The sequence below is a fragment of the Clostridium sardiniense genome (genome assembly GCF_019753795.1).
In the GTDB taxonomy this organism is placed as follows: Bacteria; Bacillota; Clostridia; order Clostridiales; family Clostridiaceae; genus Clostridium; species Clostridium sardiniense.
Genome location: NZ_JAIKTU010000018.1, coordinates 1 through 57,671, shown reverse-complemented (window position 1 = coordinate 57,671; position 57,671 = coordinate 1). Strand labels below are relative to the sequence as shown.

The window sequence follows — 57,671 nt, the reverse complement described above, 5'->3', positions numbered from 1 at the left end:
CTAATAATAAAAAAGTTGAGTATATAGATATAAAAGATAGAAATTTAAAAGATGAATTAGAAAAAGCAATACAAAAGGTTAAAGGGAATAAGGTAGATAATAATAATTCTAATAAAATATCTAAAAATGATATGAGTTTAATAACTAATTTGGATATTAAAAATAAAGGGATTAAGAATATACAAGGTTTAGAGTTTGCGACTAATTTAGAAAGTATAAACTTAGAGGGTAATGAAGTAAGGGATATTAGTTCTCTTAGAGATATCAAAGGTTTAAAAAATATAAATGCAAAAAACCAAAAAATTAAATTAGAAGATTTTAATGTATCATCAGAGAGTTTAACGATATCTAATCCTATTATTGGATTAGATAAGAACACTAATATTAATATTTTGGGGAAAAATATTAGTGTTAAAGATAATAAAATAACTATCAATAAAATAAATTCAAATAAAGAGATAAAGCTTAATTTTAAAGATAAGAAGTTAAACGAACTTTTTTCAGGTAATATATCATTTAATGTAATTATGAAAAAAAATATTAATTTAAAATCTACAAAAGCTGATGAAGTAAATATACCAGATGAGTATTTAAGAAAAGAACTAAATTTTAGATTAGGACAGTCACCTAATGACCCTATATCAAAAGCGCAAATGGAGACTTTTACTAAGTTAACTATAAATGGAAATAATATTGTGAGACTAAATGGATTAGAAGCTGCTAAAAATCTTACTAAACTAAACTTAAATAATAATAGAATAATAGATATATCAAGTTTAGAAACTTTAAGAAAATTAACAGAGATAGATTTAGGCGGTAATGCTCTAAAAGATATAAGTTCATTAGCAAACTTAACTAGACTAGAAGTATTAAATTTGAGTTTTAATCAAATAAGTGATATAAGTCCATTAAAAAATTTAAGAAAGTTACAGAGTGCAACTATTGAGGATCAATCAATAAGTGGACCAAGGATAGAATCTATAGGATCAAAAGCAACTACAGATAATATTGTAAAAGGGATAAAAGGAGAGTTTGTTAATATATTAAATGGATCAGATTATAAATATAATTCTTCAACACATAAGATTACCTTTAGTAATATAACAAGTTCAACTAATAAATCTTATAATTTTAATATAGGAAGATTTACTCTGCCAAGTAGTATTGTTGGAGGAACCTTTTCAGGTACTGTAAGTCAACAAATCAAATATGTACCTAGAAGACCAGTAGACATACCAGACATTAATTTAAAGGCTGCATTAAATAGTAAATTACACCAAGGTGCAGATGAGAATATATTTAAAGATCAATTAAATGACTTAACTGGTACTCTAGATTTAAATAATAAGCAAATAAAAATTATAGAGGGTCTTCAATATTGTACAAGTATAAGTAATTTATATTTATATTCAAATAATATAGATGACTTGACTCCATTATCAGGATTAATCAATTTAAGATCATTAAACTTAAACAATAATAGAGATTTAAGTGATATAAGTCCATTGTATGGATTAAATTTATTAAGAGATTTAAAAATAGCTGATAACAAAGTAACTGCAAATCAATTATTAAATTTACCTGATCTAGAAGTGCTGGATTATCGAAGAAATAAAGTAAGTGATATAAGTCCGTTATCAGGTTTAACTAAATTAACTAATTTAAATTTACAAGGAAACCAGATAAGTAATATAAGTCCATTATCAGGTCTAACTAAGTTAACTAATTTAGATTTACAAGAAAACCAGATAAATAATATAAATCCATTATTAGGTCTAATTAACTTAACTAATTTAACATTAGATAATCAATATATAAGAAGACCTGAAGTTACTTCAGTTGGTAATATAGCAACTGCGTATAATATAATCTATGGGGTTGATGGAAGTCTTATAGCACCTGCAAAATCAAGTGATTATGATTATGTTGGTGATAAAGTACAATTTAAAAATATAACTAGTGATGGAGATAAAGCTTATACATTTAATAAAAATGTAACTATTGGTTCAGCAACTGGAACAGTTTATAGTGGTAGAGTAACTCAGAAGGTAGTATATGATCAAATAATAGATATACCAGATGTTCAATTTAAAGCAGTATTAAATAGAAACATATATAGTAGTACAGATAGTTCACATGATAGAGATCCTATAACCCTTAGCCAATTAAAAGGATTAACTCATATTGAGAGATATAATGTAAGCGGTATACAAAATTTAGAGGGGATTCAGTATTGTGATAAATTAACTGTACTACGACTTAATGATGAAGAAATAAGTGATTTAAGTCTGTTATCTACTTTAGATGAGCTAAGTACTATTAGTTTAATTAGGAATAAAATAAGTGATGTAAGTCCATTATCTGGGTTAAATAAAGTATCTAAACTACAACTAGATGATCAAAAAATTACTGGTATTGAAGTTACCTCTATAGGACATAAAGCAACAGTTGATAATATTATTAAAGATTTAAATAATCAATTTGTTAATATAGGTAATAATACAAATTATGATTATGATGCAACAAATCATAAAGTACTATTTAAAAATATAAATAGTACTGGAAAGCAAGCCTATGATTTTAACACAAAAGTAATTCTAGGCTCTGCAAAGGCTAATTTCAATGGTACAGTAACTCAAAACGTAATATATGAACCAGGAGTAAATATACCAGATAGTAACTTAAGAGCTGCACTGAATGAAATTTTAGTACAAACACCATCAACATCAGATATTACTCAGTCTCAACTTGAAGGATTAAGAGGTAGGTTAACTTTAAGCAATAAGAATATAAGTAATATTGAAGGACTACAATACTGTATTAATATTGAAGGACTAGATTTAAGAGATAATAATATTAGAGATATAAAAACATTAGCTAAATTAACAACTAATAAGCTAGGCCTTTTAGACATTAGTGAAAATCCAATAAAATATGTGCCTGACTTATCTAATTTAACTATATTAAGAACTTTTAGAGCAGAAGATTGTAATATAGGAGATATAGATTCATTAACAGTATTAAGTGATTTGAGAGAGTTAAACCTTAGTGGTAATAAAATAAGTGAAGTAGGCCAATTAAATAGATTATCTAAATTAAATTATTTAAATTTAAATTCAAATAATATTAAAAATATTACATCTATTAAAAATCTAAATGAATTAACATATTTAAATTTAGGTAATAATCAAGTGGATGATGTAAGCTCATTATCTAGTTTAAACAAGTTAATTACTTTAATTATAAGTGATAATAACATAGGTGATATAAGCCCAATAAAAAATATTATAGATACTATACAAGGTAAAAGTGGAGATTTTGAGGGATTAGGCCAAGTTATAAATATAAATGAAAGTAATCAATACAATATCGGAAGTGAGTATACATTAGAAAATATAGTAATAGGAAAAAATGGTGGAAAAGAACCAGCTATCAGTATTTTGCCAAGAGGAAGTTATAACTCTACTACAGGAGAAATAACTTGGAATGGACTAAATGATTCAATGAATGATTTAAGCTATAGTTGGCAAAATGATGATGATAAATTCTCAGGAACTGTTAATGTGAAAATAAGACAAATAACAGATCCAAGTGTATTGATAGAAATTCCAAGTAAAATAAAGATGGAAGATCTTCAGGATGAAAATGCACCTGATATAGATCCAACCAATAGACCTGGAGTTAAACCAACTGTATATAATATGGTTGGAGCAACAACACCAATAAAATTAATATCAGATCCATCAATACCTTTACAGGGTAATTTTAAAATATATACAGACCCAATATTTAGAATTAGTAGTGTTTCAAATAGTTCAAATTATGTTCCAGTAAGTGTTTATAAAGACTTTAATACTAGATTAACAAATCCAAAAGACCCATTAATGACATTAAATAGTTCAAATAAAGAAAATAATTTTATTATCAAAGCAACTAAATCTGAGTTTAAAGGAAGTTATGATAAATACGCAGGAACAATTAATTTTACAATAGACTATTCTAAGTAGAAAAATCTAATGGTAACTTCTTATTAATTTAGGAAGTACCATTAGATAAATAAAATATTACAAATGGTTAATTAAGGAGGAAACACATTGAAGATTAAAAAAAAATTAGTTTTAATGATATGTTTTCTTATAGTATCAGCAGAACTGACTGCTGTGACATATGCAGCTGAGGGATCAGTTAGCATACCAGTTCAATATAATGTATCGAAAGATAGCAAATATAGAAATTCAGTTGAAGTAATAGGACCTGGAACTGTTTATGATGGAACAGCAAAAATAATTCAAGGAACTGTAGTTTATGAACTGAGTGTAGAACAAGAAAAAATATTTAAATTAGTACCAAATAAGGGTAGTAATTTAAAAAGTGTTACTTGGAATGATGAAGATATAAGAAATAAACTAGTAGAAGTAAATGGCGGATATATGATAGGTATATCTGGTATATCAATTGATAGTAAATTAAGAATAGAATTTACGAGCAATGATCAACCAAACAATCCAGATAATGAAGGAGATATTAATGGTGATGATTTAGATAAATTACCTAATACAGGATATGATGAAAATATAAATTCATTAATTCTATTAAGTATCTTAGGACTTATAGCTATTGTTATAGGAAGTAGAAAAGAATTTAAACAAAAGTAAGGTGGATTTTTAATCCTCCATATGAAACATAATTTACTTAATGTGAATTATGTTTCATGGGGAGTAATTAAAATAATTATTTCTTAAAAAATATTTTCAAATAAAAGGAGAGAACAATTATGAAAAAGAAAATACTTGCACTAGCAATATGTGCAGCATCAACATCAATGTTATCAGGAGTAACAGCATTCGCTGCAACAGGAAGTCAAACTGTACCTGTTACATATGATGCATCAACATCAATTCCAGATCCAGATAATCCAGGAGCACCAACTTATCAAGTTGTAATCCCATCAGCAATATCATTTACAGAAGTAAATAAACCAGTAGATGCATCAGTATCATTAACAGAAGGAGCTGATAAAAATACAGCTTATACAGGAGAGAGTAAAGTAAATGTAACAGTAGCATCTGCAAATGGTTATAAAGTTCAATTAGCTGATGATACAGATAAATTAGACTACACATTAGCATATGGAGCAAATACTAATAATGCTACAGTAGGACAACTTACTAAAACTAATACAACAATAAAAGGACAAGCATTATTAAAACAAGCAGCTACTAAAACAGGAGTTCATACAGATACACTAACTTACACAGTAGAAACAGCAACACCTTAATATAAAAAATATTATAAATTTGGTAAATTCTGATAAGCATAATAAAACTTATTAGTATACACATTGTATTGAGATAGTTGAGAGATAAAGATAAAAAGTACATGATTTTTAATTAAATCATGTACTTTATTTAAATAAACTAATTTTGACTTTTTAAGAATCTTTGATTGGAGGAAATAAATGAAAAAAACATATATACAGGAAATGGATTATGATAAAAGCTTTAGAGATAAAAATGGAAACAGATGGGGATATTATTCTAAAAAGAAAATAAAAAAAATGTATCCAAATGGTGGAGAAAAAGAAATAAAAATTGTTGGGGAAGTTGTTGAGAAAAAACGTAGCAATGATTATATTCTTGAAAGTGATAATAAAGAATTAAAGTTAGGGGTAGTAGGTTATCACAAAAAGGGTGTAAATAAAGTAGCTGGATATATGAAATGTGAAGAAGATGAATATGTCGCTATAATGAAGAAAAATTGGTTAATGTTTTTTATTATGTTAGCTAGTGTTTTAACTATAGCAGTAGGAGCTATCTATTTCACTAAAATAGATAAAGGACCAAGTTTAGATGCAAATGCAAATGATTATGTTTCAAAATTGGAGAAACCAGAAAACTGGGATCCTAATAAAATAGCTATTCCTGGATATCCTGAAATAAAAGCTAAAGAAGGCGATGAATTTGCTTATGTTGCATTATGGAATCCAGATTATAATCCTGTTTACTTTAAATTTGAAATAGTACTAAGCGATACAAATGAAGTTCTATATAAAACAGATTTAATTCCACCAGGAAAAGCAGTAACTAAGATTCCATTAAAAAAGGATATGAAACCTGGAACATATGATATAACAATAAAAATAAGTTCATATTCATTAGAAAATTATAAAACTAGTATGAATGGTGCAAATGTAAAAACAAAATTAGTAATATTGAAAGATTAATTATCTTTCAATATTACTTTAACTATTAAAAACATATTTCAAAGAAGTTTGGATGGGTTGTGTATGATAGGATATATTTTTTTACTTATAGGATTATTTTTTTTAGGGCTAGGAATAGTACTGTTTAAAGGAATTAGTTATTCTAATAAGATTATTTTTATACCATTATGTGGGTTAGGTATATCAATGTTTAAGAAAAAGTTAGTTGATATTATGAGTGGAATTGATGATAAAGAAATTACTAAATATTTAATAGTAAGATGGATTGGAAGTAATATGATTATAATGAGTTTTATAATTATATTTTCAAACATATTTGCAGTAATATTCAAGAGCGAAATTAATGTAATTATATTTTGTATATCACTATGTATAATAATAATATTTTTTTTAAGATGTTTATTTAGTATTATGCAAAGAGCAGTCTACGTAAGGCTTTTGGAAGAATAATTTTAATATGTTTAAAATATAGGAGAGGGTTTAATGGGGAAGGATAGATTATATTCGATAGAGGACTTAGAGAGTATTTTAGATAAATTACCATATGAAATATGGATAAAAGATAAAGATGGGAAACATATTTATATAAATGAATTAGGAGCACAGAAGGCGGGCTTATCAAAGGACGAGATTATAGGTAAGACAGATTTTGAATTTAGAAATAAATATATTGCGGAAAAGTGTCTTCAAACAGATTTAGAAGTATTAAATAAAAATACTGATATATTTCATGAAGAAAAGGCTTTAGAATCTGGAAAGGAAAGAATATATGAAGTTCATAAATTTGTGTTAAAAAGTGGGAATATTTGTGGAAATGCAAAAGAAACAAGTATACAAAGAAATATAAGCTATAAATTAGAGAAGTTATCTAAGGATTTATTGTATGAGTCAGATTATAACTATAAAGATGACATTAAAGATATATTAAATAATCTTAAAGATGTATTTAAGTGTGAAGTCATTAATCTATTTTTATATGATGAAGAACTTAATAAAATGAATTTATATTTGACTACCAATAATATAGAGAAGGTTTTTAATAAGTATATAGAAATAGATATAAATGATGAAATGACTAATGTTTTAGATAATGAAGATTTATTTAATATGAATTTATTACATAAGATTCGTGAGAAAAGTTTAAATAAAAATCTAATAGAAAATTCTAAAGTATATTCTTTAAAGATTGCTGATAAGTTAATAGGTTTATTAAATATTTGCTATGATGATTTATATAAATATAGTTATAATGATGAAATATTCATTAAAGAATTATGTAGTAAATTAAGTAGTTCTATAATGAATTTTAAATACCCAAGTAATTTAAAAAAAGATTACGAAAATATATTAAAAGAAAATAATGAACTGAGAAATAGTATTGGCTTAGAAAATATGAAAATTAATTTTTTATCTAATATATCTCATGAGTTTAGGACACCTATAAATATTATAAATTCAACTATACAGTTATTAATTTTTTATATTGATAAAGGCACTTTAGAAAATAGTGATTTAAAAAAGCATTTAAAATGTATAATTCAAAATTCATATAGATTATTAAGATTAATAAACAATATTATGGATACTACAAAAATAGATAATGGATTTTATAAATTAAATTTTAAAAATAACAATATTATTAGTTTAATTGAAGAAATAGTTTTATCTACTGTTGCGTATATAAAACGTAACAATATAGCGATTATTTTTGATACTAATGAGGAAGAATTAATTTTAGCGTGTGATTTAGATTCTATAGAAAGAATAATGTTAAATTTAATAGCAAATGCACTTAAATTTACTAATAATAATGGAAAAATAGAAGTTAATATAAATGTAGATAGAAAAAAAGAAAAAGTGTTTGTATCTGTACGAAATACTGGAGAAAGTATAAGTGAAGAAAGTGCTAAAGAAATATTCAAAAAATATATGAAAGGTGATAATACTTATACTAGATCCGTAGAAGGTTGTGGAATAGGATTATATTTAACTAAATACTTAGTAGAAAATCATAATGGTGAAATTTGGGTAAATACAAATTATAAAGAAGGAGCTGAGTTTGTATTTTATATACCAATGAGAACAGTAAAAGAAGAAATAAAAGCATTAAAAATTGAAAGTAATTCAAAAATAGAACAATGTAGCATAGAGTTTTCAGATATATATTCATTTAAATTAAATTAAGTTTATTTATAGAAATTAAATAAATTGTTAACTAGCATTGTAATAACACAAACAAATACGTACTGTATAGATTTTGTAGAAAATATTAATATGAGCAAATAATCTGAAGGTGAAAATAAAGTAAAGGTTTATCACCAATAAATGAAATAAATATAAATTTCAATTACTATCGAGATTGTAATTATACATACTAAAGGAGGGATTAAATATTAAAAAAATTACAGTTTTTTTAATATTATTTTTATCATTTCAATGGATTAATGTGTATTCATATGAAGCTAATATGTCTAATAAAAAAAGTAAAAATATTATTACTAAGGGAGAAGAAATAATTAGTAAATTAAAGAAAGGAGGTGAAGCACATCCAAGATTGATGATAAATGCAACTATTATTGAAAATATAAAAGAAAAAATAAAAACAAATGAAAAGTTAAAAATACAATTTAATAGAGTTAAAAGTATAGCAGATTCGTATTTAGATAAAGAACCTGTTGTTTATGAAATATTAGATGGCAAAAGGTTGCTTCCTGTAAGTAGGGAATTAGTTAAAAGAGTACAGTATTTAGGGTTAGCATATCAATTAACTGGCGAAGAAAAATATTCTAATAGATTAATAAAAGAATTAGAAAGAGTTTGTAATTATAAATTCTTCCCTGACTGGAATCCAAGTCATTTTTTAGATACAGCTGAAATGACTTTTGGAGTTGCTTTAGGTTATGACTGGATATATGATAAATTATCACCAGAGCAAAAAACATTGATTGAAAATACAATATTAAATAAAGGATTAAAAGTTGGATTAAATAAAATTGAACAGGGAGCATGGTGGAGTGAAACTGATAATAATTGGAACTCTGTTTGTAATGGTGGATTAGGGATAGGTGCATTAGCAATTGGAGATATAGGTGGAGAAAAAACTGAAACTGCTATTAAAGTATTAAATAATTCAATGGAAAAACTACCTATTCTAATTAATAAATTTGGAAAAGATGGTTCGTGGTTTGAAGGTGTGACATACGCTGAGTATGCTTTAGTATATTTAAGTTATTTTATTTCTTCATTAGATTCTTCTGTAAATACAGACTTTGGGTTATCTAATTATGAATCTCTAAAAAATGCTGGTGATTTTATTATATATATGAATGGAGAGCGTGGAGTATTTAATCATGGAGATACTAATCCAGTCACTGATTTTTATCCAGATATATTACTGTTTTTTGGTAAAAAATTTAATAATGACTTTTATATTAATGTATATAATAAATATAACAAAAGAAGTAATGCTACTTTACAATTAATATGGAATGAAGGTATAAAATCAACAGATTATAAGTATATTAAAGATGAAGTCAAATTATTTAGAGATTCTGGTATAGCGTTGTTTAATAATAAACAAAATGCTATAGATAATAAAAGCAAGTCAGAAATGGCATTTAAAGTTGGACAAAATGGACAAAGTCATGGTGATTTAGATATAGGAAGTTTTATATATGAGAATAATGGAATCAGATGGTTTGAAGATTTAGGACCAGATGATTATAATTTAGAAGGTTATTCAGATAATAAGGCTAATGGAAAAAGATGGAGGTACTTTAAAAAAAGGGCTGAAGGTCATAATACGATTGTAATAAATCCAGATGAAAAGGAAGATCAAATTTATAATGCTAAAGTGACTTTGGGGGATTTTTTTGAAACAAATGAAAAATATTCAATTAAATCTGATTTAACTAATGCTTACAGCAATAATGCTTCACTTGTAAATAGAAATATTTCTTTATATAAAAAAACAGGTATATTAGAGATAAAAGATTTTATTAAAAATAAAAAAGCTTCTGATGTATATTGGTTTGGGCTTACAAAAGCAAAAATACAAATTTCGGAAAATGGTAAGGAAGCGTTATTATCTAAAGATGGGAAAAATTTAAAGGTAGTATTAGAGTCAAATAATAATATTAGGTTCACTTTAACAGAAGCAAAACCTATTTCAAGCAAATTATTAAAATGGAACGTACCATTAAAAGAATATAGTAGATTAACCATAAACATTCCTAATAGCACAGAAGTAAAATATAAAATAAAATTAATTCCTTATTCAATGAATCCAATAATAACAGTTGATGGAGTAGAAGATTTAGCAAATACACCAATAGAAATAAAAACAGGAGAATCATATGATTTCTCAGCAGGAGTAACAGCAACAGATGATGTTGATGGATCAGTAAAGGTTATAGTAGATTCATCAAATGTAAACTTAGATGTACCTGGAAAATATATAGTAACTTATACAGCAACAAATTCAATTGGAAATACAACTTCATTAACAAGAGAAGTTATCGTTAATGGAGTTGTTAATATACCGGATATAAATCTAAAAATAGCATTAAATAAAAATATTGAAATAAATAGAAAACCGACTCAAGATATTACAAATTCTGAATTAAATAGTTTAACTGGGGTATTAAACTTAAATAATAAAAACATATCTGATTTAACAGGACTAGAGTATTGTACCAATGTAACTAATTTAAATTTACAAGACAATAATATTAAAGATATTACTAAATTAAAAGATTTAATTAAGTTGAGAGGAATACGTCTATTTAATAATTCGATAGGTGATATAAGTCCTTTATCTAATTTAGTTAATTTAGATTTTATTAATATAAGTGATTCACAGGTAAATGATATAAATTCTTTAAAGAATTTAAAAAAATTAAGATATTTAGATTTGAGAAATAATCAAATAAGTAATATAAGTTCACTAAGTGGATTAACTACTATTACTACGTTATATTTAGATAACAATAAAATAAGTGATATAAGTCCATTATCAGGATTATTTAATTTAACTTCATTAAGATTAGATAATCAAAATATAAGAGGATCTGAAGTTATTTCATTTGGTAATACAGCAAATGTTGATAATATTATAAAAGATAAAGATGGAAGCCTTATAACTCCATTAGAATCAAGTGATTATGATTATGTTGGTGATAAAGTGCAATTTAAAAATATAACTAGTTATGGAGATAAATCTTATACATTTACTAAAAATGTAACCCTTGGTTCAGCAACTGGAACATATAGTGGTACAGTAACTCAAAATGTTATACCTGAACCAGCAGTAAATATACAAGATGCTAACTTAAAAGCTGCACTTAACAAAATTTTAGGACAAACACAATTAACATCAGATATTACTCAGTCCCAACTTGAAGGATTAACCGGTAGGTTAACTTTAAATAATAAGAATATAAGTAATATTGAAGGATTACAATATTGTATTAATATTGAAGGATTAGATTTAAGAGATAATAATATTAAGGATATAAAAACATTAACTAAATTAGCCACTAATAAGATAGGACTTTTAGATATTAGTGGGAATCCAGTAAATGATATACCAGACTTATCTAATTTAACTATATTGAGAACTTTTAGAGCATCAGGTTGCAGTATAGATGATATAATATATTTAACAGTATTAACTAAGTTAAAAGAATTAAATCTTAGTTACAATCAAATAAGTGATATAAGTTCACTAGCTGCTTTAAACAGGTTAACTTATTTAAGTATAAGCCATAATAATATAGGTGATATAAGCCCAATAAAAAATATTATAGATAGTATACGAAGTAAAAGTGGAAGCTTTAATGGATTAGATCAAGTTATAAATATAAATATAAATGAAAGTAATCAATACAATATTGGAAGTGAATATACATTAGAAAACATCATAATAGGAAAAAATGGCGGAAAAGAAGCAGCTATTAATATTTTACCAAGTGGAACTTATAATTCTACTACAGGAGAAATAACTTGGAATGGATTGAATGATTCAATGAATGATTTAAGCTATAGTTGGCAAAATGATGCTGATAAATTCTCAGGGACTGTTAATGTTAATATAAGGCAAATAACAGATCCAAGTGTATTGATAGAAATTCCAAGTAAAATAAAGATGGAAGATCTTCAGGATGAAAATGCACCTGATATAGATCCAATCAATAGACCTGAAGTTAAACCAACTGTATATAATATGGTTGGAGCAAAAACACCAATAAAGTTAATATCAGATCCATCAATAACCTTAAAAGGTAATTTTAAAATATATACAGATCCAATATTTAGAGTTATTAATTTTTCAAATAGTTCAGATTATGTTCCAGTAAGTGTTTATAAAGACTTTAATAGCAGATTAACAAATCCAAAAGACCCATTAATAACATTAAATAGTTCAAATAAAGAAAAGAATTTTATTATCAAAGCAACTAAATCTGAGTTTAAAGGAAGTTATGGTAAATACGTAGGAACAATTAATTTTTCAATAGATTATTCTAAGTAGATAAATAAAATAAGATAATAATTATAAAAAAGAAAATACTTGCATTATCAATATGTGCAACATAAATATCAATTTCATAAAAATAAGATTGATATGTTTGAAAATAAAAACATTTATGTTTCTTATTGTTATATATTGAATTATGTGGTATAATATTTTTGTACAGTTTTATACTAAAATTTACTAAAGTAAGAGGACTATTTAGTGATTGTACTAAATAGTTCTTAGTTCTGTGTATAAATACTTAATATGCGCTAACTTGTGATTTTCATTAAAAGGATCTTATTTTTATAATAAGATCCTTTTATTTTTATGATAACTAAGGAGGGTAAATAATGAAAATACTAAAACTAAGAAGAGTTATAATATTTATAGGTGTATTACTTTTTGTATTTGGAGTTGGAAAGATTATTTATAAGTTTATAGAAATAGAAATTGACAATAAAAAAATATCGAGAAATATAAAAGAATGGGATAGTAAAAAAATTGAAGTTAATAAGAATGATAAAAATAAAATAAATGTAGATGGAAAAATAATAGTAGGAAAAATAATAGTAAAGAAAACAGGAGAACAGATACCAATTATTAAAGGTGCTACAGAAGAAAATTTAAAAAATGGAGCTACATTATATGAAAATGGAATTTACCCAGGGGATAAAGGAACAGCGATAATATTAGGTCATAGAGAAACAACATTTGGTTTTTTAGAGGATATAAAAGATAATGATGAGATAGAAATTGAAGACTTAAAAAATACATATAAATTTAAAGTAAAAAAAGATTATATTACAAATCCGGAAGATTCCTCAATATTTGAGCAAAAAAATTACCCAAGCCTTACGTTAATAACTTGTTATCCGTTTCATTATCTAGGTAATGCTCCTGATAGATTTATAGTAAATCTTGATTTAATTTAAATAAATTATTATTGAAGGGAGTAGAAAAATATTGGATAAAAAATATAAAAATATAAAAAAAACTATATTTGAATTTGTTGGGGTAATATTAACCGTTATACTAATAAATAAATTTATTATATTTACAGCATATATACCAAGTGAATCTATGGTTCCTACATTAAATGTAGGCGATAGAGTAGCAGTTACTAGAGTATATAATCCGAGTAATTTAAAACGAGGGGATGTAATTATATTTAAGTCTGATGAACTTAATGAGATTCTTGTAAAAAGACTTATAGGGTTACCAGGAGATGAAATTGAATTCAAAGGAACTAATATATATGTTAATGGAAAAAAACTGAATGAGGACTATATAAATAATACTGTAAGTTTTGAAGGCCGATATAAGGTTCCAGATGATAGATATTTTTTCTTAGGAGATAATAGGAGTAATTCATTTGACTCAAGATATTGGAAAGAACCATTTATAAAGGGAAAAGATATAATTGGTAAAGTTCAATTTAGAATTTGGCCTTTAAAGAACATAGGAAGTATAAAAAAATAAGTAGTCTAATTATTATGAATTACATAAAAATACTTACAGTTATTATATTAATAGTAGGTAGTAGAAGTAATCATATATGATGTTTAGATAGATTTTAAATAAATAAATAAGATATAATAAAGATAAAAGGAAAAGGAGTGTTAAGAATGGTAATTAGAACATTGCTAAATCCACAGATAGACTTTGTATTTAAAAAAATATTTGGAACAGAAAAGAATAAGCCAATACTTATAGATTTTTTAAATGCAGTAATAAAACCAATAAATCCAATAAAAGAAGTAGAAGTAAAAAATAATGATATAGATAAAGAATTTATAGAAGATAAATTTAGTAGATTAGATATAAAGGCAATAACAAGTAATAAAGAGCATATAAACATAGAGATACAAGTTAAAAATGAGTATAACATGATACAAAGAACGTTATATTATTGGAGTAAGATGTATTCAGAGCAAATACAAAATAGAGAAAACTATAATAAGTTAGAGAGAACAGTATGTATAAATATATTAAATTTTAAGTATTTAGATAATGAAAAGTATCATAATGTATATAGGTTAAAAGAAATAACAACAAATGAAGAATTAACAGATATAGAAGAAATACATTTTATAGAACTTCCTAAGTTCAATGAGTTAGGAAATAAAGAAGATTTAGAAGATGTAGAAAAGATAGACGCATTAGGACGATGGTTAGAATTTTTAAAAGAACCCGAAAGTAATGTTGTAAGACAGTTGGAGTTAAGCTATGAGGAAATAAGATTAGCAAAAACTGAATTATATAGATTAAGTATGGATAGTAAAGAAAGAGAAAGATATAATATGAGAGAAAAGGCTATATATGATGAAATATCAGCTCTAGAAAATGCAGAGAAAAAAGGATTGGAGAAAGGAGAAAAAAATAAGGGTATAGAAGTAGCAAAAAAAGCACTAAGTAACGGGTTAGATATAAAAACTGTAGCAATAATAACAGGATTAAGTGAAGAAGAAATTAAAAATTTGAAATAAATAAAAAGAAGCCCTAAAGTTTTTCTTTAGGGCTTCTTTTTATTAAGAGTTTTATATAGAAAGCGTTCATTTCTGGAGTTTGATTAAATAGATAAATGATTATTTAAACTCGTATACAATATCCTCGTAAATGATTATTAATCACATAAAAAAACAAGGAGAATTCTAAAGAATTCAAAAAAAATCACCCCAACCCCTCAAGGGGCTAAATTTCTCTCTATTTAACTCCAAATAAAGACTTTTTCTAAATCCAATATAAAGATGGGGGAACTCCATCAAAGCTCTTAAAATAAAATATAGATACCTAATCAACAAACACATATAACAAGTACAACATGTCGTGCAACAAGCCCCCATTATAAAAATTCCTTATTACAATGATCTCCCTTTTTTCATTTAGTCTCATTTACGAGGATATTATTTAAAATATTAATATCCATTTATGATATAACAACAAACGTTAGATTATGAGTTTTTTATTATTTATACATCTTTTTATTTTATACATATTAAAATAAGATTTTATTAAGAAAACATTTAAATATAATCTATATAATTTATCTTTAAAAAGTATAAAATGTATTTGTATAAAGACTATAACTATATAATATTTATTATTTTTAATATACTTAAAGGAGTGACTAAAATGAATATAACATTAAATGGAAAAAAAGTATCAATTATAGGAACCGAAGTAAAAGTTAATCAAAAAGCACCTGATTTTACTTTATTAACTGATGAATTAAAATCAGTATCATTAAAAGATACAAAAGGAAAAAGAGTATTTTTAACAGTTCCTTCATTAGATACACCCGTGTGTGATTTAGAAATTAAAAGATTTAACAAAGAAGCTGTAAAATTTAAAGATACTACTATATATGCAATTTCAGTTGATTTACCATTTGCTCAAACAAGATGGTGTGATTCAGAAGGTATAAAAAATATAATTACACTTTCAGATTATAAGGATAGAATATTTGGAAAAAACTATGGCGTATACATAGATAATATTGGTTTATTAGCTAGAGCTGTATTTGTTATAGATGAAAATAATAAAGTTATATATGTTGAATATTGTAATGATGTAACTGATAATCCAAATTATTATAAAGTATTAGAAGTATTATCAAAATAATATTTCTAATACTTTATTTATTGATAATTTTTATGTAATTGTAAATACTATTTAGTTTATTATTTATAATTACATAAAAATTTTTATTAAATTAATAAAAATATCAACATGATTCACAAATAAAAAACCATCATTCAATAAGGAATGACGGTTTTTTATTTTAATTTTTTATAAAATGATTTGTCTGATTAATATAAATAAAGAAATAAACTTATTATAAAAATTAAAATATTATACTAAAAAAGTTTTTAATTAAATCAATCTTTATGATTTATGCATTTTTATACTCCAAAAATTCAAATAAACATATATAATTAAACCTTATATATTATTGCAAAAAATAAATATCATTATAAAATATTATTCGTAAAATTAATATATTGAGATTACAATATCTTTGTATTTAATTCTCAATATATAAATATCTTAAACATAAATCAACATATACTATTGAAATCACAATGTTAATATATTGTGATTTCAATATCTATTTCTGTATTATAAACCTCATATTTAAATTACAATATTAATACATTGTGATTTCAATATATACTAATATGCTAAATTCTTTATTATTGGTATATCAATATTATATTATTGACAACTCAATAACACCTATTTATAATTAACTTATATATTGAAAAATCAATAGTAAAATTTTGATCTATTAATAATGTTATTGTGGAGGTATAAAAAATGAATAAAACTAGTATAAAAACGCAAATAATAGGATTAGATATAGGTAGGGGGTACGTTAAAGGGTATACAGAAATAAATGGGATAGTTAAAGAATGCTTATTTAAAAGTATCATAGGGGAAGGTAGAGAACTAGATTTTAGTCAACATAATGATCCTATATTGATAGAATATTCTAATGAAGATTGGTTTGTAGGACTCCTAGCAGAAAAAGAAAGCCAAACACCTATTAGAAATAGTAAGGATAGTAAAATTAGCAATACAGTTCAAGTTTTAATGGCAGCAGCATTAAATAAATTAGCAGTTGAAGATAATATAAAAATAATGTTAGGTGTTCCATATAAATCATTTAGAAAGTCTGTTCTAGAAGAAATAATTGAAACATATAAAGGCAAAAACCTAAAAATAAAAGATAAAATTAATGGTGGATATAAAAATATTACTATTGCAGATATTATGATAGGTAGAGAAAGTGACGCTGCTCTTTACTGGCAGGTAAGAAACAATGAAAAAAATATTAAGCCAGTTGGTTTAGTAAGTATAGGTTTTAGAACTACTGAATTATCATATTTTGATAAAGGATTAAAGTTTAATGACAAAAAAAGTGATACTATTGAATTTGGAAATAGAAGTGTAATGTCAAATGTTAAAGATAAACTTATGGAACAAGGAATAATAAAGGATCTAAATGAAATAGATTCTAGTGATGATTACGATAACTTGAAAGAAAAGGCTTATATTATAGCAAGTGAAAATATAGAACAAACAGTAGAAGATAAATGGATTAACTTATCTGAAATGGATATTTTCATCGCTGGAGGAACAGTATTAAATATGAAGTTTGATAAACAATTCAAAATTGTTCAAGAACCTCAAATGGCTACTGCAAAAGGACTATGGTTAATGGGAACAATGAACTTCTAAAGGAGATATTATATGAAAAAAACAAAAGCATATAGTTTAGAGGAAGATGTTATTAGAACTATAGAGGAATATAAAAATAAATATAACCTTTCTAGTGCAAGTTCAGCATTAGAAAGAATTATACTAGTAGAATTACCTAAAAAAACAAATTTTGAGGAAATAAAAGGTATGATTAAAGACTTAAAAAATCATAGTTTTATTAATTATAGTGATGAAATAACAGTTGAAACTGAAAATATTGATGATATAGAAAATATAGAAAAAAAACTTCAAATAAAAAACTCTTCACTTGAAGATAGTTTTAAAAGCTCAATTGCTTCAATGCCTGAGTGATTTACTAATAAAAAAGAGTACTACCTTACTTTATAAAATTAAATATAGGTATTGCTCTTTTTATTTTATACATATTTAGATAAGAATTTATTTATATTTATTTAATATTATATATATAACTATATTTTATAATATTATAAACTTTACTTTTTTACTTTTGTAAAATTTTATAGCAAAAAAAGAGATTACTAGATTAGGAGAAGATAGTAATCTCTTTTTTTATTATACTAGTTTTAATTTTAAATCTATTTTTCTAACTAAATCAAATTATAAACATTTTTAATTTATTTAATAACTGATTTTAATTTTAAATTTGGTTCAATACTATTTATAAGCTCTAATAATATATCTTTATAATCTCTTTCAAACATATTTAGCGCAAAGAGATTTGAAAAATATAGCTGCACTTCATCTTTATTTCCTATATCTAACTTATCAACTCCGTATTTTAACCATGTTTTATATTTTACTTCACCAAAAATTGTTATAAGCTGTTCTTCTAAAAAGCTTTTTATTGTATCTATTTCTAAACTATATATAATTTCTTCTTTTTCCTGATCTATGTCATTTATTTTTAATTCACTATCATTATTTTTAAAGTTATCTTTTATTTGAGTATTTTCATCTTGATTATCCTTATCCCAACCCAATAATTTATTCTCTAAACTATCATAATCATATTCTCTTTGAATAAAGTCATTGAATACTATTTGTTTTTTATCTTCCACTGGTTCTATGAAATTATCACCTTTAACCATTTTAAGCATAAATCCAACTAAATTTTCTATATTTTGTGTTTTAGAATAATTATAAATCCTTTCTACTTTTTCTATATTGTTTTCTGCATTTGCTAATATTTTTTCTATATTTTTTTTACTTATTTTTTTTTCAAATAGATTATATAAATATTTGATATTTTCATCTTCAAATTTATCTAGTTCTATTTTATTTTCTACTTCTATAAAATTATTTTTATTTTTCTTATTTTCCTTTATATAAAATTTAAGAGCTGTTACTTTTCTCCCTGTTTTTATTTCTTCAAACTCAAATTCTATATCTGTTTTTTCTTTCAACTCTTTTTGAGCCTTTAATAAAATTTTCTGTTTAAATACTCCATATGTATTATACGTTTTTGAATCAGCTTCTAAAATAGATTTTAATTCATCAATATTTATTATAAAAGATTTTTTGAATATATTTGATTGAAGATTTTCATACATTCTAAGACTATAACAACTTCTTAATTTTAATGCATATTCTAATTTATAACTTGTATAATTGCTTTTTAATTTTAATAAATATGGTTTAAGTTTTCCACTAAACTCTAATTCAACTGTACCATTTGAGTATTCAGAACTACTTAACCACGATATTCTTATAAATTTATTATAATCTTTTTTTATAATAAATGTTTTTTCCATTAAACTTTTTATTACTTTATCTAAATTTTTATATGTACTTTTATCTTTTATATTTAATAAATCCATAAATTCTTTCACAGAAAAAGAATATGTTTTAAACTCACTATCATCTGGCTGAACTAAACTAGCTAAAGTTAATATAAGTTTTTGTTCTTGCAAATTTAAATTGTATCTTGCTTTTATTAATTCATTACTCTTACTAACTAAATTATTTTTATTCAATTTAAATCCCTCCTAAAACCATTATACCATAAATATACCTTTTATAAAGTTTAGGTATATTTAGGTATGAAAAAGGTATATTTATGGTATGAAAAAGGTATATTTGGGTATGAAAAAGGTATATTTATGGTATGAAAAAGGTATATTTGGGTATGAAAAAGGTATATTAAAAAATGAGAGGCATTGAAAACACTAGGCTAGAATGGTGTCCTAAACATATTAAACAATATAAACATATTAAACAATATATAAACAACAACAATATAGTTATATATAATATTTATATATATAGAGAAAATAATATCGAATATATGGGAGCTAGTTGTTGTTTTATGGAACAATATCTAAATATAGACTTATAAGTTAAATTTATAGCGCCAAAAATCGATTTTAAGGGATTTTTATCTGATAAGGTCTATTTATACCAAAAACTATTTTTAAAGGCAAATAGGGGTGATTTTAAGCGAAATAGATATATTAAAAACAAAAAGGTGGACTAGCAATATAAAATTGAAAAATTTTTCAACTTATTTTTATTTAAATTTATCTGTAAGAATATTACATTTTCTTGTTAAAAAAGAGATTAACAAATACGTTAATCTCTTTCACATAATCTTTTACTTTTCCTATGGATCTACCTCGCACTAATATTTCTTATTCACCTAAATTATATTTTTGAATATGATGTTTTGGGTTAGAACTATTAGGTTTTAATTTTGATTTGTATTTGTTTCTTCTCCATACATTTCTTTCTCGCTTACACCATGCATTTCTTCTCCATTTATATTAATAATCAATCTTCCTTTTTCATAATTTTTGAGTAATATTTTTACATTTTCAGCAGAGCCTTCTGTATATCCTATTATAGTGAAAAGTTCTTTCTGATTTTTTGTATTAATATACTCTAGTTGAATGCTTGCTGCTCCTTCTGTAAATTCTTTTTCTGGATCTATTTTAATTTTATAATTTTCATTTGATTTTATTGTTGGAATATTTATGTCGTTTCTCAACGATTTTGAAGTTATTTTTAAATTATTTATTGTTGAATTTGTATTGTTTTTAATTTCTATATTTATATAATTTTTAGAGAAGATTGTAAAGTATATTAAAACTGAAAATAATATAATTGTTATTAATATTATAAATACTTTTTTATTCATGATATTTACCTTCTTCCACTAGAATCGTAACTGTAAGTTTATTATTTATAATTTTCCATAGTCATCCGTTATTGATGTATTTAACAACAGTTTCTGGATTACTTTTTTCTTTTTCAAGTACTATATTATTTATTTTATCAAAGTCTGTATCTGTTAATATTTTGACTCTATTTTCAATAATGTTTTGATAATATTCTTTATATTGATTATTTTTTCCTATAATAGGAGTAGAATTATTAGCAAGTTCATTAGCTTTTTCTAATACAGGTTGATCTATTATAGACATTGTTAGCACTCCACTTAATATAGGACTAGTTATTTTTTTTATTATTCATAATAAATTCCCCCTTCTATTTTAATATAAGTTTGAGGGAAATAAGGTGTAAATACAAGTCTTATAAAATTATGAATTTTATGGTAATATAATATAGTCGGATAAAATAATTTTAAAAATACAAATAGCTACTTTAACAACTGTATTTAATTTTTAAAATTTAGAAAAATAGTTACTTATACTAAATAAAAAAGGATGATTTTTTTAAAATCATCCTTTTTAAATGGTTTAAAATCATTAAAATATTCAATTTAAGTTAAGCTATTTTATGAAATATTTTTATATAAGGCATAATTAAAGTATCATTGGCCTATATCATCTATTTTCCATTTTCTACTACCATGTTCTTTAATCAAGAAATATTTTTTTATATATTCTCCGCTATCAGTAACTGCTTTATTATCATCTTTATATTTTATATCATATTTAACTTGATATATTTTTATATCATTTATTGATAAATCATGATAAAGTGATCCGTTCCCATTATGCATATATGTGTTATAAATAGATTCATCATTTATAACTTCTATATCAAGCAATTTCATACTTTCTATATTTTTTATAGTTTCTAAACCTTCATTTGATATTCTATAATTATAAGTACGACAACTGTTTAATTTATTGATATTCTGTGTATCCATATATTTTATATAATCTTTTATTACGCTTTCAGGTGAATTACCAATTCTTATAAAGATAAAAAGCATACTAAATACAAATACAAATGCTATTACTGTAATTTTTAATTTCTTATTCATACTGGTTCCATATTATGATAATCTTAAAGTTCTTGCATTTGAATATGTTGAAGATGGATAATAATTTCTTACTGACACATTATAAGCTTTATTACTATGAGCTGAAACATAACAATTGCCATATCGATGATTAGTATACGTAACAATAACTGAATGACTCCAATTGTTCTTAGATTTATTAAACAATTGAATTACGTCCCCTTCATTACCATAAGCTTGTCCTACAGTTTCTTTTGCATAACCCTTATTTAATAACCAATTTCTTAATTCAATTACTCTTATCCAAGCAGGACACCATTTATCCTTATACCAAGTCTTATCGGTTGGAAGCCCTCCTGCATGTAATGCACTAGAAACGAAATAAGTACAATTGTCACCTGGCCATACCTCATTATCATATACATGCTGAAGAGCCCAAGATGCAGCTTTAGATCCATTATAACGTGGATATAATCTAGTACTACTGTTTAAATTATCTTTAGATAATTTAATATTTTTTTTCATATCCGATTTATATTGATTTATAGAATCATTTATTACTTTTAAATTAGAAGTAACTTTTTCTATTTTTTCATTAATATATTTATTAAAATTATAATCTATAGAAAAGTCAGTTTCTATATTTTTTATATCTTCTATTTCTGATAGTGAATCATCAAAAATATCTTTATCAACCAATATATTTCCATTTTCTTCTTTAAGATATATTATATGATGCTCTTTAATACCACTTGTAACATCCACACCTTCATATTGGAATGTAACATCATTATTAACATCAACTTTTATAAATCCATTAACAATATCTATTGAATTTATATTTATATTCATTTTGTACCATTCAATTTTTTCGCTAATTTCTTCACGCCATTTATGCTCATATTGTGATTTAAGCTTATCATAAGTTTTTTGCAAACTATCTTTTGCAATGTATTCATTATTTATGATTTTTACTTCTTTTGCTTCTTCCCATTTATTACTCAAGTATCCATGTAGAGTTTTTTGTATTTCTACATCATTCACTTGAACTATAGATTCAAATTTTTTATTTTGTATAGTATCGGCCTTAACAAGATCAGTTGATGATATCCCCATAAGAATAACCATTGCTCCTGCAATTGATTTTATTAAATTAGTTTTTTTCATATTCCATCCTCCCATATTAAAACAATATAACTAAATTTTAACATGGAAATAATTTCATTAAAAGACTATAATTTGTTATTTAATTTTGATATACTAAGACTTATATCCATTAAAATCCAAATAACACTTTAATAACCAAACCATATTTCTTGTTTATCTTAATTATTCAGTCTAAGTAATTTTATTTTTAAAATATACTGTTAATTGAATCTTTTATAATAAAAAAAGTAGATTAAATTTAATCTACTTTAACAAGTGTATTTAATTTTAATAATGGTTCAATGCTATTTATAAGTTCTAGTAAAACATCTTTATAATCTCTTTCAAACATACTTAATGCAAATGAATTTGTAAAATAAAAGTGTACTATATTTTGATCATCTATATCTAAATTATCTACCCCATATTTTAACCATGTTTTATATTTTACTTCTCCAAAAATTCCTTTTAGTTGTTCTTCTAAAAACATCTTTACTGTATCTATTTCTGAACGATATATAATTTCTTCTTTTTCTTCTTCCTGCTCTATATCATTTATTTCTAATTCATTATCATTATTTTTTAAATCGTCTTCTATTTGAATATTTTCATCTTGATAATGTCTTAATAGATTATCTTCTAGTTTATCAAAATCATACTCTCTTTGAGGAAAATCATTAAAAGTTATTTGTTTTTTATCTTCTATTGGTTCTACGAAATTATCTCCCTTAACCATTTTAATCATAAATCCAACTAAATTATCTATATTTTGTGTTTTAGAATAATTATAAATTCTTTCTATTTTTTCTATATCATTTTCTGCATTTTCTAATATTTTTTCTATGTTTTTTTTTCTTATTTTTTCTTCAAATAGCTCATATAAATATTTAATATTTTTATCTTCAAACACATCTATTTTTCTTTCTTTTTCTTCTTCATCTTGAACTATATCATTTTCTTTTTTCTCTTTAATTTCTTCTATTTTATTTTCTATTTTTGCAAAATTACTATCTTTTTTATTTTTTAAATTTTCTTTTATGTAAAATTTAAGAGCGGTTACTTTTCTACCTGTTTTTATTTCTTCAAACTCAACATAAATATCAGTAAATTTATTAACTTCTTCTACTGAAATATTTATAACTTTTTCTTTTAATCTATTATATTTTTCATAAGATTTCTGTTTCAAATCTAAAATATCCCTTATAGTTCTTAATTCTATACAAAATTCTCTTTTGATCTCATTTGCTTTAAATAATTGATAAAATCTTAGTGAATATTTGCTTGAAAAACTTAATGGATTATATAATTTATATTTAGAAAAATATTTTTTCAATTCCAATAGGTAAGGAGCTATTTTAGGACTAAATTCTAATAAAACTTTACTTAAATTTTTCTTATATTCAGCAGTACTTAAAAAAGTTCCTTGCATAAAACATTCATTTCCTAGTTCGTCATTGTATTTAAATAAAATTAGCTTACTAACCAATTCAGCAGTTATTTTAGGTAGCTCTTTATAGATATTCTCTTTACTAACCTCTAAAATTTCAGCTAATTCAGTTACTGAAAATTCAATTTCCTTAAATTTATTATCATTTGGTTGTACATTTGAAGCCAAAATCATTATTAATTTTTGAGAATTTATAGATAAATTATATTTGCTATATGCTAAATCATTACTATGTGAAACTATATAATTTTTTTTAATCAAAAAAATCACCTCAAAGAAATAATATCATAACTAAAAGCAACCTTCAACAAACTAAGTTGTTTTAACTAACTAAAAGTTGTTTTTAACTAACTAAAAGTTGTTTTTAACTAACTAAAAGTTGCTTTTAAAAATGGTAACCATTGAAAATACTGGACTCAAAGGGTGTCCTAAACATATTAAACAATATAAACATATCAAACAATATATAAACAACAACAATATAGTTATATATAATAGAGAATAATATCAGATATATGTAAATTAGTTGTTGTTTTATGGAATAATATCTAAATATAAACTTATAAGTTAAATTTACAACGTCTAAAATCGATTTTAAGAGGTTTTTGTCTGATAAGGTCCTATTCCTACCAAAAACTACTTTTGGAGATAAATAAGGGTAATTTCGAGCTAAATAGATGTATTAAAAATAGAAAGTTGGACTAGCAATATAAAATTGAAAAATTTTTCAGATTATTTTTATATAAATTCATCTATAAGAATATTATATTTTTTTAAAAAGAGATTAACAAATACGTTAATCTCTTTCACTTTGTATCAAATAATCTTTTACTTTTCCTATGTATCTTCCTTGTACTAATATTTCTTCTTCATCCAAATTATATTTTTGAGTATGATGTTTTGGGTTAGAACTATTGGGTTTTAATATAATTTCATTGCCATGTCTATAATAATATTTAATGGTACTATCACTATCATTTAATAAAGTAACTGCTGCAATTTCTCCATTTTCTACACAGTTAGTTCCTTGTATTAAGATTTCTTCTCCATCATCAACTATATTGTTCATACTATCTCCACTGACTTTTAATATATAAAATTCTTCTAAGTTATCTTCTGTTAATGGTCTTTTTAACTCTAAAGTTCTTAATTCATCAATTATTGGTTCTTCACTGTATTTTGGAACTCCTGCTGAAATAGGTAAATCGTAAACTGGTATTTTAACAGATTTCTTTTTCTTAGAATAATCATCTATATTTTTTTCTTTTGATGTTTTTTCATCAGATAAATTTTTTAAATCTATTGATAATTCACTTGAAAATTCAGTATCGTTTTTAGTATTTTTAAAATTATTATTTTCTTGAGAATTACTTTCTAAAAATTTTATTAGAGTATCAATCTCTTTAATTTTATTTGGAATATCTTCATATAACAATTTTTCTAATCTTTTAATTTCTAAAGGAATATCTAATTGTTGTTTAATCAATTCTTTTTTTTCATTTTTAAATTTTTCTAAAAATAAAATTTTTGAATAATTATTAATATTAAATTTATTAGAATTAATTTGATTAGGTATTTCAAAATCATCTAAAATTAATTCTTCAATAGAACAATTAAAAAAATTTGATAACTTTAATAATGTCAATAAATCAGGCTCTCTGTTTCCAAGTTCATAATTTGAAAGTCTCTGTCTAGATATATTTAATTTTTTTGATAGTTCTAATTGAGTTAAGTTTTTTTCTAATCTAAATTTTTTCAAGTTATTTGGAATATTTAGTCTCATATAAATCACCTCTAAATCACCTTATTACAGCCTATGAAACAAAACGAAGCAAAAATAAAGAAACGAATTGTTGACAAGGCTATTTTTTTTTGTTATCTTTGATATAAGGAAGTTGGAAAATTTAATTAAATTTAGTTTTTTCAACCGATTTCATAAAATTTAAATTTTTGACTTTGTGAATTGATTGAGGGAAGGAAAATGACCCCTCAATCAGACAACATAGTCATAGTTATATTATTTTTTATAAGTTATGTGATTTTTAAATTAGTTTTAAAGTAAGGGAAAAATTGAAAAATGACCCCTCACTTGAACTACATAGTCACAGTTCTGTAATTTTATACTTTATTTATGAATTGAGTTTGAATAAATATACATTTTAAAGAAATGACCCCTCATTCAAACTACATAGTCATAATTATATACTTTTTTTAGAATGGGGGAATGTATTTGGAGAAAGAAAAAGTTAAAAAGTTCATTTTATCTTTATATAAAGCGGGATTTGTCCCGTCTGAGATTTCAGAAGAATTAGAGATAAGTGTACACACTGTAAAGAACTATATTAAGAGAAATATTCGGACTAGAGAAGATTTTGCTAAAATAAAGGCGTTACATGAAAAAAGAAAAAAACACAGATTTGAAATTGAAAAATTAAATAGACATATAAGAAGATGTGCTAAAAGAGAAATTGACAATAGATTGAAAAAATCAATGAATACAGAGCAGCTAGTAATTAATTGTAAAAGTGCTTATAGAACTACAAAGAATGGTATATTACACTATAAATATGATGAAAGTACTAGACCTATAGATTTACCTAAAAGATATATTCCTATTGTGAGGTGATTTCGTGAGGTGTAAAAGGGGAGATGTTTTTTGGTGCAATATAGATAATTCAATAGGGTCGGAGCAAGATGGTACAAGACCAGTAGTTATAATACAAAATGACATAAGTTTAGATTTAATTGAGAAAGAGAGGGTACATAGTATATGAATAAAGAGAAGATTTTAAATTGGGTAAAAGCAAATAAAAAAGGTGTAGGAATTATTGGTGGAGCATTAGCAGGTATTATATTAATTGGTGGGGGATACAGTATATATAGATATACAAATAAATCTTTGCAAGTTGCAGAAAATAAGGAAAGTGACACTTTATTAAAGCAGGAAGAAACTGTAGAAGGAACATCAGATAAGGCAGATGAGAATATAGATAGTAAAAAAGACAATGAAGAAAATGGACCAGTAGATAATCAAGAAAATAAATCGGAAGATAAGACTAATAGTAATACAACTGAAAATTCACGAGAAAATAATAATGAGAAAACAGATGAAAAATCACATAATGGTAATAGAGTAGATAGTACAGGCAATGGTAGTTCTTCAAAAGGAAATAGTCAATCAAGTTCAAGCACTGGAGGGACTGGAAGCAATAATCAAAATGGTAAACCAAGCAGTAGTTCAAGTTCATCAAGTAATGGTAGTCAATCAAAGCCAAATACATCAAGCTCAAGTAAGCCAAGTGGTAATGGGAATACATCAACTTCAAAACCAAGTAAACCTAATAAACCTAGTACAAATAATAAACCATCAAAGCCAGTTGAAAAACCATCAAAAACACAAAGAACATGGCAATATATGAGTTCATTATCACAACAAACATTTAATGCACTTAATAATTATAGAAGAAGTCATGGTGTTAAAGCATTAGAATATTCAAGTAGTGAACAAGCAAGGGCTAAATCACAAGCTGAATATAACGCAAAGACAAAAACATATGGACATGATTTTGACCAAATAAGTTTAGGGCAAACAAAAGGAGATGCACAAGCATATATAAATCAATGGGCAAATTCAGCAGGGCATAAGAAAAATATGCTAGATAAAGAAAATACTACAGGAGCTGTAGCTGTATATAAAGATAGTGAAGGTATATATTATGTTGTAGCGAGCTTTGGTTATGATTGGTAGAATAAGCTATTTATAAGAATTGTTTTTTATGACTTAGAGTAAAAGTTACTTTAGGTCATTTTATTTGCTTGAATTTAAATTATAGGAGTTGTCTTTGAATGGGGAGAGCAGAGGTTAGAGTGAAAAAAGATCAAGAAATGAAGCAGAAAGCAAATATATTAAAACCTTGGGAAAATAGACCTATAGGTAGTTTTGAAAGTTGTATGAATGATTTAAAGGGGCAATATAAATTTGCAAATGATTTGGTAAAAAAAAGAAAATGAAAAGACATTAGTTAATTGTTAACTAATGTCTTTTTATTAATTTAAGAGTATTTAGATTTAGAAGAATTGGAAGGAGATTAATATGGTTAAAAAAATAAGGAGTCCTCCATCAAGGAGTTTTTTAGTGTGTAAAATGAAAAAATTTAAGGAGGGAATGAATGTGATTTTAAAAAAGATAAAAAATCATATAAACCATTATGGTAAAAGAATAGTGGCAACTGCATTGTTATTTGTGTTAACAACGCCACTTGTGGCTAATGCAACAGAAATAGTTAAATCTACAAGGCAGACATTGAAAGTAAATCAAATATCTTCACCACTGGGGTATATTTGGGACACTAACGGAAATAAATTTATGTTTCCTGCTAAAAAGTTTAGTGATGGTTCTTATGCTTATTGTTTAGAGCATAATAAAGCTACACCAAACGGGGTTACTTATAACTCGGGGAGAAATCTTGATAATGGAATAGCTTATATTATTAAATCTCAACCTAATACGGGAGATTGGAAGAAGGATTATTATGTAAGACAAGGAGCGATTCATTATTATCTTGGTCAATGTAATTGGATAAAGAATGCTATAGGTGATATAGGACTTAGAAATAAGATAATAAATTTATCAAATGAAGCAAAAAAGCATAGAAATGTAGATAAAGCAAGTGAGTTAAGTATTACTGCAAGTCCTAGAATGAATGACTTTAAACTCTATAGTAATGGTTATTATGAGAGCAATTGGATTAATGTATCTATAAAAGGTAATTTAACAAGCTATAGTATGGACATTAAAAATGCACCAAAAGGAACACAAATTGTAAATGGAGCAGGCAAAGTTGTAACTACTTTAACTAAAAATGATAAAAGGTTCTATTTAAGAGTTCCGAAAAATAATGCAATAAATACTGATATTAAATTAAGGCTTAGAGGTAATTTTATAAGTGATAAGGTAGTTGAGTTTATACCAGTTCAAAGTGGTTATCAAAAGGTAGCGAAGTTAGAAAGTTTACCAACAAATCAAAATGATAAGGAATTTGTAACTGCAAGATTAAGACCAACTGGAGATTTTGAAGTTGTTAAGAAAAATGATGAAGGGAAGTTACTTAAAGGAGCAACTTTTAGTATCTATAATGTTGATGGAGTTACTAAGTACAGAACGCAAACAACTGGAGATAATGGTAAATTAAAATTTGAAAAGTTAAATGTTGGAGAATATATTCTTAGAGAATATAAAGCACCAGTTGGACACATTATAAAAACTAAAGATACTAAAATCAAAGTAAATGCAGGCAGTACAAATACTATTAACATAGTTAATAATATTATCAAAGGTAGATTAAAGATTATCAAAGTAGATGAAGAAAATGGAGATAAGCTACTTGATGGTGCAGAGTTCGATATAAAGGATAAAACAACTGATAAGGTAGTGGATCATGTTATAACTGATAAAAATGGTGAAGCCATAACAAAGTTACTACCATATGGAGAATACTATGCACAAGAAACTAAAGCTCCGAATGGATATATTTTAAATGGCAAGAAATACTTTGCAACTATAACTGAAAATATGCAAACTGTAACAATAAATGCAGTTAATAGGTTAATTAAGGGTTCAATCTCAATTCATAAGATAGATAAGGAAACAAAAGAAGGTCTTGCAGGAGTTGAATTTAACGTATTAGATGATAAAAATAATGTCTTAGAAACTGTTGTTACTGATGAGAATGGAAATGCTAAAACAAAAGAATTACCAATTGGTAATTATAGCTTTGTTGAGGTTAAGGGTTTAGATGGATATGTAATAGACAATACACCTATTAAGGTTAATATAACCGAAAGTAAAGAGTATAGCTTTACTGTTGAAAATGAAAAGTTAACAGGTTCAATGGAGCTATTAAAGTTAGATGAAGATACAAAAAAATCAATGAAAGATGTTGAGTTTAAGGTAATCGGATTAGATGGTTTTGATAAAGATAAAGAATTCAATTTAAAGAGTAATGAAGAAGGTAAGGTAGTATTAAGTGGACTTCATAAGGGAAAGTTTAGATTAATTGAAGTTAAAACATTAGATGGATATATCTTAAATACAGAGCCTATGGACTTTGAGATAGTTGAAAATGGACAAGTAGTAAAATTAGAAATGACAAATAAATCAAAATCACGTCCTTTTAAGATTAAAGTTATTAAGGTAAATGAAAAAAATACTGCTTTAGAAGGAGCAGAGTTCACTTTATACTCTGATAAAGATTGTAAAAATGAAATAGGCAAAGCGATTTCAAATAGCAGCGGAGAGTTATTATTTGAAAATTTAAAGGTTGGTGTTAAGTATTATCTAAAAGAAACTAAAGCTCCAGAAGGGTATAGAATACCTGTAGATTCTAATGGTAAACCACATGTTTATGAGGTAGTAGTTACTAAAAATAACTGGGTTACTGGAGAATTTATTACCACTATAGATGGTAAAGAATACAATCAAAACTCAACAAGTGGTGATATTCATGTAGAAGGAAATATTAAAGATAGAGTAATAAGTATACAAGTAGTAAATTATACATCTATGAAACTACCATCTACTGGTTCTAAGGCTATGATACCTTTAATAGTAGTTGGAATTAGTTTAATAGGTGTATCTTTTTTATTACTTAAAAAAGTAAGTAGGAAGGAAAATAGGGGGGAATATGATGAAACGTAAATTTTTGAAATGTATAGCAACGTGCTTTTTAGTAACAGGAGTTATGACAACGAATTTTTTGCCAGTAATGGCTCACGCTGATAATATAAAGCAACAAGTGACATTTGCTTTTACTACAAAATCTACACCAAATGGTATAGCTGATTTTGGTAATGGAAAAGCTAGTATAACTATAAATGGTAATAATTCAAATCAAAGTTTAATAGGGAAGAAATTTAATGTTTATAAGCTATTTAATGCTCAAAGTTCTGCTAGTGGTGATTCTATTAATTACACAGTAAATCCAGAGTATTCACAAGCTTTAAAAAACATTATAGGTGAAAGATTAAACAAAAATTCTAATGATGTTACAGAGTATGAAATAATAGATTATATTCAATCTCTAAATAATAATAAGGTTGAAGGTTCTAATCATAATCAAGCTAATGAGGGGAGATATAGTGATTTTAGATACTTTGTAGAAGATTTAAGAAATGAAATTGTTAAGTTAGGAATTAAATCAGATGTTGTTGACGTGACAGAAGTCAGAAAAGATAATAGTATACAACTTACTGGGTTAGAGTTTGGGTATTATATAGTTGATGAATCATCAGCAGTTGCAGGTACTCATTCTGCAAGCTCTTTATGTATGGTAAACACTGCTAATCCTAATGTTACTATGCAAGTTAAATCAGATTTTCCAACTGTAATTAAGAAAATAAAAGAAGATGATAATATAAATTCTGTTGGTAATAATGGGTGGAATGATATAGCCGATTATGAGATAGGTCAAACAGTACCTTATAAGTTTGAGTCTAACGTACCTAATATGAACGGGTACAACACTTATTATTATGCATGGAGAGATAAGATGGACAAAGCTCTAACATTCCATAAGGATTCTGTTTCTATTAAGATTTCAGATGAAAGTGGAAAATCTTATACAGTGAAAAGTAATGAATTCAATGTTATAGAAAATCCAAGCAATGGAGAAACATTTAAAGTTGAAATTAAAGATATTAAGGCTATTGTAGATAGAGAGTTCAATCAAAAAAATAGTTTAGGCGAGAATATATATGGGCAGAAGGTTACTTTATCTTATAATGCTACTTTAAATGATAAGGCAAGTAATGATACTGGTAGACCAGGGTTTGAGAACGATGTTAAATTAGAGTTCTCAAATAATCCAGATGGTTATGGAAATGGTTCTATTGGTGAAACACCATGGGACACTGTAGTATGCTTTACTTATAAAATTAATGGCTTAAAAGTAAATGACAATAATGTAAAGCTAGAAAATGCTAAGTTTAGATTATATTCTGATAAAGAGTGTAAAAATGAAGTTTACGTTAAAAAGGGTGCTAATGGATATATCGTAATAAATAGAGATAGTGCTACGAGTGGAGTTCCAGCAGGAGCAGTTGAAATGGCTTCTAATGCAAACGGAATGTTTAATATTATTGGTTTAGACCAAGGTATTTACTACTTAAAAGAAACTCAAGCTCCAAATGGCTATAGACCGTTACTTGATCCAATAGAGATAAAAATTGTTCCTACATTCACAAATGATAGAAACTCTTATATTAAGGGTGATGGTGCAACAGATAAAACTTTAGTTAAATTAGATGCCACTGCAAAAGTTAAAGGCTTTTGGGGTGGTATTTTTAGTGAAGATAATTTAAATTTAGATACTGATGTTAACAAAGGTTCTTTGAATGTAACAGTTGTAAATAAAGCTACAAAGAAACTACCTGCAACGGGTTCTAGTGCTACTTTATACTTAGTAGGGATTGGATTAAGTTTAATGACTGCTTCAACAGTGTTATTAAAGAAAAATAAGAAAAAATAAGGGATTAATTATGACTGGAAAAAAGCTATTAGTTAAGGGTTTATTTATTGTTGGCTTGTTAATTTGTTCTTATCCTATAGTAAGTAACTTAATAGAAGGATATTGTCAGAAGAATATAATTGAAACTTATAGTGAAAGTGTTTGTAGTAAAGAAACAAATGATTTAGAAAATGAATATAAAAAAGGAGTGGAGTACAATGGAGCATTGTACTCCGTTCAAACTCCTAATATTAATAAAACTGATAATATAAATAGTATTCTAAATGAGGATAGCTATAACAATATATTAAATATGGGTAATGGAGTAATGGGAAGTATAGAAATACCTAAAATAAATGTAAAGCTCCCGATATATCATGGTACTTCTGATGAAGTATTATCGGTTGGTGTTGGTCATGTATTCGGAAGTAGCTTACCGATAGGCGGAGCGAATACGAGAAGTGTTTTAACTGGTCATAGGGGATTACCTAGTGCTAAGTTATTTACTCGTTTAGATGAGTTAGATAAAGGAGATTTATTTTTTATAAGGGTTTTAGATAAAACTCTAGCTTATAAAGTTTCTGATATAAAGGTAATTCTTCCAGAAGATATAAATTCCATAAGAACTGAAAAAGGACGAGATTTAGTATCTTTAATAACGTGTACTCCCTATGGAATAAATACTCATAGGCTAGTTGTTACTGGGGAAAGAGTTTCTTTTGTACAATCTGAATATGAAGATATTAAACCAAGCTCGTTATCCTTTAGAGAAATGTTATTTTTCAGTATACCTTTAATTTTTATATTTTTAGTTGGAACTTTAAAGATAAAAACAATGGAGTTTAAGAAAAAATAAAAGTTTAATTAATAATGAAATTGAAGGGAGAGGTTTAGGTCTCCCTTATTAAAAATGAATCTAAAATTTTATCGATTCATTCCATTTGGTATTAGTACCATATAAGAATAGTTGTTGGATTGTCAAAAGTATTGTTAATTATAACCATCGTAAGAGAAAAAAACTCTTTTTCTAATAAATTAATTGAGGTGTTTTTATATGATAGAGTTGAAAAAAGAATTAAATAATAAAGCTATTGAAAATAGAGAAGAAAGAGTTTCTATGGGGCAATTTATTGAAATAGGATTTTCAAGAGCTGGATTAGGAATAGATTATAAAGGTGATAAAATTGACGAGAGTGATAGTATATTAAATGATGTTAAAGGTGAGAAGTAATTCATATATGTATTGAAGTATGTTATATTTATATAAAATTATATAAATATAAGGTGATATATGTTATCAGAAAATATAATAAGATTAAGAAAAGAACAAAGCATTAGTTTGAGAAAACTTTCAAATTTAGTTGGAGTTGGTTCATCAGTAATATTCAATATTGAAAAAAATAATACTAAAAATCCAAGGATAGATACTGTATGTAAAATAGCTGAGGTATTAAATGTTTCATTAGATGAATTAGTATATGGAAAAAGAACTGAGTAAAGGGTTAGTTACTCAGTTCTTTTTAAATAAATTTTAAATATTAGTAAATTAAGAAATTATTTTAGTAATCAGTATAACAAAAAATTGCTAATATGAAAAGTAAAGCTTATTAAATAAGTTTTATTTTTTTATATTAAATTATAAAGGGAACCACATTGGATAAGTGGATTACAAACAAAAAAGCTAGGTACATATTAAGTACCTAGCTCTAGTAGTTTTTAGTGAATTATATAGAAAATAAAATCATGTTAATTATATCATAATTTTTAAAAATTAGTAATTTTTATATAACAAAAATAGCATAAAGAAAAAAGAACTATGAAGTAAAACCCCATAGTTCTTTTTCATTTGATTTCTATAATTAATTAATAATGTTAAAGCTATTATAAATTATTTTTTGGGTGGTGTAAATAGTGATTATTTTTGGAATTATTTTGATTTATATTGTTACATTCTCATTATTGAAGGTAGCAAGTATTTCAGATGAAAAAGCAAAAAATTTAGTTAGAAAAAAGGTGATAGAGTATGAACTTAAAGTGTAGAAATGAAGTTAAGGGGCAATATTTATTTATGAAAATTGAAAGGCAGAGAAAAATTGTAGATTACAGAGAATATGAGGAGTTTATTAATAAAAAGTATATTATTGATAAGGTATCAGATTTAGAAAAGGATTATCACATAATAAGTGGAGCTATTATATGTCAGAGTGGCTATACAAAAAGAATGGTGATAGAAAAAATAAGATTTAATATTAATAAATCATTTGGAATGATTAAGGGAGGTAAGTGTATTTTAAGTGATATTATAGATATTCATATAGGGGAAGATGAGTACAATAGTAAAATACCATTTTCAGCGTTAATAAAAACAGAGCTATCACCAAAATGTGAGAATGATTTATGTAAAACATTTTTTGTTAGAGATAGAAGGAATAGTGTGAAAAATAATATATTAAATAGATGTTGTATATTTGCTGTAAAAGAAGAAAAAAAGATAAGCAAAGTATTAAAAGATGTATGGAAAGAATACATACCTAAAAATCTAATATTTATTTCTCGAGGAGTTTGGTAAATAAAAAATATGGAAAAAGGAGGAAAAAAGCAATTAATATAGAAATGTAATAATATGGAAGTTGGAAAGGGGAATATCAAATGCATAAATTTGAGAAAAGGTTAGAAAAAATAGATAGACAAATAGAAATGTTATTACAACAAAAGAAAAAAATAGAAGAAGTCAAAAAAGAAAAGGAAAAAATTAAGGTAGTTAATTTATCAGAAACTAAAAAGAAACATTTAATAAGACTAGGAAAAGTTTTAGATGAAGCAGGAATAAAAACTGTAAAACAAGCTAGAGAGCTTCTAAGTTATAGTGAAAATCTAGCAAGTACACTTAATAGTGATGATAAAATGAATGAGATAACAATAGAAGAAAGTAAAAGTGATAAAAAAGATGATGTATTAGAAAAGATTGAAGAAGTAATAGAAAATCAAATAAAAGAAAAAAAGAGTAATAAAAATGTTAATAGAGCAGGAGTAGAAAAATGGCAAGATAAAATAGATGATGTAAAAGTATTTAAGGCTAAAGATGAGAAAAAAGTAAATAGTGAGGATAAGACAATTCCTAGACAAACTAGAAAGGATAAGTCTAAGGAAGTCAAAAAAAAAATCAATAATGCAAAAAGTAAAGAAAAAACTAGGAATAGGTTATTTGGGTAGTGGGGTAACTACAACATAGATAGAAAGAGGTTTAGACCTATTTTTTAGTGTGAAAAATATATAGTAGATTGAAAATATGAGAAATAGTAAGAGAGAAAAAATATCATTAAAGATACTAAATGTTGCTATTGTAATATAAATATCATTAGTTTAGTATCTTTAATGTTGAAAAAATAATTTGGATTATTATAGTATTATATTTAGTAAGAAAAGTTATTAAAAATGAGTAAAAAGAATATATAAAAAGAGACTGATATAGTCGCTTTTTTAGGTGCTTATAAATATTTTATTTAAGTATATTATATCAAATTAATTATAAAAGTGTCTTATAGATACACTTTTATAGAAGTTTAGATTTATGATTTAATTGATATGTTGTACAAAATATGTCAATTTATTTATAAGTCCAGACTCAAAAATAATTATGAAAATAAATATACCTATTTTATAATAAAAAATATCTTTGTAAGAATAAATCTTTTTTACAAATAATAAAAATAATTCATAAGAAAATAGTGATATACTAAAAGCAAATGCAGCTAGTTTAAATAAAATAAATGTAGCAGGTTCTGGATTATATATAATTAGATTGAAATCTATTTGAGATGCATCATATAGATTTTTTATATTTTCAGGAGTATATAATGGGAAATAATAAAAATATAATAATGAGCATACTATAAAGATAGAAAATATAAGAGATATTAGCATTTTTCTAGTATTAAATTTTAAATAAGTATGCAATCCTAAAAGTAATAAATATAAGCATGAAATAACTATAATAAAAATATTGATGTATGATTTGTATTTAAAATAAAAAATTGTTGTAGCGACAATAGTTAGAAAAGTTATAAGGAATACTAAAGATATATCATAATTAGAAGATTTTTTCATAGAAGGGCTAACATCTATGTTGGTAATATTATTGATGTTTACTGAATTATTATTTGTGGTATTAAAACTATTTTTGATTGTTTTATTATTAGTGTTTACATTTGCGGCAATATTGGAAGGTGTTTGTGAAGTTATTATTTTAAAAATAATAAAGCATAGAAAAAATAATGTACCTCCTAGTAGTGATATTAAAGTTAAATTCATAAAAATCACTCCTTAAAAATAAATTTGATGTAAAAATACATCAGAATTATAACATATTATGGAAGGTAAGTGAATATATATGAAAAAAATAAAAAAATTAAGGGAAAAAAGAAGAATTTCGTCTAGAGAGCTTGCAAGAAGAAGCAATTTAGATATTGCAATAATAAGCAATATTGAAAATGGTAAGACGAAGAATCCAGGAATATATACTGTGAAAAAAATTACAGATGTATTAGGTGTTAAGTTAGATGAATTAGTTACTGAATAATTTGAAGTGATAAAGAAAAATACATTTTAAGGAAAAATATATTCAAAGTAACTTAAAAGTAATAAGCTAACGATGTATGAGTTTATAAATAAAATTAATATAAGATAAAATGGTATTTAAAATATTGAAAGGAAAAAGGTGTCCCAGGAGGACACCTTTTTATAATGAAAAAATAATAGAAAGAAGGTTATAAAACTATGGAATTTTCAAAAATAGATTGGAGTACGTTAAATTATTGGGGAATAGTTATTAATGTATTTATGTTTTTATTTTCGATGTGGGTAGTATATATAGCAATAGCATTTAGGGTAAAAAGAATAACTTGTATTAAGGCGATAAAATATCTAATTAGTTGTATGTATATATCAATTATTACACCATTGGTGTTAATTGGGTTAGCTATTATTCAGAATAATGTAGATACAGGAAATATATTATGTATTATGCTAATACTTGGATATATAAAGTATTTCTATAATGAAATTGTAGAATGTATTAGCAAAGTAGTATCAATATCAAAAGAAGAAATTAAGAAAAAGAGAGGTAATAAAAATTGATTTATTTTGGAACAATGGATTGGAGTATCTTTAATTATAAAAGTATTGTTATATCGTTTTTTATGATATTTATGGTTGTGGAAATATTTTTATTTTCAACTAAATTATTTTGGAATAATCATAAAAAGATAGAAATAAATATTTTTACTGCTATTAATGTATTAATTAGTATGGTAAGTAGTTCATTATTAGTACCATTTTTATTAGTTGGAATGATTGAGATTAGCAATAATACTGGAGTTAATGTTGAAAAGATAATTTGGATTATTCTAGGACTATGTTTGATAAAAAAATTTCATATTAAAATTTATCTATTAATAAAAAGATTAATACCTAAAAAGCGACTAGAGTAGTCGCTTTTTAGGTGCTTATAAATATTATATGTAAGTGTAATATATAAGCATTAGTCATTAGAGTATTATATCAGAAAAATAAAAAATTAGTAATTGAAAATTTAAGGACTTAATCGTAAAGATTGAGTTCTTTTTTATATAAAAAATACTTGAAAGGGGGTGAGAATATGGCTCCAAAGAAAGGAAAAGAAGAAAATCAAAAACAAAAACTTGCTAAACAAATATTAGAAAACAAAGGAATTAATTTTGATGAGTGGCAAGAAAAACAGTATCAAAAAGTAATAGATGAAAATGTGGAATTATTAATAAATTCACTTGTAACATCAAAAGAATTAGGAGAATAAAAAAATACAATTTTAGGAGGAATTTTTTATATGGAAAGTTTAATAGGAATTGGAAAGGCACTTTTATTAGCGGCACAATTGGGGGGAGGAATAGGATTTGTATATTGTTTAGTTAAAGCAGGATATAAGTGTTTTGGAGAAAAACAACATTTTAGTGAAGCTAAAGGAGATTTACTTAGAGGTGTATTTGGTCTTGTTTTAGTTTTAGGAGCATTTAAATTAAGTGACTGGATACAAACAATGGTTAAATTTTAATAAAGGGAGCTTTAATGCTCCTTTTTTAGTTAGGTGATTTAATGGATATAAAAAATGAAATTAAAAGAGATTTTAAAAATTTGGAAAAGAAATTTAGAAAATATAGTGAAAAGTACAAAGGAAAAATTGAAGAATTAAATGATAATGATAAAAGTATAAGGCAATTAAAAATAGCTAAATTATTAGCAGATGATATTACATTAAAGTGGCTTGGAATAGGCATAGTTGCTATTACAACAATAATAGTTACTTTAATAAGTAATTTTTTGAGTTTGGGGTTATCAAGTGTTCTAAAAAATGAAAAACATTTCTTTTTAGAATATTTAATTCCGAGATTTATTAAATACGCTTGGTTATATCTAATATCTTATATAGTTGTTGGGATTTTATATATGAAAATTAGATTTACAATTAAAGCTAGTTTTGGAGAGTTAGAAAAAGGTCAAAAAGGAGATATGAGATTAGCAACCTTAGAAGAAATAAAAGAGCAATATCCGAGTATTCCTGAAAAGGATAAGTCCTTTAAAGGAAAGGGTGGTATTCCAGTATCAAGAAAAGGAGATTTAATATATATAGATTCTAGTGATATTCACGCTATATTAATCGGTACATCACGAAGTGGTAAGGGTGAAGGTATTATCCTAGTTTATATAGATATACTTTCAAGAGCAGAAGAAAAAGCAAGTATTATCATAAATGATGTTAAAGGAGAGCTTTGTGGGTTAAGTAAAGAACTTTTAGAAGAAAGAGGATATGATGTAAGAGTTATTAATTTAATGGAAATGGATAATTCAGATGGATATAATCCACTTGAAATAATTAAGGAAGCTTATAAGGAAGGAGATTTTGGAGAAGCTCAATTAAGATGTAGAACATTTGTACATTCAATTTATTATAATGCTAAATCTACTGATCCGATTTGGGATAATGCGAGTATGGACGTTGCTAGTGCCTTAATATTAGCATTATGTGAGAAGTGTATAAAAACTGATGAAGAAAAGAAAAGTTTTTCAGATGAAGAATTAAAACATTGGGAAAATGAAGAAAAAAAGGTTAATTTATATTCTTTAGCTTGTATGTTATCAGAGCTTGGAAGTGATGAAACTGTAGTAGGAACTGCTTTAGATTTGTATTTTGATAGTTTACCAAAAAAATCAATAGCAAAGTTGCAATATAATACAGTTAAATTTACTAGTGGAAGAACAAGAGCTAGTGTGATGTTTACCGCAGTTCAAAAACTTCAAGTTTATACTTACGAAAAGGTTGCAAAATTTACTGCTGAAAATGATATAGATTTAGAGGAAATAGGATTTTATAAAAGAGCAACTAAAAAAGTAAAGATAAAAATTTTAGATGAAGAATACAAAGGTGATAATGAAGAGTATTTTAAATCAATTTTAAGTAAAAAATCAGATATAAATAATTTTGAAAAGACTGAAAACAAAGTTGAATTACACAATGTTAAAGATGAAATTATTATTTATAAAAATCAAATATTAACTGATGAAATGTTACTTGAGAATGTATTAGCAAGTGATTTGAAAAATAATAATATCAGTGAAAAGGTTGAGGTTAATTCAATGAGAGTTTATTGGGGAGATTTTGGAACTTATGAGGTGGTTTATGAGGTTTCAGATGATAAGAATAGTAAGCCTACAGCAGTATTTTTAACTATTCCAGACAGTGATAAATCAAATCATATTTTAGGAACTGTTTTTATAAGTCAACTTTATAGAGTTTTATCTAAAAAGTTAGAACAAAAAGAGAATGGTAGATGTGATAGAGATGTTAAGTTCTTATTAGATGAATTAGGTTCGATGGTTCCAATTGAAGATTTCCCTAGTAAATTATCTGTTTGTTTAGGTAAGGGAATATCTTTCTTTATGGTTATACAATCATATCAGCAATTAAAGGATTCTTATGGAGAAAGTTATCAAGCTATTTTAGATGTTTGTGGTATTACGATATATCTAAAAACTACAAATAGTAAGACGGCAAATGAGGTATCAGAGCAAATTGGTGATAAGACAATGATTATAAATTCACGTAATGGAAAAGTTTTAGAACTCAATAAGCAAATAACTGAAAGCTTAGATAAGGAAAGAGTAATAAAATACGATGATTTAATGGCTTTAGAAATTGGAGAAAATATTGTAATTAGACAAATGCACCGTAAAGACTTAAATGGAAATCCAATTAAAGCATATCCAATATATAATACTGAAAAAACTAAAATGAAATTTAGATATGAATATTTGCAAGATACTTTCAAGGGGAAACCTTCAATGCGATATGTACTTGTAAAAAACACTCATAAGGATTTAGATTTAGAGAATGTAAAAGCAGATTTTACAGATGAAATAGCAGATTTAATGGCAGTAAAGATGGACGAGCTTTTAGAAAAGAGAGTATTAGAAGAAATGAGATACAATATAGCAAGACAAAAAGTAGAAAAAATGCAAAAAGAAAAAAATGAGTTAAAAGAAGAAATCACAGATGATATACGTAGCGAAATATATAAAAAGTATAACACTATGTTTAAGGAAGAAGAGTTAAACGAGTTAATATCTAAATCGACGTTAAAAGAAATTAAAGATTATTTAGAAGATATAAATAGTCTTGAAGAATATGAAAATATTAAAAAAATAGTTAAGAAGGGAAGTGATTAAATTTGCTTGGAGATAATGCTGTTAAAAGTATACTTAATGCATACGATAATTTTTTTACTAAGTCAGATTTCTTTATAAACTGTCTTAGATGGTTAGGGTGGCTTATAATTAGAGGACTTACTTATTTAGTTGAAGGATTAGAAAATATAGTTAATTCTGTTACATCGGTAACAGAATTTTTTAATTCAGCAGGAGTTAAAGAGATTATTGACAAGTTTAAACCAGTGTTAGGACTTCTTTTAGTATTTTCCATAATTTTTATTGGGTATCAGATTATGCTTAATAAAAAGTATGATAGAAGTAGAATACCTATGAATGTAATATTGGCTTTATGTGTAGTTGTTGTTTTACCGATAGCTATGACTAAACTTAATAAGATAACAAAACTCGGAATGGACGAAGTAAGGGGAAATATAAGTATGTCAAAACAGATTGTTTCAAACAATGTAACTGACTTATATTTACTTGATAAAAGTGGTTTTCCCATTGAAGATAATAAGCCTAAAGATATGAAGGTTAAAAATAACTTAGGAAACGATGTATTAAAAATAACGCCAAATGAAGAAATTGATAGGGGAAAGGTTAAAAATACAAAAGTATTTGAAAATGAAATATTTAGAGATATGAATGGAGAGGAGGAACTTAGTAGAATAAATGGATTATTTAAGTGGGACGATGAGTATTACAGATTTAATATAAATTTCTTTACTATAATTTGTACCCTTTTAATAACTGCGGGGGTATTAATTTTTACAGCAGTAAAGATAGTTAAGCTTTCAATAGAGCTTGCATTTAATAAGATAATGACTACATTTATTGCAGTTGGTGATTTAAGTGGTGGACAAAAGCTTAGACAATCTATAAATATGATAATTTCAATATTTGTAGCCATATTTTCAACTACATTAATGTTAAAGATATATATATTAGCAACTACTTACTTTACAGATAGATTAAGTCCAATAGGAAGTATTATAGCAATGTTAGCTTCTGCAATATTTGTTATAGATGGTCCGAATTATATAGAAAAGGTATTTGGTATAGATGCAGGATTAAGTAGTGTTTGGAGATCAGTAACAGGAATTAATAGTGCTTTAGACATTATGAATAAAATGGGTACAGTAGCAGGTGGAGCAGTAGATAAAATGAAAGATTTAGGAGCTGGTGTACTTGGTGGACTAGCTTTTGGTAAAGGAATGGCAGAAGGCGTTAGAGATTCCTTAGAAGATGAAATGGATAAAGAAAATTCAAGTAAAGAAAATGATGATAATAAGAATGAAACATTAGATAATCAAATGAAAAAAGAAGGAGATAACAATAGTGATGATATTGAGAGTAATGAAGGGGATACAACTTTAGATGATGACATTGATAGCAATGAAGGTGATACAAGTCTAGAGAATGATATTGATAATTCTAATAATGAAGAAGATTTAATCGATGATAATACAACTTTAGATGAAGATATGGAGAATGAAAAATCTGAATATGGAAATGAAAATTTAAATAAAAATGGTGATGAGGATATAGAAAATAATCAACCAACATTAGAAGATGATATAAACGGACAAAATACAAATGAAAATATTGAAGATAATAATATTGATGGTAATAAAGAGCTTAGTGATAATGAAAATAATATTGATGAAAGTAGTAATCAATCATTAGAAGATGATATAAATTCAAGTTCTGATAGCTCCTTTAATGAAAGCAATAATCAATCATTAGAAGATGATATGAGTTCAAATATTAATAGTTCATTTGAAGATGATTCTTGGGGAGCATTTGATGATATAAGTGGAGATTCAGATTATGGTGTTGATGATATTTTAAATAACGACCTTGTAAATGGTGCAGATGGTATCGGTGAAAATATAGGTAATGATATATCTAATGAGATACCGAATACAGATGAATTAGGAACTAAAAATATTGAAGATAATCTATCAGAAAATATACAAGATGAAACTGTAGATAGCAGTATTCTTAATGGTAATAATAAAGGAAGTATAAATAATGATACTACCAAAGAAAGTATAGATAGTAATAATGAAATAAAATCTAATGGTAGTAATAATCCGAATATAGGATATGAAAATCCTATTGAAGATAGAAATATATTTGAAATAGCTAAAGATAACTTAAAAGGAAGAACTAAAGGTGGCTTAAATGATTTTGGTATGAAACTAGATAGAAACTATACAATAGGAAAAAATACAGGACGAGATATAAGTAAGTTTATAAATAAAAAGGATAGGGGAGATAAGTAATGAAATTTATAATACCGAGAGAGTTTTCAACAGAAATCTCGATAAATAGAAAGTTATTTGTTTTAGACTTTATAATTTTACTAATAGCAGGGTTAATAACTTTTTCTTTAGATTTTTTAGTAGTTCCAGCATTACAACCTTTTTATTATGGATTTTCTGCTATAGTGTGGCTTTTTTTAGTATTAAAATCAAGCACCAATAAAGGAAAGAGAAATTATGAAGCCGTTTATTTAGCTATAATGAGAAATCCATGTACTTATCATAGAATAGATGAAAATGAAAAGTAGCTCACTAATTAGTGAGTTACTTTTTTATATTAGGAGGAATTTATGTTAAAAAAATTAAAAGATAAAAAAGAAGCTAAAAAGAAAATAAAAGAAGAAAAAAAGTTAAGGAAATTAGAACTAAAAAAGGAAAAAGAAGAACTTAAAAAAGTTTTTCATAAAACAAAGGAGATATTACCTTTATTAGCTATTACTGAAAATGAAAATTTTGAATGTAAGGAGGAATTCTTAGATATATTTCAAATAGAAAGTATGGATATAAATTCAATGAATGAGTATGATATTAGGCTTTATATACTGTCATTAACTAATATGTTAAAAATGTATTTAGATGATATGAAGATTATATCTATGAACTTTCCTGCTAACACACAAAAACAACAAGATTATATAAATAAAAAAATTAAAAATTGTAATAATGCGGTTCATTTAAAATTTTTAAATCAAAGAAAAAAACAATTAGAAGCAATAGAAAGAATAAGGAGTAATAGAGAGTATTATATTATGATTTATGGTGATACAGAGGATAACTTAGAAAAAAATAAAACAACATTTTTTAATTCTTGTGCTTCAATAAAAATAAATGAAATTAGTACAGAAAAGAAAATAAAAATATTGAAAAAGTTAAATAATATGAATTCAAAAATATAGGAAAGTTAGAGGTGATTAGATGAAGGGGAATTTAGTAGACCATAAAATAAATCCTTTTTTTGTTACAGAAATTCAACCTTGTGGGGGAATAAAAGCCGAAGAAAATAAACTTATAAAAGGTGATGGATATGAAACTTGTATAAACGTATATAGAACACCTACAGAGGTAGATGAATTTTGGCTAAAGAAAATAATGAACTTAAAAAATGCAATAGTAGTTCTTGATATTGCAACAGAAAACAAGAAAAAAGCTAAAGATAAAATTAAAACTGCTATGAAGGAACAAGCTTCAAGGTTTAGAAGTTCTAATGATTATGAAGAACAAGCCTTAGCAAAAAAAGAATTTCAAAATATGAAAATGCTACAAGATTTAGTATTAGAAAGTGGAGAAATTATAAAATTATTTAAAGTAAGAATATATTTAGCAGATAAAGAAAAGAGTAAATTAGAAGAAAGAATAAAATCCACAATAGAAGAATTAGAAGGTAGGAATTATGCAGGAGCTATAAATTTAAATGAGTTAGAAATGGATTATCAAGGTCTATTTAGTAGTTATAAAATTCAACAGAATTTTTTAAATAAAAGAAAATGGCAAGGAGCACCGAGCCTAAGTTTAGGTGCTAGCTTACCATTCCATTATACTTACTTAGACGATCCCTATGGTCTTTTTATAGGAACATCATCAACTGGTGGAAGTATTATCTTTGATTTATTTCACAAAGATGATAATAGGTTATCATACAATGGGGTTCTTATAGGAAAACAAGGCTCTGGAAAATCATCAGCATTAAAGAAAATATTATTAAACAATAATATTTTAGGTAATTCTATAAGAATACTTGATGTAACTGGTGAGTTTGAAGAGCTTGTAAAAGAACTAGGAGGAAAGGAAATAGCCTTAGATGGAACTGGTATGATAATAAATCCACTACAAATTTATCCAACAGTAATGGACGAAAAAACAAATGAAGTTTTAGAAGATAAGTGTTACTCATGTCATATTTCTAAACTTTCAATGATTTATAGGGTGCTTTCTCCATCTGCAAGCGATGATGAAATTAGAGAATATGGATTACTTTTAAATAAATTTTATAGAGCGTTTGGAATAGATAGAAAAAAAGCTACTAGATATAAAGTAAAAGAATATCCTATCTTTTCAGACCTTTTAAAGTTTGTAAAAGGAGAACTTTATAAAGATGTAGAAAAAGAAGTTGTAAGGAATAATTTATTAAAAACTAGAGAAGAAAGACTTGATAAAATTATTTTAACAATAGAAGATTTAGTATTAAATTATGGTGATTTGTTTGATGGTTATTCAAGCATAGAAGATGTTACAAAAGAAGATTTAATATCCTATAATTTTAAAAATATATCGCAGTATGATGATAAAATATTTTTATGTCAAATATTCTCTGTTTTAACTTCAATTTGGGGACAATCTTTAGTACAAGGAAGAAGGGAAAAAGAGCAATTTGATAATGGGGATAAAAGTATAGAAGGTGTTAAAAAGTTTTTAATTATATTAGATGAAGCTCATATATGTATAAATGCAAGACAAATAGAAACTGTAAGATATATAAATAGAATTCAAAGAGAAAATAGAAAATATTTCGGTGGTCTTTTAATAGCAAATCATAGTATTAATGATTATGTTCCAGAGAGTATAAGTAGTGAAGCTTTATCGGAACTAAAAAAGGTTTTCTCAATGTCACAATATAAATTTTTAATGAAACAAGGTATTGAGGAAGAAGCAAATCTTAAAAAAATATTTGGAGCTTCAATAAGTGATAAGCAAATATCAGAAGTATCAAAATTTAAAAAAGGTGATGCAATTATGTTTATAGATGGTATGCCTAATATAAGAATGAAATTTGAGCTTACAAAAGAAGAAATTAAGTTATTCAAAGGGGGAGCTTAAATATATGAAAAGGAAATTATTAATAGGTTGTATTGGAATATTAGCAATTGGTATTGTAGCAGCAGTAGGAATACATCAAAAAAATGAAAAAGAAGCAACAGAAAAGTATTTAAAAGAAGAAGCTAGTAAATTAGATGTAACAGAAAAACAAAAAGAAATTATGAAAAGTTTGAATATAGATAGTAGCAAAGTATCAGATAAGTATGATGAAAGTAAAGAAAATTATTTTAATTTTACTAGGGAAGAAGTAGTTAAAACAAGATATATGGGAATAAAGTTTTTAGAATATGTTAGACCTTATGCATATGATAAGGGTATAGACAATGAAACTTCAAATAATATAAAAAAATTAACTACAAATGGTTTAGGTGATGAATTGGCAGAACAACTGAAACATTTAAGACCAGCTCCATGTATTGGATTTAGGAAGATGGAAATTGAAGAACTTCAACCAGTACAATATAAAAAAATGGAAGATGGAACAGTGGTTTGGTATTATGATATTTGGGAAAAAGCTATAAATAATAATGATTTAATCGGAAAAAGACAACATTCAGAAATAACTTTATTATTTGTAAAAGATAAAGATACTTGGAAAATTGGAGAGTATTCAGTTCATAAATATGAGAGTAAATAGGTTGTGATAATATATGAGTAACAACAAAAATTTAATAAAGAAATTAATGAAAAGAAAGTTAAATAGGAAGATAAGAAGAACTATTTTAGCAACTCTTTTCAGTTCATTTGGATTAGCAATGACCATGATAGGTATCATGGTTGTTGCTTTTTTTGGTGCATTAAGTTATGAAATGCCTAATGAAAATTCTAATGGAGCATTAGTTGGTGTACCTTCTGAATATGTAGAATTTTTCAATGAAGGGTCTAAAATATTTAATATACCAAACTGGGTTTTTGCCGCCGTAGCTAAGCAAGAAAGTAATTTTAATCCTAATTGTGTATCATTAGATGGGGCTTATGGGATAATGCAATTTCAAAAGCAAGACATAGGAGCAGGTGGTGATTTATGGGCAGGAGCTATGAGAGAAGGGTTAGAAAAGGTATATAAAGAGAATGGATATAGTTTTAATAGCTATGAGGATATGTGGGATATTTTCTTAAAAGATACTAAGGCACAAGTTATCGGAGGGGGATTTGAGCTTAGAAGATATGCTAATTATGTTTTATATAAAAACAATATAGTACCTAAATTAAACTATAATAGTAATGAAAATATGAGCCTTATAGAGTGGAATGCAAACGAAAATGATAATAACTTTAGAGATATATTAAGGCGTATATTTGCTTGTTATAATGGTGGTCCAAGCTATGGAATGAATGTTAATTTAGATACTGCACAACATAATTACCCTAATAAGGTTTTTCAATATGCAATGGAATTTAGGAACAATGGATTTGGTGAAGGTGATATTGTAATTGGAAGTAAAGATGTAGAAACAGTAATAAAAGCAGGTGAGAAATGGGTTGGTAAATCACCTTATGTTTGGGGTGGTGGACGAACCGAAGCTGATGTAATAGCAGGTAGATTTGATTGCAGTAGCTTTATTCATTATTGTTTTGCAAGTGCTGGAGTTCAACTTGGAGATAGAGCAACTTGTGTTACTTTTAGTTTAGTTAATATGGGTAAAAAGATAAATCCAATGGATATGAAACGTGGTGATGTTATCTTTTTTGATACTTATACAATTGACGGACACGTAGGTATTTGGCTTGGAAATAATAAATTTATGCATGATAGCTCAAGTCAAGGGGTAACAATAACTGAATTTAATAGTTATTGGAGAAGTAAATTCAATGGAAAAGTTAGGAGATATATTGAGTAGATTTTTTTATTAAAAAATTATATTATTAAATAAAATAAAGGGAGGTTTTTTGGTATGAATGAGATTATTAAAGAAAAAATATATGAGTTTTTAGACAAACATGGAGAGGTAGAGATACCATCAAAAGTAGTAAAAAATTTAGCTGACATTTTTGTATTATCAGAAGATGAAGCATTAAAATTGTATAAAGAATGGAGAAATAAATTTATAAATAAAGCCTAATAATAGGCTTTATTTTTTTGTTATTTTTATTAAAGGAGGGAAAATATTTTATGTTAGAAAATAAAAAAATAAAGAATATATTTAAGAAAATTAGAGATAAAAAAGATAAATTTGAAGCAAAAATGAAGTATAAAAAGTCCTATAAGTATTATATTTTTGCTTGTATTTTTTTCTTAGGTTATGGGGTTTTCTTTTCTAGTGGATATATTTTTGATACCAATAGGGAAAGAAAATCAACTGAAATAGGCATAGAAAACAAGATGACAAATTCAATAGTTAAGATAAAAAGTGAACAATATAATCCTAATAATAGATTACTTCAAGTAAATTTAGATATAGAAAAAACAAATATTTTATTTGGAAATGATATAGAAGTTACAGCTATAGAAAGAGCTGATTTAAATAAAAACTTAGAAGTAAAAACAATCCGATTAGACGAAAGTCAATATATTTTATTGATACAAGCTCCTAAGAAATGGACTAACATTGCTATAGAAATTAAAGAGAAAAATATAGTTGATTCATCATCTACAAAGGTATTTATAGATGAAAAATTATGTACTAAAAATAATGAATTAAAAGAAGGAACATTAACAGATTATTTAGTAGAAAGTGTTGATTTAGAGATAAAAAATATAAATTTAGAGATAGAAAATTATAATAAAGAAATAGAAAAAGATAATAAAATAATCGCACAAACAGAAAAAGAAATTAAAAAATTAGAAGAAAATATTAAGTATGAAATTAAAGAAGAAGCAGACAGAACAAAACAAAAAATAGAAAGTTTAAATTCTGAAATTGAAAATCTAAAAGGTAGTATAGAGGAAATAAATAAGCAAATAGAAACCTCAAATGAAAAAATAAATAAACTAAATTTAAAGAAAGAGGATTACAAAAAGGAAGAGCATTAAGTATTTTTTTGCAAAAAATACGTTAAAAAAGTCTATATAAAACCTATATAGAAACTTATATAAAAGCTATACAAAAACGTTTACATGAGGGGGCGGGGAAAAGCTAGGCACTGCCTAGCCTCCAAATACTTTTGGGGACATTTTCCCTTTATGCTCTTTCTTGATTTCTACATATGGAAATATGTTTAATTGAAATCAAGAAATGGGTGAAACGGTAGTGAGGGCAAAGCCCTTTTTTAAGAGTAAAAATTAAATATTTATGAGGTGAATTTTTAAATGAAAAATAAAGAAATAAAAATAAAAGGTGTTGAAGATGATATTTTAGAAAGAATAGATTTACTTTATAAAGATAAAGGTTATAGGAGTAGAAATGAGTTTTTATTATATAAAATAAATCAAATTGCATTGCAGGAAGAAGAAGAAAGACTTGTTGATAAGGAGCTAAGAAGGAGAGAAGCAATATTAACTTTAGTTGATTCTAACACGAAAATTCTTGCAGAGTTTTTAAAAGTTAATGGATTATGTGTAGATGATTTATACAAAAATCCAAACCTAAAAGAAGATGATTATAAGTATGATTTTTTAGAGGATATAGAAGATTTTAAAGATGATACGAAAGAAATTGTAGGAAAAGAAGAAATAAAAATAAGGAATGTTAGAAGCGTAGTTTTAAAAAGAATAGATTATTTATGTGAGAAATCAAGATTTAAAAATAGAAATGAATTCTTATTAAATCTATTAGAAGGATTTGTTATAAGAAATGAAATAAGAGATATTAAAATGGACGAAGAATATAAAACGTATAAATTTGAAAAACTTTTAGATTTAAATATTGAAACGATACGTATATTTATGGAGAATTGTTTAGTAGATGTGAGTGAATTTTATGAGTCAATGGAGGAGTGTTATTATGAGTAAAAAAAGTTATGGATTTTGGATTGGGGAAAAAGAATTAAGTTATATTAAGGAATATAAAGAAGTAAATCATCTTCACTCTCAAAGTATAGCATTAGAAAAGATACTAGAGGAGCATGAACAATTTTTTAGGGAAACAAGAAGAAAAGAAATAGATGAACTTTCAGATAAACTTTGTAAAAAAGTTGTAGAGCAATTAAAGGGAGTAAAGCTTGGAATAAATAATGCAGATAGAAATACACAGATACTTATAGAAATGTTAAATGGAAGATATATAAAAGATAGGGTAGGTAATATAGTAACAACAACTGGACTTACAACAGAAACTGCAAGGAAAAGTGAAGCGTTAGAAATTGCAGAAGGTGAAGTTAAAAAAAGAATTCATAGAGCAAAGGTAATTAAATCAAATGATTAAAATAAGTCCAATTATAGTGCATAGGGTTAGATGGGTAGCACCTAAAGGAGCAAAGTTTAATAACTATATTAAGTATATGGATAGGGACGAAGCAACTAGAAATTTTAAATTTGATGAGTTTAGTTTGTACAATGATTACATGGGGAATCCGAAAAAGTCGGGTTCTCTTTTTACTAATGAAAAAGATTTAATGAGTAAAAAAGAAGTGTTAGAATTAAAAAATAAATTTGAATTAGCACAAAAAAATAAGAGTATGATGTGGCAAGATGTATTTAGTTTTAATAATGATTGGTTAATAGAGCATGGATATTTAAATCCGAAAACGAATGTTTTAGATGAAAAGAAAATAAGGAGTGCTATAAGAAAAAGTATGTCTGAATTAGTTAAAGAAAAAGGAAATAATGATTTAATTTGGTCAGCAAGTATACATTATAATACAAAGCATATTCATATTCATGTAGCTAGTGTTGAGTTAAATCCACAAAAAGAAAATTTAAAACTACCAGTAGAGGAAAGAGGAAAAATAAAATTAAGTACACTAAAAACTATGAAAAGTAAATTTATAAATGAAATGAGAAATAGAGATGAATTTTACAAAGAGTTAGATGTATTAGCAAGAGATAATATGATTGGTTCTAAAAAAGAATACTCATTTATGAAAGATAAAGTACTTAGAGAAAAGATGTTAGGTATGCTAAAGTATATGCCAAAGGATAAAAGACAATGGAATTATGAGCGTATAAAAGAAGCTAAACCATACATTAATTCACTTACTAAATATTATTTAGATAATTTCTGTAAAGAGGATTTAAAAAGGTTTAATGAGCTTTTAGAAATGGATAGAACAGAGCAGATAAAAATATATGGAGTTCCAAAAGATACTAGAAAATTAAAAGAAACTCATTATAAAGAAAAAGATTTATATAAAAGAATGGGTAATACAATTCTAAAGGAGCTTAAAGATTTTGTAAAAGAAGAAGAATATAAAAATAAAAGATTAGAGTATTTAAAGAATAAAAAGAAGTTTAAACAAGGAAGATATAAAACTTCAAATTATAGAGAAAAAGAAATTTCAAAAGATAATGTTATTAAAGAAAACATTAAAGAGGATAATATAAAATTTAAAAAAGAAAATGAGAGTAATAATAAGATGAAGGTTGAGAATATAAAAAATTCTATTAATGATGATAAGTTAAATAAAGAACTCAAATCAAGAGATAGGTATAGCAATGTAAGTTTAACTGGATCAATTAATAATCTTAAAAGAAGTATGAGAAATGAACTGCAACATTATTTAAATATGAGGGATTTTGAAAGAATGGAATTACAGAAGGATTATGATAATGGATTAAGTTTATAATAATAGAAAATTAAAGGATATTATGATAAAATTAAATAGCATAAATTAAGTTGAATATGGGCTACTGGTATCACACCCTTTTACGAAAGGGGGTGGTACATATGAGTAATGATAATTTAACGTTATTATTTACTGGTGGAATGTTTCTACTAGCATTACTAACATTTATAATCTTACTTATAGAAAAAATAACAAAAAAATAGTAGCCCAAACCTGCAAGTGAAAGCTACTATTACACTAGATATTAGTGGTATCAGTTGCCTAAGCAACTTTGATTTATGAATTGAGTAGGGTGTTAGTAGCACCCTACTTTTTTTATTTATATCCTATTTATATTCTTATTATACCAATAAAAAAATAAAAGTGAAAGAGAAAGGTGAGATTGAAATGTTTGATAATTTAGCAATGGTTCAAAATTAAAGGATATTATGATAAAATTAAATAGCATAAATTAAGTTGAATATGGGCTACTGGTATCACACCCTTTTACGAAAGGGGGTGGTACATATGAGTAATGATAATCTAACGTTATTATTTACTGGTGGAATATTTCTGCTAGCATTACTAACTTTTGTATTAGAACTCATAAAAATGCAAAATAAAAAGTAGCCCCGACTCGCAATTGGAAAGCTACTTTTTAAATAATTTAAATTTAGTGATACCAGTTGCCTAAGCAACTTTGATTTATGCATTGAGTAGGGTGTTGTAGCACCCTACTTTTTTTATTTATATCCTATTTATATTTCTATTATACCAATAAAAAAATAAAAGTTAAAGAGAAAGGTGAGATTAAAATGTTTGATAATTTAGCAATGGTTCAAAAAGTTATAAGTGAAAGTGAGTTAGAGGTATACACTTTAGATACTAAAGAAACTAAAGTTGTAACTGCTTCAAAATTATATGTAGAAGATATAAAAGATTTGTTAGAAGAAGATGAAACTATAATAGTATATTATGATAAAAATACTATTATAGTAAATGAGGATATGAAAGAAATATAAGGTTAAGAAGCTAGATTTATCAAGGCTTGTAGCCTTAGCATGATATTAAAATATAAAGAATTTTGAATGAATTTATCCTGGTAATTTATCCAGGATAAATTATAATTAAAAAATCAATTTCACCAGGGTTTTAATCCTGGTATTTTTTTATTTATAAGGAGGGATTTTTTATGAAAAATTATAGAAAGAAAACAGAAGAAGAAAGAAAAAAAGAAGTAGATATACTAATAGAAAATGCTGAAAAGAAAATTGAGAAGTATTTTGATAATCCAGAGCAGATAAAAGAGCTTAGTGAATTTATGAGTAAGTTTTATAATTATTCACTTAGAAATTCAACACTAATAGATAAGCAATTTAAAGGAGCTATTGCAGTAGGTTCTTATGCATTTTGGAAGTCAAAAGGGTTTCAAGTAAATAAAGGTGAGAAAGGTATAAAGATTTTAGTTCCTACAAAGCTAGGAGATAGATTTATAAATGGGAATGGAGAAACTATTTTAATAAGTAAAGCAAGTGAGCGAGAAAAGGACTTAATTAAGAAAGGAGAGTTAGAATTAAAAGAAGGGAAAATTGTATTTAATCAAGGCTATGTTTTCGATATATCGCAAACAAATGCAAAGAGCAGTGATTTGCCTAAGATATTTCCAAATAGATGGCTAGACGGAGAAGTAAAGGACTATAAAACAATGTATAAAGGATTAGAAAGAATAGCTGAAAAGAATGGTATTAGAATAATAGCTCCTAAAAGGGAGTTAGGAGTAGTAAAAGGGGTTAGCTATACATCAACTAAAGAAGTTGCATTAAACCCTAGAAACACCGAAATTCACAACGCAAAAACATTAATACATGAACTAGCTCATGCTAAGATACATGACTTAGAGAATAATGATAAATACAGTAAAAATGAGAAGGAATTTCAAGCTGAATTGACCGCATATACAGTGTCAAAATATTTCGGAATAGATACATCAGAATACTCATTTAGATATATAAAATCATGGACTAAAGATACTGAATTAAAAGATAAGATAAACTTAGTTGAAGAAGTTAGAGAAACTTCAAAAGAGTTTGTAGAAACTATAGAATATGAATTAATTAAAGAAAAAGAAAAAATAATTGAAAATCAGAAAGAGTTATTAGTTAAGGAAAAAGAAGCTAATAACTCTTTTTTTGATACAAAAAAAGTAGATTACTATAATAAAGATAAATTAAAAGAAATACCAATAAAAGAAGTATGTGAAAGATTAGGATTAGAATTAAAGAGAGGAAGTAGTAAAAGACTTTGGACTAAAATAAGAAATGAAAAATCAAGTTCTTGTTGCATTAATTTAGATAAAAATTACTGGTATGATTACGGAATAGGTAAAGGTGGCGATACCATAAAATTAATTGAGGAAGTTAGAGGAGTTAATTCAAAAAGTGCAATGAAAGAGTTGGCTGAAATGTTTGGTATAGAGGGGGAAGAAATAAAAAATAATTTTTATATATCAAAAGATGATTATAAATTAATAGGAATAGAACCAGATAGAGCAACATTAAACTTAGATATAAATTTAGAAAAACAAAGTCTTGAGGAATTAGAGCAAATAGATGAAGTATACGGAAAAAGTATGAATGAACTTGCAAATACAAATAAAGAAAAGTTTATAGATATAATAAAAGAAAAATCATTACCTATTTTGATAGGAGATAAAAATAAATTAGAAGTATTAAAAGAAAGGTTAGTAGATGAAATTAAAGTAAGTGGTGAAAATTCTAAAGATAGTATAATATACTATGGAATGCTTGAAACATTAAGCACTAAGGTAAATAAGCGAGTAGATATAGTGAAAAAAATAGGATTAAATAAAGAACTAAGAGAAAATTATATAGATAAGGTTAGTGAAAATAGTATTTATGAATATAAAGAAAAATCAACAGAAACAGATATAGGACAAGTTAAGATATTAAAAAGTGAAAATGCTTATTTTAGAGAAAATGAAATAATGAGCTTTAAGGAAGCTAATAAAATATTTCAAGAAGAAGAAAAGAAGATAGCAGATATAAAAAAGGACTATGAAAAGAAAGGTAAATATTATCCTTATGAGAAGGTTAGAGGGGAAATAAAAATATCAGAAAAAAGAAATTTAGAATTTAGATATGATATAGGTTGTGGTGATTTTTATAATTTAGCAGACCTTTTAGAAAGAGAATTATCAAATACAAATAATCAATATGAGGTAAAAGAATTTCTGATAGAGCAGGAAGTCAGAGTAAATAATAAAGAAGAAAAAGAAATAGACTTCTTGAATGATAATTTCAACTATCAGAAAAATAAAATTAAGGATAAAGAGAAGGATTTTGAATGGATATAAACAATAAAATTGTTGACCATTAAAAAATAATAACAGTAAAAAAGGAAAGTGTATGATGAATACTACACTTTCATTTTTTTATTTTCTAAATATATGTATTTAAGTAAGATATAGTAATTATAATAATAAAATTCAAAGGAGAATTCTACGAATTCAAAAAACAATCATCCCAACCGATTAAGGAGAGAAATTTCTCTTGTATTTAACTAATTTAACTCTAAATAAAGAATTTTTCAAATGTATGGGAGTTTCATTAAATCACTTAAAATCAATGCAGAGTAGGAAAAAGAACCATTTAACCCTAAGAGTTCTAAAATATTCCTAAAAATAAATGTTTTATTAATTAATTATAAAATTATTAATATTTTAATGAATTTTTCAAGAGTATAAAATTTGTATATGATACGTTACATTAGAAATATCTCAATATTTTTCATTTAGTATAAGATGCTTTTTATAAATATTAAAGAAAAAAGATAATGTACTATAGGGGGATTATATATGAATAACGTAGGACCAATTAGAGATGAAATTAAAATTCAAAAAATGAAGTCATATTTAAAAAAAAAGATATAAGATCATATGCAATGTTCGTAGTAGGAATAAATGTTGCTTTAAGAATAACAGATCTTTTAAATTTACAATGGAAAGATGTAATTAATGAAAATAATAATGATTTTAGGGAGATAGAACTATATGAAGGAAAAACAAAGAAATATAGAAAAATTAGATTAAATAATGCAGCTAAGGAATCTTTGAAAGATTTATCAACGGTTTTAGAAGGATTAGAATTAGAAGATTATATATTTAAAAGTAGAGAAGGAAAAAATAGACCTATTTCGAGACAACAAGCATTTAATATTTTAAAAGATGCAGCAATATCAGTAGGAGTAAGTGAAAATATAGGAACCCATTCACTTAGAAAAACATGGGGATATTTCGCTTGGAAAAAGGGATTTAATCCAGCGTTAATAATGGAAACACTTAATCATAGTAATTTATCTATTACTAAAAGATATTTAGGAATACAACAAGATGATGTTAATGAATTATATAAGAATTTAAATATATAAAAATTAAAAAATACTGTTAAATTTTATAATATTCTAAATGAAAATAAATATTGGGAAAATAAAGAGAAATTAAATTTAAAGTTTAATTTCTCTTTTATTAAATATACATTATTTTAACTAATTATGCGGAGTTCTCCTATCTTCTATACGTGGGAGAATACACTTGACGTTAGCCAATAAGTAGTAAATATTAGAAATGAGTGTTATAAGTGGATTTAGATACTAATAATCATTCAGTATTCAAATTATCATATCATTTAGTATTGATTATAAAATATCGTAGACAAGTGATTGATGAAGATATTTCAAACAGACTAAAAGAAATATTTGAATATATTTCGCCTAAGTACAATGTAATTTTAGAAGAATGGAATCACGATAAAGATAATATTCACTTGTTATTTAGAGGTTCACCAA

At 25.3% G+C, this 57,671-nt stretch carries 55 protein-coding genes and 1 pseudogene (1 of these 56 running past the window's edge); 49 read left to right on the top strand and 7 right to left on the bottom strand.

The window, feature by feature from the left end; translation table 11 throughout:
- The 13 genes from K5V21_RS17400 to K5V21_RS17340 form a co-directional block, all read left to right on the top strand.
- Window positions 1–4,007, top strand: the 3' portion of a protein-coding gene (locus K5V21_RS17400) for a leucine-rich repeat domain-containing protein (protein WP_221862344.1). The gene continues 97 nt to the left of window position 1, outside the view; only the last 4,007 of its 4,104 coding nucleotides appear in the window; its start codon lies off the left edge, out of view; it ends in the stop codon at window positions 4,005–4,007.
- A gap of 87 nt (window positions 4,008–4,094) precedes the next feature.
- Complete coding sequence (locus tag K5V21_RS17395; protein ID WP_221862343.1) at window positions 4,095–4,655, top strand: LPXTG cell wall anchor domain-containing protein; 561 nt, start codon at window positions 4,095–4,097, stop codon at window positions 4,653–4,655.
- A gap of 119 nt (window positions 4,656–4,774) precedes the next feature.
- Window positions 4,775–5,278, top strand: a complete 504-nt coding sequence (locus K5V21_RS17390) for a hypothetical protein (protein ID WP_221862342.1) — start codon at window positions 4,775–4,777, stop codon at window positions 5,276–5,278.
- A gap of 180 nt (window positions 5,279–5,458) precedes the next feature.
- On the top strand, window positions 5,459–6,223 hold the full coding sequence (locus K5V21_RS17385; RefSeq protein ID WP_221862341.1) for a hypothetical protein: 765 nt from the start codon (window positions 5,459–5,461) through the stop codon (window positions 6,221–6,223).
- 63 nt (window positions 6,224–6,286) lie between these two features.
- Window positions 6,287–6,673, top strand: a complete 387-nt coding sequence (locus K5V21_RS17380; protein WP_221862340.1) for a hypothetical protein — start codon at window positions 6,287–6,289, stop codon at window positions 6,671–6,673.
- A 33-nt stretch (window positions 6,674–6,706) separates the two neighbouring features.
- Entirely contained in the window at window positions 6,707–8,407 is a 1,701-nt protein-coding gene (locus tag K5V21_RS17375; protein ID WP_221862339.1) for a sensor histidine kinase, read from the top strand.
- A 262-nt stretch (window positions 8,408–8,669) separates the two neighbouring features.
- Window positions 8,670–12,752 carry a leucine-rich repeat domain-containing protein gene (locus K5V21_RS17370; protein WP_307495490.1) on the top strand — a complete coding sequence of 1,361 codons (4,083 nt, stop codon included), beginning with the start codon at window positions 8,670–8,672 and terminating at the stop codon, window positions 12,750–12,752.
- 335 nt (window positions 12,753–13,087) lie between these two features.
- Window positions 13,088–13,669, top strand: a complete 582-nt coding sequence (locus K5V21_RS17365) for a class D sortase (protein ID WP_221862337.1) — start codon at window positions 13,088–13,090, stop codon at window positions 13,667–13,669.
- Between the two features lie 31 nt (window positions 13,670–13,700).
- Window positions 13,701–14,216 (top strand): signal peptidase I, encoded by a 516-nt coding sequence (lepB, locus tag K5V21_RS17360; protein WP_245000771.1) that lies wholly within the window; start codon window positions 13,701–13,703, stop codon window positions 14,214–14,216.
- Between the two features lie 146 nt (window positions 14,217–14,362).
- A complete protein-coding gene (locus K5V21_RS17355) occupies window positions 14,363–15,223 on the top strand; it encodes an Rpn family recombination-promoting nuclease/putative transposase (RefSeq protein WP_221862336.1) in 861 nt (286 codons plus the stop codon).
- A 646-nt stretch (window positions 15,224–15,869) separates the two neighbouring features.
- Complete coding sequence (gene tpx / locus K5V21_RS17350) at window positions 15,870–16,358, top strand: thiol peroxidase (protein WP_221862335.1); 489 nt, start codon at window positions 15,870–15,872, stop codon at window positions 16,356–16,358.
- 696 nt (window positions 16,359–17,054) lie between these two features.
- A complete protein-coding gene (locus K5V21_RS17345) occupies window positions 17,055–17,978 on the top strand; it encodes a ParM/StbA family protein (protein WP_221862334.1) in 924 nt (307 codons plus the stop codon).
- 12 nt (window positions 17,979–17,990) lie between these two features.
- The gene (locus K5V21_RS17340; RefSeq protein WP_221862333.1) at window positions 17,991–18,311 is read left to right on the top strand and encodes a hypothetical protein; all 321 of its coding nucleotides are present in this window, start codon (window positions 17,991–17,993) and stop codon (window positions 18,309–18,311) included.
- A 284-nt stretch (window positions 18,312–18,595) separates the two neighbouring features.
- Here the strand turns inward: K5V21_RS17340 and K5V21_RS17335 are convergent, their stop codons facing one another.
- From K5V21_RS17335 to K5V21_RS17305, 7 genes are all read right to left on the bottom strand, one after another.
- The gene (locus K5V21_RS17335) at window positions 18,596–19,954 is read right to left on the bottom strand and encodes a RepB family plasmid replication initiator protein (RefSeq protein WP_221862332.1); all 1,359 of its coding nucleotides are present in this window, start codon (window positions 19,952–19,954) and stop codon (window positions 18,596–18,598) included.
- A gap of 710 nt (window positions 19,955–20,664) precedes the next feature.
- Entirely contained in the window at window positions 20,665–21,114 is a 450-nt protein-coding gene (locus K5V21_RS17330; protein WP_221862331.1) for a hypothetical protein, read from the bottom strand.
- A 61-nt stretch (window positions 21,115–21,175) separates the two neighbouring features.
- Complete coding sequence (locus tag K5V21_RS17325) at window positions 21,176–21,400, bottom strand: hypothetical protein (RefSeq protein ID WP_221862330.1); 225 nt, start codon at window positions 21,398–21,400, stop codon at window positions 21,176–21,178.
- Window positions 21,401–21,750: 350 nt separating this feature from the next.
- Window positions 21,751–22,209 (bottom strand): DUF4829 domain-containing protein, encoded by a 459-nt coding sequence (locus K5V21_RS17320; protein ID WP_221862329.1) that lies wholly within the window; start codon window positions 22,207–22,209, stop codon window positions 21,751–21,753.
- 12 nt (window positions 22,210–22,221) lie between these two features.
- Window positions 22,222–23,355: an amidase domain-containing protein gene (locus K5V21_RS17315; RefSeq protein WP_221862328.1), complete on the bottom strand. Its 1,134-nt coding sequence runs from the start codon at window positions 23,353–23,355 to the stop codon at window positions 22,222–22,224.
- A gap of 238 nt (window positions 23,356–23,593) precedes the next feature.
- Window positions 23,594–25,042 carry a replication initiation protein gene (locus K5V21_RS17310; protein WP_221862327.1) on the bottom strand — a complete coding sequence of 483 codons (1,449 nt, stop codon included), beginning with the start codon at window positions 25,040–25,042 and terminating at the stop codon, window positions 23,594–23,596.
- Between the two features lie 535 nt (window positions 25,043–25,577).
- The gene (locus K5V21_RS17305; protein WP_221862326.1) at window positions 25,578–26,564 is read right to left on the bottom strand and encodes a helix-turn-helix domain-containing protein; all 987 of its coding nucleotides are present in this window, start codon (window positions 26,562–26,564) and stop codon (window positions 25,578–25,580) included.
- Between the two features lie 447 nt (window positions 26,565–27,011).
- On the opposite strand from K5V21_RS17305, the gene K5V21_RS17300 reads away from it, so the two are divergent.
- The 36 genes and pseudogenes from K5V21_RS17300 to tnpA all read left to right on the top strand — a co-directional run.
- Window positions 27,012–27,407 carry a helix-turn-helix transcriptional regulator gene (locus tag K5V21_RS17300; protein ID WP_221862325.1) on the top strand — a complete coding sequence of 132 codons (396 nt, stop codon included), beginning with the start codon at window positions 27,012–27,014 and terminating at the stop codon, window positions 27,405–27,407.
- Between the two features lie 4 nt (window positions 27,408–27,411).
- Window positions 27,412–27,513, top strand: a pseudogene (locus tag K5V21_RS19435) (type II toxin-antitoxin system PemK/MazF family toxin); the annotation flags it as partial.
- 38 nt (window positions 27,514–27,551) lie between these two features.
- A complete protein-coding gene (locus tag K5V21_RS17290) occupies window positions 27,552–28,529 on the top strand; it encodes a CAP domain-containing protein (protein WP_221862323.1) in 978 nt (325 codons plus the stop codon).
- Window positions 28,530–28,627: 98 nt separating this feature from the next.
- Window positions 28,628–28,792, top strand: coding sequence for a hypothetical protein (locus K5V21_RS17285; RefSeq protein ID WP_221862322.1), 165 nt, complete (start codon window positions 28,628–28,630; stop codon window positions 28,790–28,792).
- Between the two features lie 160 nt (window positions 28,793–28,952).
- The gene (locus K5V21_RS17280; RefSeq protein ID WP_221862321.1) at window positions 28,953–31,478 is read left to right on the top strand and encodes a SpaA isopeptide-forming pilin-related protein; all 2,526 of its coding nucleotides are present in this window, start codon (window positions 28,953–28,955) and stop codon (window positions 31,476–31,478) included.
- Window positions 31,465–33,306, top strand: a complete 1,842-nt coding sequence (locus K5V21_RS17275; protein ID WP_221862320.1) for an isopeptide-forming domain-containing fimbrial protein — start codon at window positions 31,465–31,467, stop codon at window positions 33,304–33,306. The genes K5V21_RS17280 and K5V21_RS17275 overlap by 14 nt, the downstream gene beginning before the upstream one ends.
- Window positions 33,307–33,316: 10 nt before the next feature.
- Window positions 33,317–34,141: a class C sortase gene (locus tag K5V21_RS17270; RefSeq protein WP_245000770.1), complete on the top strand. Its 825-nt coding sequence runs from the start codon at window positions 33,317–33,319 to the stop codon at window positions 34,139–34,141.
- A gap of 198 nt (window positions 34,142–34,339) precedes the next feature.
- Window positions 34,340–34,516, top strand: coding sequence for a hypothetical protein (locus K5V21_RS17265; RefSeq protein WP_221862319.1), 177 nt, complete (start codon window positions 34,340–34,342; stop codon window positions 34,514–34,516).
- 60 nt (window positions 34,517–34,576) lie between these two features.
- Window positions 34,577–34,783 carry a helix-turn-helix domain-containing protein gene (locus K5V21_RS17260; RefSeq protein WP_221862318.1) on the top strand — a complete coding sequence of 69 codons (207 nt, stop codon included), beginning with the start codon at window positions 34,577–34,579 and terminating at the stop codon, window positions 34,781–34,783.
- Window positions 34,784–35,196: 413 nt separating this feature from the next.
- On the top strand, window positions 35,197–35,325 hold the full coding sequence (locus K5V21_RS19590) for a hypothetical protein (RefSeq protein WP_280637822.1): 129 nt from the start codon (window positions 35,197–35,199) through the stop codon (window positions 35,323–35,325).
- Complete coding sequence (locus K5V21_RS17255) at window positions 35,309–35,854, top strand: hypothetical protein (protein WP_221862317.1); 546 nt, start codon at window positions 35,309–35,311, stop codon at window positions 35,852–35,854. Before K5V21_RS19590 ends, K5V21_RS17255 begins: the two co-directional genes overlap by 17 nt.
- 80 nt (window positions 35,855–35,934) lie before the next feature.
- Complete coding sequence (locus K5V21_RS17250; RefSeq protein WP_221862316.1) at window positions 35,935–36,498, top strand: hypothetical protein; 564 nt, start codon at window positions 35,935–35,937, stop codon at window positions 36,496–36,498.
- Between the two features lie 910 nt (window positions 36,499–37,408).
- Window positions 37,409–37,612 (top strand): hypothetical protein, encoded by a 204-nt coding sequence (locus K5V21_RS17245; RefSeq protein ID WP_221862315.1) that lies wholly within the window; start codon window positions 37,409–37,411, stop codon window positions 37,610–37,612.
- A 63-nt stretch (window positions 37,613–37,675) separates the two neighbouring features.
- Entirely contained in the window at window positions 37,676–37,864 is a 189-nt protein-coding gene (locus tag K5V21_RS17240; protein ID WP_221862314.1) for a helix-turn-helix domain-containing protein, read from the top strand.
- A 197-nt stretch (window positions 37,865–38,061) separates the two neighbouring features.
- On the top strand, window positions 38,062–38,421 hold the full coding sequence (locus tag K5V21_RS17235; RefSeq protein ID WP_221862313.1) for a hypothetical protein: 360 nt from the start codon (window positions 38,062–38,064) through the stop codon (window positions 38,419–38,421).
- Window positions 38,418–38,774 carry a hypothetical protein gene (locus K5V21_RS17230; protein WP_221862312.1) on the top strand — a complete coding sequence of 119 codons (357 nt, stop codon included), beginning with the start codon at window positions 38,418–38,420 and terminating at the stop codon, window positions 38,772–38,774. Before K5V21_RS17235 ends, K5V21_RS17230 begins: the two co-directional genes overlap by 4 nt.
- A gap of 167 nt (window positions 38,775–38,941) precedes the next feature.
- Window positions 38,942–39,118: a hypothetical protein gene (locus K5V21_RS17225; RefSeq protein WP_221862311.1), complete on the top strand. Its 177-nt coding sequence runs from the start codon at window positions 38,942–38,944 to the stop codon at window positions 39,116–39,118.
- A 30-nt stretch (window positions 39,119–39,148) separates the two neighbouring features.
- On the top strand, window positions 39,149–39,373 hold the full coding sequence (locus K5V21_RS17220) for a hypothetical protein (protein ID WP_221862310.1): 225 nt from the start codon (window positions 39,149–39,151) through the stop codon (window positions 39,371–39,373).
- 41 nt (window positions 39,374–39,414) lie between these two features.
- Entirely contained in the window at window positions 39,415–42,042 is a 2,628-nt protein-coding gene (locus K5V21_RS17215) for a VirD4-like conjugal transfer protein, CD1115 family (protein WP_245000769.1), read from the top strand.
- Between the two features lie 2 nt (window positions 42,043–42,044).
- A complete protein-coding gene (locus tag K5V21_RS17210) occupies window positions 42,045–44,312 on the top strand; it encodes a pLS20_p028 family conjugation system transmembrane protein (RefSeq protein ID WP_221862309.1) in 2,268 nt (755 codons plus the stop codon).
- Window positions 44,312–44,599 (top strand): DUF5592 family protein, encoded by a 288-nt coding sequence (locus K5V21_RS17205; RefSeq protein ID WP_204595721.1) that lies wholly within the window; start codon window positions 44,312–44,314, stop codon window positions 44,597–44,599. The genes K5V21_RS17210 and K5V21_RS17205 overlap by 1 nt, the downstream gene beginning before the upstream one ends.
- Before the next feature lie 42 nt (window positions 44,600–44,641).
- Complete coding sequence (locus K5V21_RS17200; protein WP_221862308.1) at window positions 44,642–45,247, top strand: hypothetical protein; 606 nt, start codon at window positions 44,642–44,644, stop codon at window positions 45,245–45,247.
- Window positions 45,248–45,266: 19 nt separating this feature from the next.
- Window positions 45,267–47,165, top strand: coding sequence for a VirB4 family type IV secretion system protein (locus tag K5V21_RS17195; protein ID WP_221862307.1), 1,899 nt, complete (start codon window positions 45,267–45,269; stop codon window positions 47,163–47,165).
- A gap of 4 nt (window positions 47,166–47,169) precedes the next feature.
- Window positions 47,170–47,802, top strand: a complete 633-nt coding sequence (locus tag K5V21_RS17190; RefSeq protein ID WP_221862306.1) for a hypothetical protein — start codon at window positions 47,170–47,172, stop codon at window positions 47,800–47,802.
- A gap of 13 nt (window positions 47,803–47,815) precedes the next feature.
- Window positions 47,816–49,006, top strand: coding sequence for a C40 family peptidase (locus K5V21_RS17185; protein ID WP_221862305.1), 1,191 nt, complete (start codon window positions 47,816–47,818; stop codon window positions 49,004–49,006).
- A 54-nt stretch (window positions 49,007–49,060) separates the two neighbouring features.
- The gene (locus tag K5V21_RS17180) at window positions 49,061–49,228 is read left to right on the top strand and encodes a P-loop NTPase family protein (RefSeq protein ID WP_221862304.1); all 168 of its coding nucleotides are present in this window, start codon (window positions 49,061–49,063) and stop codon (window positions 49,226–49,228) included.
- A gap of 50 nt (window positions 49,229–49,278) precedes the next feature.
- Window positions 49,279–50,139, top strand: a complete 861-nt coding sequence (locus tag K5V21_RS17175) for a hypothetical protein (RefSeq protein WP_221862303.1) — start codon at window positions 49,279–49,281, stop codon at window positions 50,137–50,139.
- A gap of 276 nt (window positions 50,140–50,415) precedes the next feature.
- Window positions 50,416–51,057: a hypothetical protein gene (locus K5V21_RS17170; protein WP_221862302.1), complete on the top strand. Its 642-nt coding sequence runs from the start codon at window positions 50,416–50,418 to the stop codon at window positions 51,055–51,057.
- A complete protein-coding gene (locus K5V21_RS17165) occupies window positions 51,050–51,469 on the top strand; it encodes a hypothetical protein (RefSeq protein ID WP_221862301.1) in 420 nt (139 codons plus the stop codon). Before K5V21_RS17170 ends, K5V21_RS17165 begins: the two co-directional genes overlap by 8 nt.
- Window positions 51,462–52,829, top strand: coding sequence for a MobP2 family relaxase (gene mobP2, locus K5V21_RS17160; RefSeq protein ID WP_221862300.1), 1,368 nt, complete (start codon window positions 51,462–51,464; stop codon window positions 52,827–52,829). The genes K5V21_RS17165 and mobP2 overlap by 8 nt, the downstream gene beginning before the upstream one ends.
- A 101-nt stretch (window positions 52,830–52,930) precedes the next feature.
- Window positions 52,931–53,032, top strand: coding sequence for a putative holin-like toxin (locus K5V21_RS17155; RefSeq protein ID WP_204595712.1), 102 nt, complete (start codon window positions 52,931–52,933; stop codon window positions 53,030–53,032).
- A gap of 304 nt (window positions 53,033–53,336) precedes the next feature.
- Window positions 53,337–53,438 (top strand): putative holin-like toxin, encoded by a 102-nt coding sequence (locus K5V21_RS17150; protein ID WP_221862299.1) that lies wholly within the window; start codon window positions 53,337–53,339, stop codon window positions 53,436–53,438.
- 185 nt (window positions 53,439–53,623) lie between these two features.
- Window positions 53,624–53,830, top strand: coding sequence for a hypothetical protein (locus tag K5V21_RS17145; protein ID WP_221862298.1), 207 nt, complete (start codon window positions 53,624–53,626; stop codon window positions 53,828–53,830).
- A 170-nt stretch (window positions 53,831–54,000) separates the two neighbouring features.
- Window positions 54,001–56,181, top strand: coding sequence for an ImmA/IrrE family metallo-endopeptidase (locus K5V21_RS17140; RefSeq protein ID WP_221862297.1), 2,181 nt, complete (start codon window positions 54,001–54,003; stop codon window positions 56,179–56,181).
- A gap of 587 nt (window positions 56,182–56,768) precedes the next feature.
- A complete protein-coding gene (locus tag K5V21_RS17135; protein ID WP_245000768.1) occupies window positions 56,769–57,254 on the top strand; it encodes a tyrosine-type recombinase/integrase in 486 nt (161 codons plus the stop codon).
- A 209-nt stretch (window positions 57,255–57,463) separates the two neighbouring features.
- The coding region (gene tnpA, locus K5V21_RS17130) for an IS200/IS605 family transposase (RefSeq protein ID WP_221862296.1) at window positions 57,464–57,671 on the top strand (208 nt) is incomplete at its 3' end.

Excerpts from the sequence above, each read along its gene's own strand:
- K5V21_RS17390 (WP_221862342.1), top strand. The coding sequence starts at position 4,775 with ATGAAAAAGAAAATACTTGCACTAGCAATATGTGCAGCATCAACATCA.
- K5V21_RS17385 (WP_221862341.1), top strand. The coding sequence starts at position 5,459 with ATGAAAAAAACATATATACAGGAAATGGATTATGATAAAAGCTTTAGA.
- K5V21_RS17380 (WP_221862340.1), top strand. The coding sequence starts at position 6,287 with ATGATAGGATATATTTTTTTACTTATAGGATTATTTTTTTTAGGGCTA.
- K5V21_RS17375 (WP_221862339.1), top strand. The coding sequence starts at position 6,707 with ATGGGGAAGGATAGATTATATTCGATAGAGGACTTAGAGAGTATTTTA.
- K5V21_RS17365 (WP_221862337.1), top strand. The coding sequence starts at position 13,088 with ATGAAAATACTAAAACTAAGAAGAGTTATAATATTTATAGGTGTATTA.
- K5V21_RS17355 (WP_221862336.1), top strand. The coding sequence starts at position 14,363 with ATGGTAATTAGAACATTGCTAAATCCACAGATAGACTTTGTATTTAAA.
- tpx (WP_221862335.1), top strand. The coding sequence starts at position 15,870 with ATGAATATAACATTAAATGGAAAAAAAGTATCAATTATAGGAACCGAA.
- K5V21_RS17345 (WP_221862334.1), top strand. The coding sequence starts at position 17,055 with ATGAATAAAACTAGTATAAAAACGCAAATAATAGGATTAGATATAGGT.
- K5V21_RS17340 (WP_221862333.1), top strand. The coding sequence starts at position 17,991 with ATGAAAAAAACAAAAGCATATAGTTTAGAGGAAGATGTTATTAGAACT.
- K5V21_RS17330 (WP_221862331.1), bottom strand. The coding sequence starts at position 21,114 with ATGAATAAAAAAGTATTTATAATATTAATAACAATTATATTATTTTCA.
- K5V21_RS17325 (WP_221862330.1), bottom strand. The coding sequence starts at position 21,400 with ATGTCTATAATAGATCAACCTGTATTAGAAAAAGCTAATGAACTTGCT.
- K5V21_RS17320 (WP_221862329.1), bottom strand. The coding sequence starts at position 22,209 with ATGAATAAGAAATTAAAAATTACAGTAATAGCATTTGTATTTGTATTT.
- K5V21_RS17315 (WP_221862328.1), bottom strand. The coding sequence starts at position 23,355 with ATGAAAAAAACTAATTTAATAAAATCAATTGCAGGAGCAATGGTTATT.
- K5V21_RS17305 (WP_221862326.1), bottom strand. The coding sequence starts at position 26,564 with ATGAGACTAAATATTCCAAATAACTTGAAAAAATTTAGATTAGAAAAA.
- K5V21_RS17290 (WP_221862323.1), top strand. The coding sequence starts at position 27,552 with ATGAATAAAGAGAAGATTTTAAATTGGGTAAAAGCAAATAAAAAAGGT.
- K5V21_RS17285 (WP_221862322.1), top strand. The coding sequence starts at position 28,628 with ATGGGGAGAGCAGAGGTTAGAGTGAAAAAAGATCAAGAAATGAAGCAG.
- K5V21_RS17275 (WP_221862320.1), top strand. The coding sequence starts at position 31,465 with ATGATGAAACGTAAATTTTTGAAATGTATAGCAACGTGCTTTTTAGTA.
- K5V21_RS17270 (WP_245000770.1), top strand. The coding sequence starts at position 33,317 with ATGACTGGAAAAAAGCTATTAGTTAAGGGTTTATTTATTGTTGGCTTG.
- K5V21_RS17265 (WP_221862319.1), top strand. The coding sequence starts at position 34,340 with ATGATAGAGTTGAAAAAAGAATTAAATAATAAAGCTATTGAAAATAGA.
- K5V21_RS17260 (WP_221862318.1), top strand. The coding sequence starts at position 34,577 with ATGTTATCAGAAAATATAATAAGATTAAGAAAAGAACAAAGCATTAGT.
- K5V21_RS17255 (WP_221862317.1), top strand. The coding sequence starts at position 35,309 with ATGAACTTAAAGTGTAGAAATGAAGTTAAGGGGCAATATTTATTTATG.
- K5V21_RS17250 (WP_221862316.1), top strand. The coding sequence starts at position 35,935 with ATGCATAAATTTGAGAAAAGGTTAGAAAAAATAGATAGACAAATAGAA.
- K5V21_RS17245 (WP_221862315.1), top strand. The coding sequence starts at position 37,409 with ATGTTGGTAATATTATTGATGTTTACTGAATTATTATTTGTGGTATTA.
- K5V21_RS17240 (WP_221862314.1), top strand. The coding sequence starts at position 37,676 with ATGAAAAAAATAAAAAAATTAAGGGAAAAAAGAAGAATTTCGTCTAGA.
- K5V21_RS17235 (WP_221862313.1), top strand. The coding sequence starts at position 38,062 with ATGGAATTTTCAAAAATAGATTGGAGTACGTTAAATTATTGGGGAATA.
- K5V21_RS17225 (WP_221862311.1), top strand. The coding sequence starts at position 38,942 with ATGGCTCCAAAGAAAGGAAAAGAAGAAAATCAAAAACAAAAACTTGCT.
- K5V21_RS17220 (WP_221862310.1), top strand. The coding sequence starts at position 39,149 with ATGGAAAGTTTAATAGGAATTGGAAAGGCACTTTTATTAGCGGCACAA.
- K5V21_RS17215 (WP_245000769.1), top strand. The coding sequence starts at position 39,415 with ATGGATATAAAAAATGAAATTAAAAGAGATTTTAAAAATTTGGAAAAG.
- K5V21_RS17205 (WP_204595721.1), top strand. The coding sequence starts at position 44,312 with ATGAAATTTATAATACCGAGAGAGTTTTCAACAGAAATCTCGATAAAT.
- K5V21_RS17200 (WP_221862308.1), top strand. The coding sequence starts at position 44,642 with ATGTTAAAAAAATTAAAAGATAAAAAAGAAGCTAAAAAGAAAATAAAA.
- K5V21_RS17195 (WP_221862307.1), top strand. The coding sequence starts at position 45,267 with ATGAAGGGGAATTTAGTAGACCATAAAATAAATCCTTTTTTTGTTACA.
- K5V21_RS17190 (WP_221862306.1), top strand. The coding sequence starts at position 47,170 with ATGAAAAGGAAATTATTAATAGGTTGTATTGGAATATTAGCAATTGGT.
- K5V21_RS17185 (WP_221862305.1), top strand. The coding sequence starts at position 47,816 with ATGAGTAACAACAAAAATTTAATAAAGAAATTAATGAAAAGAAAGTTA.
- K5V21_RS17180 (WP_221862304.1), top strand. The coding sequence starts at position 49,061 with ATGAATGAGATTATTAAAGAAAAAATATATGAGTTTTTAGACAAACAT.
- K5V21_RS17175 (WP_221862303.1), top strand. The coding sequence starts at position 49,279 with ATGTTAGAAAATAAAAAAATAAAGAATATATTTAAGAAAATTAGAGAT.
- K5V21_RS17170 (WP_221862302.1), top strand. The coding sequence starts at position 50,416 with ATGAAAAATAAAGAAATAAAAATAAAAGGTGTTGAAGATGATATTTTA.
- K5V21_RS17165 (WP_221862301.1), top strand. The coding sequence starts at position 51,050 with ATGAGTAAAAAAAGTTATGGATTTTGGATTGGGGAAAAAGAATTAAGT.
- mobP2 (WP_221862300.1), top strand. The coding sequence starts at position 51,462 with ATGATTAAAATAAGTCCAATTATAGTGCATAGGGTTAGATGGGTAGCA.
- K5V21_RS17155 (WP_204595712.1), top strand. The coding sequence starts at position 52,931 with ATGAGTAATGATAATTTAACGTTATTATTTACTGGTGGAATGTTTCTA.
- K5V21_RS17150 (WP_221862299.1), top strand. The coding sequence starts at position 53,337 with ATGAGTAATGATAATCTAACGTTATTATTTACTGGTGGAATATTTCTG.
- K5V21_RS17145 (WP_221862298.1), top strand. The coding sequence starts at position 53,624 with ATGTTTGATAATTTAGCAATGGTTCAAAAAGTTATAAGTGAAAGTGAG.
- K5V21_RS17140 (WP_221862297.1), top strand. The coding sequence starts at position 54,001 with ATGAAAAATTATAGAAAGAAAACAGAAGAAGAAAGAAAAAAAGAAGTA.
- K5V21_RS17135 (WP_245000768.1), top strand. The coding sequence starts at position 56,769 with ATGTTCGTAGTAGGAATAAATGTTGCTTTAAGAATAACAGATCTTTTA.